Consider the following 57,671-nt stretch of genomic DNA (forward strand, 5'->3'; position numbering starts at 1 on the left):
CCACGAGGAACGCGGCGTTCGCGGCCATGTCGCTCACGGTCGGTCCGGCCGGGAGGGCGCGCAGCTCCACGCGAAAGTGGCCGCCGCCCGCGTCGTCGTAGATGGCGCGGTTCCAGCGCCACACCGTGCCGTGGTGCAAGCGGAGCTCGGCGAGCTTCGGGGTCATGCCGAGCCGCACCACCGCGAGCGGATCTTCGTCCGAGCACACGGGGAGGAGCGGCTCGTGGAGATGGACCGACTCCTCGAAGAGCTCGAGCGCGCTGCGCCTCACCCAGCCGTGACCGAACGACACACGCGAGAGCCTCACGTCGTCGCCCTCGCCGGCTTCGCGATCGTCGACCGACTGACGGAAGAGCGCGATGCGGGTCTCGTCCCATAGGCGCCGGCCCAGGAAGAGCGGCGAGTTGCCCGACACGGCGAGCACGAGCCCCGTGGCGAGCTGGGCCGCGTTGTAGGTGCGCGCGTACTGGCCGGGCGCCACGCGGAGGTGCACCTGGAACGACGTGTTCGCCCCCTCGTAGGTCACGTCGTCGGCGGAGAGCGAGAGCTCGTCGATGCCCCGAATGCATAGGGGAAACGAAGACTTGCGGAGGTGTAGCAGACCCGACGACAAGGCCTTGTAGCGCCGCCCGTCCGTGAGGGCGTCGGGGCCGAGGTCCTCTTCGTGGAGCGTGGGCAAGATGCCGATCGGCACGACGCGCACGCGGTGCTTCGCGGCCGCTTCGCGTGCGCTCGCGAGGGCCTCGGAGAGGTCTTGCGCGGTGCGAGAGAAGGGCGCTCCGGCGAGCGGGAACGGCCTCGCGTTGATCTCGAGGTTGAACTTGTCGACCTCGAGGGTGAGGCGGTCGTCGAGCGTGTCGGCCAAGACCGCGCGGTTCACGTTCGCAGGGCGCAGGTCGTCTCCGACGAGGTTCAGCTCGAGCTCGGCGCCGATCGATGCTTCGCCCTCGCCGAACCCGGGCCGCTCCGAGACCTCGCGCAGCGCCGCGAGGCATGCCCGCAGCTTGGCCGAGAACACCTCACGGTCGCCGTCGTCGAACTGCTCTTTGTGGATCTCGAGCCCCATGCGCGCGCCCCCATCCGTTCGAGAAATTGCGAATCGTTTCGCGACTATCGGGCCCTGCGCGAGAACGCGAGGCGCGCGTCGGTGTCGCGGGAACGGCGGTAGCCCACGAGGTGCATGAGCTCGACGAGGTACGTGCGCGCGACCTTCGGGTCGACGCGGAGCTCGGTGGCCGAACCGTTCACGCGCTCCACGCCGGGGAGCCGTGAGACGAGCGCGTCGGCGCGCAGCCGCTGGAGCGCCTCGGAGACGCCGAGCCAGAACGGAGCCACCTCGCGGGCGATGAAGTAGCCGTCTTCGCCTTGGCCCTGGTAGCGCGGCATCAACATGAGACCGCCGGTGGGGGCGACGATGGGCCCGCCACGATCGTGCGCCACGAGGGTGCCGGCGTCGAGTGGCTGGAAGCTCGCGAAACCGGGGAGCATCGCGAAGCCGTCGCCGGGGCGCACCACGTGGCGATGTCGGATCTCGACCACGCGGGGTCTGCCGTCGGACGAGCGCTCGAGGAGCGCCTGACGCCGCTCGAGCGAGGGGGCGTCGTGCGCGTCGATGGAGCCCATGGCCACGAGCGCGAGCCACACGGCGGCCTCGTGTCGGTCCACGGTCTCGGGGTCGTCGTGCTGCCCCGCCTCGATGGAGATCGCGGTGTGGCCGCGGTCGGCGTAGTAGCCGAGCATCGCGCCGTCGATGACCTCTTCGAGGCCGAGGATCGCGGTCATCGGGAGGGCGAGGGCGAGCTCGCGGTTCTTCAGCGTGTCTCCGAAGCACACGAACGGCGAGCTTTTTCCCGAGGTCGTGTGAAGGTCGAGCAGCGTGAGAGGACCCTGGCGCTCGAGCGCCGTGAGGGCGTCGAAGAGCTCGCGCTGCTCGCGATCCTCGTTCGTGAGCGCCGTGAGCTCGGCCTCGGCGAGGCGCGCGAGGTGGGCGGGGTACCATTGGCGGTTGAGGTCGCGATCGACGAATCGGGCGCCGCGGCGGAGGGCGGTGCGGTTCCCCGAGAGGCCCACCACGCGGCCCTTGAGGCTCGCGACGCGCGCCTCGAGCTCGCGCATCACGTTCTGAATGGCGAGGGCTCCGGCAGGCTCGTTGCCATGGAGGCCCCCGGTGAGGACGAGGGTAGGCCCCGGCTCGTGGCCAGCGACGGTGCCGAGATGACGCGGCAGGTCGATCGCCGAAGGGAGCGCGCCGCGCACGGCTTGCGTGCTCTCTGCAACCATCGCGGTCATGGGCTGCGTCTCGGTCGAAAACGGGCGTGATCCGAGGTCATGCTCGCCGCGAAGCATCACGCGTGCCAGAGACGGGCGTGGAATTCGTCCGCGTCGGTCGGGCGTTCCCTCGGCATTCCATGCGCGCCCGCTCCGCCTTCGTGCTCGCCCTCGTGCTCGTTCTGTCGTCATGTGCGGCGCCCCCGGATCCTTCGGCTCCGGCCTCTCCGCAACCTCTCCCGCCGAGCCTCGTGCCGGCCGCTTCGGTCGTGAGCGACGCAGCCGTGAACGACGTGGCCCCGATCGCGGCCGACGCGGCCTCCGACGCGGCCGACGCCGGAGCCAAGAGGGCCTCGGGAGCGCCCCGGGTCCGCGCGACGAAGTGGGTCTGCGAGGATCAAGAGTGCGAGGCCATGCCCACGATCGCCTACGACTACCTGCCGGCGGTCACCGAGGCTGGGGATCTCGTCGCGTTCGTCGAGGAGCGGGACGGTTGGGGCCACACGGCCAAGATCGGCGTGCACCTCGTGTCCGGCGGTCGCGAGACCGCGTACCTGCCGACCGTCACGCGGGAGCCGACGTCGACGTTTGCAGAGTACAGCAAAAGGGCTTCGGCGCATCAGGCGGTGATCTCCGCGGCGAACGCCGAGCTCGCGAAGCACACGCTCCGCCCGCTCTTTCCGCTCACGGAGGCCGGGGAAGAGGTCTTCGCGAACGGGACGTGGACGAAGCCCGCCGCGGGCGTCACGGGGAGGTCGCGGCGGGTGTACACGTACGCGAACGTGCGGGTCCTCGTGACGGAGCCCACGGACGACGACGGGCTCGCCAAGACGCGCTTCGCTTCGATCGCGGTGCTCGTCGACGGCAAAGAGGTCGTGCGGAAGACCGGCGCCGAGCTCCCCGATAGCGCGGGGTGCAGCGCGCGCCGGATGCAGCTCGACGGCGTCCGCGTCGAGTCCAGGGCGCTCGCCCTCACGTACACGAACGGCACGACGAGCCACGCGTGCGACGGCAAGCCCGAGCCGCAGGTGCACCACGTGATCCGGTGGTAGGGCGTTCGCGTGTGCCCGAACGTCACGCGGAGCCTACGGGGCGCGGAACGAGGTACGCTCGGCGCATGGTGAGGCGCTGCGCGCTCGTGCTCGCGTTCGGATGGGTCGCCCTCGGGGCGTGCCGTGGGGTCGACGCGCCCGCTCCCGCCGCCGAGCCGAGCACGGAGGCCGGAAAACCCGCGGTCGCGGAGCGAGTGGCCTGGAACGGTGAAGGGCCGCTCGAGGTCGTCCTCACGGACTTTCACTTCGAGCTCGGCGGCACGCAGGTCGTCGCGATCGGAGACGATGGTCGTGTGCGCGACTACTTCGTGCGGAGCGAGCTCGTCGAGGTGAGGTCGTTCTGCGCCGACGCCGGCCCGGGGTGGAGCGGCGCGTGTGCCGACCTCGTCAAGCGCGGTGAGACCCGCGTCGGTACGATGACTTGGTTCGTCGCCGAGTACACGCTCGACGCCGCGGCCCTCGGAGAGCTCCGCGCCAAGGTCGTCGCGGCCAAGCTCGAGACGCTCCGGGATCGTTACGCGGAGGCGAACCTCCACGACGGCACGACCCGCACGTACCGCATCACGACCCGCGCGGGGGTGCGGCGCATCTCCACGTACTCGGCGCGAGAGCCCGTCGATCCTGTGGGCCTCCGCGAGATCGCGGCCTTCGTGCGGAGGCAGCAGGACGGTCACGCCGCCGATCGCGCCCGAGCCCGAGCCGCGACCGCCGCCGACCGCGCGGCCTTCGACGCCATCGCCGAGGGTCGCGCCCCGACGGGCGCCGCCCCGTCCCCGACGACCCCGGGCAGCCCGTAACGCATGTAAGAGGTGCGGCCAGTCCGAGTTGCGGCGCTTCGTGCGCCATGGGCGCCGACGTCGGGCGCGGTGCGTGCACGCGGCGCGTTACGAAAAGGCGAACACTCCTGAACATTTAGCCACGTCAGGCTCTCGTGACCTGGCCCTGACAATCGGTGCCTTTTCGGTGTGCTACCGCCAGGAAACCCGTGCGCCGCCGGCGGGAACTCCTCGAGCACCATGAAGCCCAGCCAAAAGCCCGCCTCCGCCGACACCCTCATGACCCCCATCGCCGTCGTCGGCATGGGCGCTCTCTTCCCGGGAGCGAAAGACACGTTCGCGTTCTGGAAAGACATCGTCGAAGGGAAGGACCGCCTCACGGAGGTGCCGCGCTCGCACTGGCTGCGCGACGACTACTACGCGGAGAAGCCCGGCACGCAGGACAAGGTCTACACGACCCGTGGCGGCTTCCTCCCCGAGGTCGACTTCGCTCCGATGGAGTTCGGCATGCCGCCGAACGCGCTGCCCGCGACCGATACGGCGCAGCTCCTCGCGCTCGTGGTCGCGAAGCACGCCCTCGAAGAGGCGACGCGCGGCAAATGGGAGACCGTCGACAAGAGCCGCATGAGCGTGCTCCTCGGCGTGGCGTCGGCCACCGAGCTCGTCGCGCAGATGACGGGGCGCCTCCAGAAGCCCGTGTGGCAGCACGCGATGCGCCAGGCCGGCCTCTCGGACGCCGAGATCGCCCGCCTCACCGAGGAGATCGACAAACAGTACGTGCCTTGGCAGGAGTCGACCTTCCCCGGGCTCCTCGGCAACGTGGTGGCCGGGCGCATCACCAACCGCTTCGACATGGGCGGCTCGAACGCCGTCGTCGACGCGGCCTGCGCCGGCTCGCTCGCGGCGCTCTCGATGGCGGTGAACGACCTCGCGCTCGGGCACTCGGACCTCGTGCTCACGGGCGGTGTCGACGCGCTGAACGACATCTTCATGTACATGTGCTTCGCGCAGACGGGCGCGCTCTCGCTCTCGGGCGACTGCCGTCCCTTCTCCGACAAGAGCGACGGCACCATGCTCGGCGAGGGCATCGGCATGGTGGCGCTCCGCCGCCTGAGCGACGCCGAGCGCGACGGCGACGCGATCTACGCGGTCATCCGCGGGCTCGGCTCGTCGTCCGACGGGCGCGCCAAGAGCATCTACGCGCCCTCGGCCCAAGGCCAGACGCTCGCCCTCGAGCGCGCCTACGAGCGCGCCGGTTACGGCCCCGAGACGGTCGGTCTGGTCGAAGCCCACGGCACGAGCACCCAGGCCGGTGACGCGGCCGAGTTCGAGGCGCTGAAGCAGGTGTTCGCCAAGGCGGGCGCCGAGAAGGGCTCGATCGCGCTCGGCTCGGTGAAGGGCCAGATCGGCCACACCAAGGCCGCCGCTGGCGCCGCCGGGCTCATCAAGGCCGTGCTCGCGCTCCACCACAAGGTGCTCCCGCCGACCATCAAGGTCGACGCCCCGAACCCGAAGATGGGCATCGAGGACAGCGCGTTCTACCTCAACACGCAGCTCCGCCCCTGGGTGCACGGCGCCGACAAGGCTCACCCGCGCCGCGCCTCGGTGAGCGCGCTCGGCTTCGGCGGGACGAACTTCCACGTCGCGCTCGAAGAGTACGTGGGCCCCTCGGATCGCCCGGGCCGCATGCACACGCTCCCGTCGGAGCTCTTCGTGCTCTCGGCCGACACGCCCGCCGCGCTCGTCGCCGACGCGCAGGCGCTCGCGAAGGCCTCGGAGACCGAGGGCGCGTTCTCGCACCTTGCGAAGGCCTCGCAGCTCTCGTTCGACGCGCAGAAGCCCGCGCGCCTCTCGGTGGTCGCGACCGACGCGGCCGACCTCAGCGAGAAGCTCGCGTTCGCCGCGCAGACGATCTCGAAGAACGAAGCCGCGACGTTCTCGTCGCCGAAGGGCATGTGGTACGGGGTGGGTGCGTCGGCAAAATCCTCTGAAGTTGCGGTGCTTTTCCCGGGGCAGGGCAGCCAGTACGTCGGCATGGGCAAAGACCTCGCGGTGCACGTGGACCGCATGCGCGACGTGTGGGACGGCATCGCGAGCGAGGTCCGCGACGGTACGGGCTCGCTCGCGTCGCGTGTGTTCCCGGCGCCCGGGTTCGGCCCGGAGGCCCGCGACGCTGCCGAGCGCGCCCTCACCGCGACCGACTGGGCCCAGCCCGCGATCTGCGCCACGAGCCTCGGCATGCTGCGCCTGTTCGAGCTCACGGGTCTCCGACCGGCGATGGTCGGTGGGCACTCGCTCGGCGAGGTGACGGCGGCCGTCGCGGCGGGCCTCTTCGACGAGAAGACGGGCCTCCTCCTCGCGCGGAAGCGCGGTGAGCTCATGGCCGAGGCGAGCAAGCTCCCGGGCGCGATGACCGCGGTGTCGGCCGAGCGCGACGTGGTGGCGAACGCGGTGCATGGGCTCGACGTGGTGCTCGCGAACCACAACGCGCCGACGCAGATCGTGCTCTCGGGTGCGACCGAGGCGATCGAGCGCGCCGAGAAGGCCCTCGAGCAGAAGGGCCTCACCGCGAAGCGCCTCTCGGTGGCGACGGCGTTCCACTCGCCCATCGTGGCCGGTGCGGTCGCGCCGTTCCGCACGCACCTCGACGGCGTCGACGTGGCTCCGGCCAAGGTGCCGTTCTTCGCGAACGCCACGGCGGCCGTGTACCCGAGCGATCCGTCGGCCGCGCGCGCACAGCTCGCCGAGGCCGTCGCCAAGCCCGTGCGCTTCGTCGAGCAGGTCGAGGCCATGTACGCGGCGGGTGCGCGGGTGTTCGTCGAGGTGGGGCCCGACGCCGTGCTCACGAAGCTCGTCGAGCGTTGCCTCGAGGGGCGCGCGCACACGGCGATCGCCTTCGATCAGAAGGGCAAAAATGGCGTCGTCGCGTTCCAGTCGGCGCTCGGTCGCCTCGCGAGCTTGGGCCTCCCGGTCGCGTTCGAGCGCTTCTGGTCGGGCGAGGTCATGGGCGAGGACCCGACGACCTCGTCCAAGCCGAAGTTCACCGTGAAGCTCTCGGGCTCGAACTACGGCAAGCCCTACCCGCCCAAGAACCCCGTCGCGCGGCCTCCCGTGCGCACGCCGGCCGCGCCGGTCGTCTCGGCGCCCGCGGCTCCGGCTCCGGCCCTGAACGGTCACGCGAACGGACACGCGAACGGTCACGTGAACGGCGCCAAGGTGGCCGTGAGCGCCGCTCCCGTGGCACGCCCCGCCCCCGTCCCAGCGTCCGCGCCTGCGCCCGCGCCCGTCGCGCAGGTGGTCGCTTCGTCTCCCGCGCGCCCGGTCCCCGCGGCGCCTGTTTCCCGTGTCCTTTCCACGCGTTCCGAGGTCTCGATGTCTTCTCACGTTCCGCCCGCGCCCCCCGTCGATCCGTCGAGCTTCGTCGCCTCCCTCGAGCGCCTCCAGGCGCCCGCCATCGCGGCCCAGATGGAGTTCCAGCGCCTGATGGCCGAGAGCCACATGGCGTTCCTTCGCACGGTCGAGACCTCGTACGCCCAGCTCGGCGCCATCACGCAGGGCGCTCCCGCGGCCTTCGCACCGGCGGCGCCCCCCGCGCGCGCCATGGCCCCCGCGCCGCAGTACGTGCAGCCTGCACAGATCGCCGCGCCGGCCCCCGTCGCCCGCGCCGCGGCGCCTGCGCCGGCCTACGTCGCGCCCGCGCCTGCCCCGGCTCCGGTCGTCACGAAGCCCGTCGTCGCCGCGCCCGCGCCCGTCGTCGCGAAGCCCGCGGCTCCGGCGGTCAAGGGCCCGTCCCTCGGTGATCTCACGCCGACGCTGCTCGCGGTGGTGGCCGAGAAGACGGGCTACCCGGCCGAGATGATCGACGTGAACATGGACATGGAGGCCGACCTCGGGATCGACTCGATCAAGCGCGTCGAGATCCTGTCGGCGATGAAGCAGAAGGTCGCCGATCTCCCGCAGGTCCCGAACGCCAAGATGGCGGCGACGCGCACGCTCGCGCAGATCATCGAGCTCTTCGTGGGCGCGGCTCCCGAGGCTCCCGCGGCCCCGGCGAAGGCGAACGGCGCGCCCGCCCCGAGCGCCGCCCCGGCCGCGCCCTCGGGTGGCGTCGACGTCGCCACGCTCACGCCGACGCTGCTCGCGGTGGTGGCCGAGAAGACGGGCTACCCGGCCGAGATGATCGACGTGAACATGGACATGGAGGCCGACCTCGGGATCGACTCGATCAAGCGCGTCGAGATCCTGTCGGCGATGAAGCAGAAGGTCGCCAATCTCCCGCAGGTTCCGAACGCGAAGATGGCGGCGACGCGCACGCTCGCGCAGATCATCGACCTGTTCGCCGGCGCCGCCCCCGAGGCCGCCGCGCCTCCGCCCGCGAAGGCCGCGGCCCCGGCTCCTGCCGCGGCTCCTGCCGCCCCCGCCAAGGCTTCGGGTGGGTTCTCGTCGGCCGCGCTCACGCCGACGCTGCTCGCTGTGGTGGCCGAGAAGACGGGCTACCCGGCCGAGATGATCGACGTGAACATGGACATGGAGGCCGACCTCGGGATCGACTCGATCAAGCGCGTCGAGATCCTTTCGGCGATGAAGCAGAAGATCGCGAACTTGCCGCAGGTTCCGAACGCGAAGATGGCGGCGACGCGCACGCTCGCGCAGATCGTGGCCCTCTTCGAGGCGGCTGCGGGTGCGCCCCACCACGCAACTCCATTATCGCGCGCGGTGACGGCCGCGCCCGTGGTGAACGAGGTGGTGGCGGAGCCGGTGCTCCGCGTGGCCGTGCGGCCCGTCGCGGCTCCTGCAGCGGGGTTCGCGATGCCGGGGCTGCTCGGGCCCGGGACGTTCGTGGTCACGCCCGACGGCACCGCGCTCCAGGCGAAGGTGGTCGACGGTCTGCGCGTGCGCGGCGTCAACGCGGTCGCGCTCGGGGTCGCCGAGATCCCGGCCGACGCGGCGGGGGTCATCTTCTTGGGCGGCTTGCGTGAGGCCCACGGGGACGACGCTCTCGGCGTGAACCGCGAGGCGTTCGGCGCGGCGCGTGCGGTCGCTTCGCACATGCGCGAGCACGGAGGCCTCTTCGTCACCGTGCAAGACACCGGTGGAGACTTCGGCATGTCGGGCGCGGCGGGTGAGCGCGCGTGGCTCGCCGGCGTGGCCGCCCTCACGAAGACCGCGGGCGACGAGTGGCCCAAGGCCTCGACCAAGGCGATCGATCTCGAACGGGCGCATCGTCAGCACGACGAGCTCGCCGAGACGATCGTGGCCGAGCTCTTCGCGGGCGGTCCGGAGCTCGAGGTGGGCCTCCGGGCCGACGGCTCGCGCCTCACGCTCGCGAGCGTGAAGGTGCCGCTCGAGGTCGCTAAGCGCCCGATCCCCGAGGGCGCCGTGTTCGTGGTCACGGGCGGCGCGCGCGGTGTCACCGCCTCGTCGCTCGTGGAGCTCGCGAAATTCGCGAGGCCGCGTGTGCTCATCCTCGGGCGCACTCCGCTCGAAGAGGAGCCCGCGGTCTTCCGTGGCATCACGGACGAGAGCGCGCTCAAGCGGGCCGCCCTGCAAGACGCGAACGGCCGCGGCGAGGTGGTGACGCCCAAGATCATCGGCGCCAAGGTCGACAAGATCCTGGCCAACCGCGAGGTCCTCGGCACGCTCGCCTCGCTCGAGGCCGCCGGGGCGAAGGTGCGCTACGCCGCGGTCGACGTCCGAGATGCGGTCGCCCTCCGCGCCCTGCTCGACGACGTGCGCGCCTCGTGGGGCCCCGTCCACGGCCTCGTCCACGGCGCCGGCGTGCTCGCCGACGCCTTCATCGACAAGAAGACCGACGCCCAGTTCGATCGTGTCTTCGACACCAAGGTCATGGGCCTCCGCGCCCTCCTCGAGGCCACGCAGACCGACCCGCTCGAGTTCATCTGCCTGTTCTCGTCGGTGGCCGCGCGCGCCGGCAACGCGGGCCAGAGCGACTACGCTATGGCCAACGAAATCCTGAACAAAGTCGCGGCTGTAGAGGCGCGTCGCCGCGAAGGTCGGTGCCGTGTTTCGTCGATCGGCTGGGGCCCGTGGGACGGCGGCATGGTCACGCCGGCCCTCCGTGGGCACTTCAAGGAGCGAGGCGTCGCTCTCCTCGGCGTCGCGGCGGGTGCGCTCGCGTTCGTGCGCGAGCTCTCGGCGGCCCCCTCGGACGACGTCGAGGTGGTCATCGGCGGAGGCGACGCGGGCCTCCACGGTGGACAGGTGCGCAACGTGCGCGTCGAGGTCCGAGTGAGCGCGGCCACCCACCCGCAGCTCGCGAGCCACCGCATCCAAGGCAAGCCCGTGCTCCCCATGGTGCTCGCGCTCGAGTGGTTCGCGAGGCTCGGCCGCGCGCTCGTGCCCGGGGCGGCGTCGGTCGAGCTCCGGAACGCGCGTGTCGTCCGCGGCATCGTGCTCGACAAGTTCGACGGCGAGGGCAACCTCTTCTCGATCGCCACGGCCAGCGCCGCGGCCGATCCCGGGCACGTGTCGCTCGAGCTCCGCGACGAGAACGGCAACCTGCGCTACGCCGCCACGCTCGCCCCCGAGGGCGAAGGTCACGCGAAGGCCACGCCCGTCTCGGTGGCGCTCGGCGCGAGCCCCTTCCCAGTGGACGAGATCTACTCGGCCAAGAACCTCTTCCACGGCCGCGATTTCCAGGTGATTCGCGCCATCGAAGGCCTCTCGAACGCCGGCGCGAAGGCCGAGCTCCGCGGCACCACCGAGTGCGGCTGGCCCACCGAGTCGTGGCAGACCGACGTGGCCGCGCTCGACGGAGGGCTCCAGCTCGCCATCCTGTGCGGCCTCGGCTCGATCGGGCAGACGCTGCCCTTGCGGATCGGCCAGGTGAGCTTCACCGACGGCCCCGCGAACGGGCCCGTGCACTGCGCGCTCTCCGTGCGCAGCCAGACCCCCGAGCGCGTCGTATGCGACATCGCGCTCTCGGGAGCCTCGGGACCGATCGCCGATCTCGTCGACGTGGAGATGTACGCCATCCCGAGCGGCTCGGCATAGCGCCCTCGGAGCTATGTGGAGAAGGGCCCGCGGGAAGCTCCCTCGGGCCCTTTTCTATGGGCTCCTATCGGGGGCTGGGACGCCCGTCAGGTGGCGTCGTCCTCGTCGCGGAAGCCGACGAGGCCCTTCTCCGCGAGGCCGTTCACGATCGCCAAGACGGCGTCGACCGAGATCTCGATCGTGCGGGCGATGTCTCCCAAGGTGCGCTGGCCGTCGATGAGGTCGAGCACGGTGCGCTCGTCGCGCGTGACGAGGCGGGCGGCCGAGAGCACCCTCGGCTCGACGAGGCCCGAGAGCACGGCGACGTCGCCCTCTTTGTGCTCGATGCGCGTGGGGCGAAGGGTCTCGATGTCGTCGGGGTTCGGGCCGCCGCGGCGCGAGGACGGAACCGGCATGGACGATGGCGGGGGCGGGGGCACGGAGCTCTCGGGCGTCGTGACGAGCTGCTCCGTGCGAATCGGCTCGCGAGGGTCGGCCGAGCGCTGGCGCAGCGACGAGGCGCGCTGGGCCGGGAGCTCCGGTACCGTCGGGAGCTGGGTCTTGTTAGGCTGTCGACTCAAAGAACTCCCCGGCAAGTTTTTGTTCGTGCCTCTGCACGGAACAAACGACACCTACCACCGACGGTGGCGGCGCGGCAACGTCTCGTCGCTCCCCTGACTTGCGACGACGGCAAGCGTAGCGTCGTTTCGGCTTCGGATCGAGGCCTATCTCGGGTGGTTCGTGCGGTGACCGTGGCGTCGTCGGCGTTATTTTCGAGCCGCGTGCGGATCGTCGAGCCCTGGCCCCGGGTGCCTTGAGGCCCCCCCTGGGGTCCCGATAGCCTGGATCGATCCGTGACGGCAGCTCCTTTCGTCGGCCGCAGCTCGGCCTACATCCCCGTCGACGTCGCAGGCAGCGGCGCCGCGAGCACGGTCTTTCGCGGAGTCGACGCGAGCTCGGGCGCGCACGTCGCCGTGCACGTACCAGGGGCGAGCACGCAGGATCTCCGAGGGATCGTGGCGTGCGTGCTCGAGGGGGGTGCAAGGGTTGTTCGACCCGATCGTGCAAGGTCTGCAGGGTCGATGGAAGCGCCCGTCATCGTTGATAAATTTGGTGGGCTAGCGCCCGCGTAGGCCCTTCGCCAGCTTCGCCGCCAGGGCCGCTTGGAGGTCGGGATCGCCGCGCCCGACCGAGAGGGAGATGCGACCACCGCCGATCGCGGAGCGCACGAGGGGGGCGCTCGCGACCTCGCCGTCGAGCACGATGGCGAGGCGTCGGCGTGTCCAGGCGGCGGTGAGCTCCTCGAAGCGCTTCGCGGCCGCGCTGGACAGCTCGACCGAGACGCTCGTGTCCGCACCGCTCGGGCCTTGGGCGACGGGGACGGCGTCGACCACGTCGCGCTCCGAGATCGCGGACTCTCCGACGAGCACGTAGGTGCGGAGCGAGCTTTCGCGTCGATCCTCGGCGTACCGCTCGTCGTCGATCTCGGGCTCGACGCCGAAGCGGGCGCCCTCCGGGAGAGGGACGCCGGCGAGGAACGCGTCGAGGCGCGCGCGCGCGGCTGCCTTCGACTCGCCCGGAGCGATCACGACGCGGGCGTAGGCGAGCTCGCGCCGCGCGCCGTTCGGGCCTACGGGGATCGACTCTCGGGCGATGGAGATGCCGCTCCCCGCGGGGATCGTGTCGTCGCCGAGGTCGGCGAAGGGGGCGATCGTGTCGTCGATGCGGAGGATCTCGAGCTTCGTGCGGTGCGCAGGGGGGGCTACGTCTGCCGCGGCGGGAAGACGCGCGAGCACGAGCGCGAGGCCCGCGACGGCCGCAGCGACGAGGAGCCTTCGGGTCGGGCCGGGGTCGGGCGTGGCCGCGGGGACGACGGCCTCGGTGGGCGCGACGGGGACCGGGGCGGCGCTCGCCTCGCCGAGGACGTGGCTCGAGAGCACCTCGCGCGCCGAGGCTTCGTCTTCCGAGTCGACGAGCAACGTGACGGGCGCGTAGGGCGCGAACACCTGCCAGAGGCTCGCGAACGCGGTGCCTCGGGCCTCCGTCGCGATGCCACGGGAGGCGAGGAGCGCGCGAAGGATGGGGACCGCCGCGACCCTCCGTTCCTCCCAAACGGGTCGAAGGGGCTTCGTGCCGAAGGCGAGGCGTGTGGCGTGCACGAGGTCCATGGCCACCGCGACCATCGTGACGATCGCGAGGGACCCGAGCGGAGACGCGAGGCCCGCGAGCACGACGACCAGGAAGAACAGCGCCGACGGTACGAGCGACGCGCGCCACGCGAGCTCGGCGCCGCGACTCGCTCGCGCCCCGTCCGTGAGACCAAGGCGTGACGCGAGGCCCGAAAGCTCGCCTCGCCCGTGGAGCACGCGGGAGAGCACCACGAGGACGACGAGCGTCATGGTCAGCAGCGCCGGACCGTACGCCGGCCCTTCGAGCCAGGTGGCGGTTCGGGCGGGCCCTGTGTGGGTCAACGCCGCGGAGAGAGTGGGCAGGGAGAGGGCCGACATGGCGATGACGTACGCCTGCATCGACGACGACGGCACGGGGAGGCGTGGAGCGGCGATGCGCGTCCTCGCGTCGCGGTACGCGGCGGATTGCCGGGAGCTCGTTGTCTCTCCCACGTCGCGGAGCGCCGCGAAGGTCGCGAAGGCCACGGCGAAGGTCGCGAGCGCGGTCGCGAACCACCCTCGCGCGTCGAGCGTGGGGGCGCCCATGAACCTCCCGAACAGGCCGGGGGCCGTCGGGCCGAGGCCCGCGTGCCTCTCGAGATCCGCGACGAAGCCGCGCAGCAGCGACATCGCCATCGTCGCGACGAGGCCATTCACGAGGCCCTGGCGTGTCACGAGCTCGGCTGCGAGCAACGTCACGAACACACCTCCGACGAGCGAGACGACGGAGAGCGGGAGCGACACGGTGGCGACGTCCGCGAACAGTCCATCGCTCGAGAGCGCGTGGGTGAGCTGCATGGAGGTGGCGTAGGCCTGGAGGAGCGCGAGGAGGAGCGTGAGCCCGAGAGCCGCCGTGGTGAGCTTCGCGCGGCCCTCGGGCCTCCCGTCGCGGAGGTGCCGGAGGCGGGGCACGGCGGCCGCGGTGAGCTCGACGAGCCAGAACGCGGAGACGATCGGCGTGACTCCGAGCGCGAAGACGCTGACGTTCGCGCGGGCGGGGCCGTCGACGAGGCCCTCCGGGACGCCGGGGAGGCGAAGGTGCTCGCCCGCGAGGACGACGAGCACCGGCACGGCGAGGGTCACGGCCAAGCGGCGAGGCGCGCTCATGGGCAAGGACCTTAGCAGCACATCGACGTGCCTCCGGCGTCGCATCGGCCGCGCCCGACGACGGGCTGCCAGCGCACCCTGACAGCGTCGGATCTGGGGCGGGTGATTGCGAAATTTGCGAGTGAGAACGAGTGCTTGTGCCCATCCGTGCTCGGAGCGTCGAGCGTCAACGGGCGCGAGGACCTTGGTCGCCGGACGACGCGTCGGGGGTCGCTCGTCGTGCGCGCAGGGCGGGCACGCGACCGAGGTGCCGCCTCGCGAAGGGCAACGCGGCTCTGCGCACGGACGAGGCGCGATCGCGCAGCGCGGCCTCCAGCATGTCGAGGTGTCGCGCCCCGTCGCACCGTCCGATCCCGGCGATGGCGGCGGCGCGTCTCCGTGTCACGGGGTCGTCGTGGAAGCGCAGGAAGAGCGGGACGTCGCTCACGTCGCCGACCTCCGCGAGACCCTCGAGCGCGACTGTCTGGTCGCACCCCCCTCCCTCGGCGACACGCGCGCGGTAGAGCGCCGCGAAGTCGCGTGGGGAGCCGCCTCGCTTCGTCAGCGCGTGACGTGCGAGCTCGCGCACGCAGCGGGCGTCGTCGAAGATGGCCCGCTCGAGCCGATCGGGCGCGGACATCGGATCGTGCTCGATCGCCTTCGCCAGCGCGAGGCACCGCACCCTCCCCAGCCGATGGCGGAGCAGCCGGGCGATCGTCGACGTCTCGTCGTGGCCCTCGGGGCTCCCGAGGATGGCTCGCGCCACGTCGAGCGCGATGGAGGGATCGGGGTCGCGCTCGGCGATCGACAGCAGACCGCGCTGCTCCGGGCGGGGGAGGTGGGACACGAGGCGCAGAGCGGCGCGTCGAATCGGCAATGCGCCCTCCGCGAGAGCAGCACCGAGCTGCGCCCGTGACTCGTCTTGGAGGAGGAGCTCCTCGACGCGGCGCAGGTAGAGCGCCACGCCGTGCTCGCGTCGACGGGTCGCGCGGAGGCGCTCGAGCAGTCCGAGGCACCGGAGCCAGTGCTCGACGTACGCAGGTCTCACACGCCTGGCCACCGCCTCGCTCGCCGCGACCTCCACCGTCGAGACCCAGTCGGTCGTCCGGATCAGGAGGAACGGGAGCTCGCCGCCGTCTTCGCGCTCGGCGAGCAAGCGCACCGCCACCTCGCGCACGAACCCGTTCGTGTGGAACGACGCGAGCGCGACCACGCCCGGGTGCTCCCGGGCCCACGAGGACATCCCGAGACGAACGCTCTCCCACGCGGGCGCGGGAGGCCCTCTCTGGATGAAGCCCCCGCGGTACCACCCGTCGAACCACGCCAGCTCGGTCGGCGCGGTTCTCTCGAGCACCGTCGTCGCCGCCCGCGAGGCCTCCGCGCCGAGGGCATGGCTCTGCGGAGGCAGGAACGGCAGGAGCTCGACCAGCCTCCGCACGCCACCTACCTCGGCGATGGCCGCGATGCACGCGTGCGGGTCGTCGTCGGGCTCGGGCCTCACCACCCGGAGAGGTGTCGTCGGCTTCACTCTTCCACGGTACGCGATCCTTGGCTCCGGTCCTCCGCGCTTCCCCTTCACGAGGCCTCGCGCGCCCCGACCCGTCGCGGGTGAGACCTCGTCACCGAAGGTTCCGGGCTCCACCTGCGCACACGCACGCGCGCGCGCCAGCCTGCTCGACACGGCGAGCCAGGTGCTCGAGCACCGCGCGGGGGGACGCGAGCCCGCTCGTGCGCCGGAGCGCGCAGCTCTCAAGTCCTTGTCTTCGTTCGTGAAAATCGCGGCCATGTGACGCTTCGGTGTGCGCGCCAATCGCTTGGTCGTATGGGCGGGTCGGCGTACTCTTTCGAGGTGGCCCGCTCGCATTGGACTTCGCGCGTTCTCTCTGCCTTCGGGCTCGTGAGCCTCGCGCTCGCCCTCACCGCGGACGTGCCCTCGGCGCACGCTCAGGACTTCAACCCGGGCGGTCGCAAGAAGCCTGGTGCGAAGCCGGGTGGCAAACCGGGAGGCAAACCCGCTCCCGGCCCCGCGAAGCCCGGCCCTGGCCCCGGGAAGCCTGGCCCTGGCCCTGGCCCCGCGCCTGGCCCCGCGAAGCCGCAAGGCGAGGGCGCACCTGCCGCGGTGCTCATCGAGCGCTACACGAAGATCGTTCTCTCGCAGCCGGGCTCGCCGTTCCCGCTCCAGCGCCTCGCGCAGCTCTACCGCGACAAGGACGGCAACATCGCGAACCTCGTGAAGGACTTCGAGGCGCGCGCCGCGCAGGCGGGCCCCGACCAGTACGCGGCCACGGCCACGCTCGCGGGCATCTACAAAATCGACGGACGCGCCGACGACGCGGCGAAGACCTTCGAGAAGGCGATCGCGCTGAAATCGAGCGACCCTTCGGCCATCTTGGCGTTGGCGCGCCTCCTCCAGGACCGCGGGGACACGGCGCTCGCGCGCACACGCTACGAACAAGCCCTGGCGTTGCAGACGGTCGCCACCGATCGCGAGCAGACCTTGCGCACGTTGCTCACGCTCGCCCTCGACGCGAAGGATTTCGCGGGCGCGAAGGGCTACCACGCGCAGCTCGTGAAGATGCAGCCGACGAGCCTCTTCGTGCGCGGGGAGCTCGGGCGTGAGCTCTACGCGCGCGGCGAGTACGAGAAGGCCGAGGTCGAGCTGAAGGACCTCGTGAACGCCGCGGCCGGCGACAACCGAACGCTCGCCCCGGCCTTGAAGGACCTCGGGCGCGCGCAGGCCAAGGCGCACAAAAACAAAGAGGCGCTCGCGACGCTCAAGAAGGCCCTCCAGTCGGCGGGCGCCGAGGCCGCGGTGCGCGGCGAGATCTACGAGACGATCGCCGAGCTCTATCGCGCCGATCAGCAGCTCCCCGTGCTCGTGAAGCAGCTCGAGGACGAGCACCCCGGAGATTTCCAGCGGCTCTCGCTGCTCGCCGCGCTCTACGAAGAGACGGGCGACTCGGCCAAGGCGCTCGACACGTACCGCAAGGCCCTCGCGGTGAACCCGCGGCACATCGATCTTCGCCTCAAGGTGATTCGCCTGCTCCAGTCGCAAGGCGAGCTCGACAAAGCCATCGCCGAGTACGAAGGGCTCATTCGTGCGGCCCCGAACAACCCGACGTTCGTGTTCGAGCAGTGCGAGGCGCTCATGCAGCGCGGCGACCGCGTGCGGGCCTTGAAGCTGCTCACCGAGCTCGAGGCGCGCGGCGGCTCCGACGAAGAGGTCATGAGCCGGCTCGCCGACTTTTACGGCCGAATCGGCGAGAACGAAAAGTCGATGCGGGTCTTGCAGCGCCTCGCGCAGATCTCGACGGGAGATCCGGGGCACCTCGTCGACCTCGGCGATCGGTACTACCAAGATGGGAATACGGCGCTCGCGATCCAGACCTGGCGGCGCATCCTGGCGGTGATTCAACCGAGGGCGAAGGCGCTCTCGGCCCTCGGCGACGTGTACCTCGAGCACGACATGACGGCCGACGCGCTCGCGGCGTTCAAGGAGGCCGTGCAGCTCGAGCCGCAGACGGCCGCATACAAAAAGCAGCTCGCGTCGGCGTACGAGCGCCAAAAGAGCTTCCGCGAGGCCCGCGCTCTGTGGACCGAGCTCGCCGCGAAGGCCAAGGCCACGAACGACCGCTTGCTCGCCCGTGAGGCGCGCTCGAGGCTCGTGACGCTGTGGGGGTTCGAGCGTGTGCTCGAGCAGCAAATTCCTCAGTTGAAATCGGCCTTTGCGGGCAACCCTCCGGACGTCGAGGCGGGTCGCACGTTGGCCGAGGTCGAGCTTCATCTGCGCAAGCTCGCCGACGCCGAGGCCACGCTCCGCAAGGTGCTCCAGGTGGCGCCGGGTGACGCCGACACCTACCTCGCGCTCGAGCGTGTGCTCGTCCAAGAGAACAAGATCGCCGAGGCGATCGCCGTGCTCGAGAAGCTCGTCGCGGTGGAGCCCAAGCGGGCTCGCGAGCTCTACCAGCGCATGGCCCAGTACGCGCTCCAGATCTACAAGGACGACGACGCGATAAAGTACGCGGCGCGCGCGGTGGAGCTGAACCCCGACGACGCCGAGGGCCACAGGCGGCTCGCCGACATGTACCGCTCGCGGCAAGACATCGACCGCGCGATCCTCGAGTACCGGGCGGCGATCCTCAAGAACGACCGCCTCTACATCGTGTACTTCTCGCTCGCGGACCTGCTCCTCTCGAAGGGGCAGAGCGAAGAGGCCGACAGGCTCTTTCGGAGGGTGATTCGCGGCGCTCCCGACGAGGAGCTCGTCTCGCGCGCGGCGCGGCTTTCGATGCAGATCAACCTGGGGAAGGGAACGCTCGAGTCGCTCGAGCAGGATCTCTTGCCCATCGCGATCGGCAACCCGCAGCGCCCCATCTACCGAAAGCTGCTCGTCGAGATCTACGGGAGCCTCACGTTCGGGCTCGTGCAGCGCGTGAAACACGGAGGCAGCAAGGACGCCGACGAGGCCCGCGCGGCGCTCGCGCGGATCGGGGCCCGCGCGGTGAAGCCGCTGCTCGACGCGCTCGTGGACCAAGACGCAGGCCAGCAGCGCATCGCCATCGACGTGCTCGCGTACGTGCAGAACAAAAACGCGGGCCTCCCACTGCTCTCGTTCGCGCAGAGCAACGCGGAGCTGTCGCTCCGTCAGCGCGCGATGGTGGCGTCGGGCGCGCTTCGTGATCCGGCGCTCTTGCCCAAGTACGAGGCGCTCGTGTTCCCCAAGATCGACGGCGAGGCCCAGGTCGCGTCGGACGCGATCGCCGTGGCGGCCGCGTGGAGTATCGCGAAATCACAAGACAAAAAGGCGGTGCCGGCGCTCAAGAAGATCCTGAAATCGGGCACTCCGGACATGCGCGCGTTCGCGGCGTTCGGGCTCGCGGCGATGAAGGATCGGTCGAGCGTGCCGCTCTTGGCCGAGTCGGCGCGCGCGCTCGACGGCGGCGTGGTGGCGCGTGCTGCGGCCGCGTATGCGCTCGGTGAGCTCGGCGCGCAAGAGGAGACAGGGCCCCTGCTCGCCATGACCGAAGGCTCCGACGTCCTCGCGCGCGAGGCGGCGCTCGTATCTCTCGCGAGGCTCATGGCTGGCAAAGGCGACACGCGCTCGGCGGCCCCGAGCGCCATGGCCGACGCGGTGCTCTCGTCGTCGCGCGAGAAGGCCACGGGGCGTGGCGCTCAGCTCGCCAAGGCCGGCACGTTCGCGCTCGTGGTGCTCGCCACGAAGGGGGCGGCCGATCCGAAGCGCGATCTCTTGCCCGTGCCCGAAGAGGGGCTCGACGCGGAGAAGGCGCTCGAGCAGCTCGTGACCCTCGAGACGACCGAGAAAGATCGCGCCGACGCGTTCGTCGCGTTCCGTGACGTGTTTCGGCGCTCGGCGCTCGGCGCGCTGCAGACGTCGGACGATCGGGCCCGCACGGTGCTCGACGCGCTCGGCCGAGGGGATGGAACGTTCGAGCCTTTCGTGGGCCCGCGCGAGTCGGCCGAGACGAAGGCCGCGCGCGAGAAGGGGCGCGAGATGCTCGCTTCGCTCGAGCCGAGCATCGTGGCGCTCGCGCGTCACCCGGACGTGACCCTGCGCGTGAAGGCCATTTACCTGCTAGCGCGCTCGTCGTCCGAGGCGGCGCGCGCGGCGATGGTCTCGGCGCTCGGCGATCCCGACGCCACCGTGCAGCGTGTCGCGATCGACGCGGTCGGCGCCGTGGCGGATCCCAAGGCGACGCAGGAGGTGGTGCGCATCCTGAAGGAGCACCCGCAGTGGTCGATGCGTACGCTCGCGGCTGGCGCGCTCGGGAGGCTCGGCAAGGCCGGGAGCGTCAAGGAGGCCACGCAGGCGCTCTCGGACGCGGCGCGGACCGAGCCGTTCGCGCTCGTTCGCGAGGCCGCGCTCGTGGCCCTCGTGGACGTGGACCCCGAGGGCGCACGCGCGCTCGCCCGCGATTTGTCGACGAAGGACGCCGAGCCCAAGGTGCGCGAGGTGGCGGCGCGCATCGCGAAGACGGGGCGCTGAGCGGCCCGGGTTGCGGAACAGTTTCTCTCGGCGCGAGCGTCTCGGGGGATTTTCCGCTGGGAATGGCCAATCGACGATGACCGAGCCGAGCCCCGCGCACGTGCGTATCGCGACCCTCTTCAGCGTGCTCCACGACGGCGTCATTGCCCGGGTGGAGCGTGTGGGTACGTCGCTCACCCTGACGGTGCACATCGGGTATCTGGCCGAGCGCATCGTGCCGGGGGCGCGGGATCTTCGTGTCACGCTGCGCGGGGTCCGCGACCTTCGGTATTTGCCTTGGGCGGATCCTGGCGAGGGGCAGCGGGCTGCGGTGGATGCGGACGAGGTGCTCTCGGGCGAGGTCGACGTGCTCGAGGGGGAGGTCGACGTGTACGGTGAGGTGATCGTGCGGATCCTGCGGAGCGGGCCGTGTGCCGCGGACGTGGGCGGGGAGCTACGGTTCTCGGCGGACGAGGTCATGATCCACGACGAGCGCGGCGTCGCGCACACGGTCGAGGAGCTCGCGGCCGTGGCGCGTGGGTATTGGGAGGCGTGGGCGGCGAGGGGCTCTACGGAGGCGTGACGATTCCCCCGTGAGTGGCCCCAAAAGAGGTGGTCGCGGCGATCGGGAAATCAGGGGGTCGGCTCGATATCCCCTTGTCGTGCGCGTACCGTGACGAGGCCGAGCTCCTCGGCGAAGAAGGAGACGGGGACGAGCTCCTCGCCTTCGGAGGGCGCGAGCCCGTAGTAGATGCGCATGGGGTGAAGGACCCGCCCGATGCGCTCTCGTGTGTCTGGAGCGAAGAGCCGTGTGCCCTCGCGTAGAGTGCCAACTCGGGAGTCACTCATCGCGCCGCCCGAGGCTCGGGAGCGGTGACTGCCGTGCAGTCGGCCGTGGCCCGAAGGGAGTGGCTTGTAGTCGGACGACGCCACGAGACCTCGTACCTCGACCTCCCGTGTGCGAAACCGGATAGCCTGATAGCCCGGGGGGCCGAGGCCTTCGTGCTCGACGCGAAACCGGTATTCGGGTGTCTTCGACCCGAGGTCGCCGAATGTCGCGATGACGTCGCCGCCGGGAGAGGCGACGACCCTCGCGCGCTCCCGGACGAGGCCATTTCCGGCGACGGAAGGCAGCTCGCCTTGGTCATGGGCGACGCAGAGGGACGCGGCGGGGAGCCACCCGTCGAACGTGAGGTCCGAGGTGCTGCCCTCGACGTGGACGGAGCCGTCCGTACGCTCCTTCTCGACCAGCAGGAGGCTCGGCGCGACCTTGACCCCGGTCGCAGGGCTCGGCGGGCGATCGTGGCCGAGGGAGAGCACCGTGGCCGTGCACGCGACCGGGGCGAGCGCGCTGCGATCGGCGTACACGAGCAGCCGCACGTCGCGCATCTCGAGGAGCAAACGAACGCTGTCGCCCTCGGTCACGACGACGGCCGATACCGCGCGAATCGACTCGGAGGCTCCGGAGTGGAGGAGGTCGCCGCCCTTGGAGAACCGAAGAGGGCCGCGCCGGGCGAGCCATGCTCGGCGGGTGGTCGTCGCGGAGTAGCCATCTGCCAGAAAGTCGACTTGGGGTGCTGGTGGTGGTGGCGGGTCGACGGAGAGCGCGGGGCGCGGCGTGGCCGATGGCACTGTGACCACGGCCGGAGGGGCGGGCGGACGAGCGCTGGGAGCTGCGCAGCTCGCCAGGGACGAGAGGAGCGCATATCGAACGAAGAGAGACTGGGCGTACCGGCGCAATAGGGTCACGATGGAGTCATGGGGCTGGGGGATCGAAGTCGCGCCCCGACGAATCGACGTTGGAGTTGGCGCGGACGCCGTGCCTGAGCCTGGGGGACTCCGCCGAAGAGCCCCCAGGGGGAAAAGCGCGGCCCCATCGGATTCTCCGTCGGATTCGGCGGCGACGGAACCCGCGCGACGGTGCCGACGTCAGGCACCGCACGTGGTCGAACCGCAGAAGACCGTGACCAGGGTGCCGCCGTCGGTGGGAGGTGACACGCTGCACGCGCCCGGGACCCCCGGGCAGAGCGTGGTGCAGTCGTACCGCACCTCGGGTGCCTTCGCGTCGTCGTCGCTCGCGTCGAGGCCGCCGTCGCTGGCGACCGGGAACGGCCCGGTCCCCGCGGGAAGGCCGCACGCGTACGCGAACGTGACGTTGCACACGCTTGGGGGCTGCGAGACGGGGCAGTTGTAGAAGGTCGACACCTTCTGGGCGGTGCACACCGCTGGGTCGACGGTAGCGTTCGGTCGGCCGTTCGGGCAGCTGAACTGGGTGGGTGGCGCGGTGCCGGCCTCGCCTCCGTCGGGGGAGTCGGTCGGGGAGGTGGAGGTGCTCCCGCAGCCGATGGCCGCGGCGAGGAGGAAGAGGGAGAGCCAAGGGCGAGTTTTGGTCATAGGTGCACGAGGTGAGCACGGGCCGTGCCGCTCGGGGATTTCCATGTGGACCGGGCCCACGCCCGTCATTCGGGGCGCACCCGAGTGTGCCATGGCACGCGTACGGGGCGCGGGCCTTCGTGAGACCGGGGATGGGGGAGGTTTGGGCGTTTCGGAGAGAGAGACGAGTCTTTCCGGGCGGTTGCGGCCAACGTCGGTGGTGCGAGACGTCGTGTCGCGACCTCTCACAGTCCCTTGGGAATCGCGAGGGTCCCGTGAGGAGCCTATTTCGCCGTTCAAGCCCTCGCCGAGCCCGCGGATGTCCACTCGCGCTGCTCGGGTCGAGCGCCGTGCGCCTCTGCGTCGCCGTGGAGAGGTGCGATGCTGGAAAAAATAGCGTCGGCGCACGGAACGACGATCCCTCGGATCGAGGCAAGTCCGACCTCCGCGCACCGCTGCGCTGGCAAGAGCCCATGGGCCCGGGCCTCGTCGGACGTTGACGTGGTGTCTCGAGCCGAGGCCATCAGCGACGATGTTCGCTCGGCGAGGGCGCTCTCGAGGTCCTGTTTGGCCCACTCGCGGAACGCGCGGTCACCACGGTCGAGGAGCCAGGCCATGGTGCGCCAGGCGAGGGCGGCGTGGCGTGTTTCGTCGGCGGCGATGCGCTCGAGCACCGCGCGGATGGCCGGATCTTCGGCTTGGTGGAGGGCCTCCGTGGCCTCGATCGCGGCCAGAGTCTCCCCGAGACACCCTTCACGAAGGAGTGTCGCGAGAACGGCGCGTGAGCTCACGGCCCCTACGCCGAGCGCCCCTTCGATGGAGAGGGCCGCGGGCCCAATCTCGTATCCAGCGTAGGCGCTGGCCACCAGGAAAGCCGCGTGCGCGTGCGCGGTCTCGTCGGCCATCGCCGCGCTCGTCTCGGCGAGCGCCCAGCCCGGCGCCCCGAGCGCGAGCAGCTCGAGCGCGAACCGAGCGAACGCCGCGACGGAGGCGTGCTCCATCTGCCCGACGCGGGTCCAGTGACGAGCGAGCTCACCCCGTGACGCTTCGGAGAGCTTCTGCACGTCGGGGAGGTGCGCCCCTCCGCACCAATCTCGGCGGGCCATCACGGGGGCGAGCCGCGCGCTATCTGCGACGATGAACGGTCGGCCTGGGCAGGGCAGGGGCGACTGTCCGCACGCCCGAGCCCCCGAGGCCTCGCTGTAACCACACATGGGTAGGTCACCCGCGCCGGCCTCTCGTGGGCAATCGTTTCCGAGGCACGCGTCCTTGGTGGTCTGACAAAGATAGCGGTTCGGTGCGCGGTTGCAGCCCCCGAAGGCGCTCGGAGCGCTCGCGCAGAAACTCGAGGGTCCGCAGTCCGAGTCCTGCTTGCAGCTCGCGCTCACGCAGCGGCCCACGCTAGTTCCGCATTCGCAGATTTGGCCCGATCCGCAGTCGCTGTCGCGCACGCACCCGTAGACGCATCCGCAAGGGGGGACGGCGCCGGAGCTCTCTCCGGTCACGCAGATGCCGTTGGGCTTCTGCGTGCAGTCCGTGTCCTTGCTGCACGTGCCGGATGGGTTCGTGGTGTCGCCACACGTGCCCGAGGGGCGCACCGGACAATCCTTGATGGCGGCCCTGTGGACGAAGCCTTCGGAGCAGGAGATGAAGCCGGTATCGGGGAGATTAGGGCCTAGCAACGGCTGTGGCGATCCGCACGTGCCCGCGGTGAGCCTGCTGCTGCCCCCGTCGGTTCCGCCGGGGTCGGTGGACGTGGTTCCACACGCGGCAAAGGTGACACCGAGCGCGCTGCTCAGGGCCGCAGCGACGACGCGAAGCGCAGATATTTCCCTCATGCTGGAAGCGTATCCGCGCCGCCGCCAACAGCATTCGACTTTTTCGTCATCCCTGCGAGCGCGACGACGCCTCCCGCGGGCTGTCGGGAGAGTGGCGTTACGCGAGGCCGAGGGAGGCCTCGGCTCAGGGGGCTGGGCTGCTCGCCGTGTAGGGGCGCTGTCCGAACGTGTTGCCGCCTGCGCCGAGCTCGCAGGCGAGAGTGAACCCGGGGGCGTTGAAGGTCTTCTGCGGCGTGCAGAGCGCCACGGCGCAGCCGATCTTGGTGGAGGTCGACCACACCAGTTGTGTGTAGTGTCCACACACTTGACCGGGCTTGCACGTGTTCGCCGCGAGGTCGTAGTGCGCCTTCTCGGCCCACCACATGCCGAGACCCTGGTCGAACATGGCAGAGACTTTGGTCGTGTTGGTCGCGTCGCCGAGGGTGAGCCCCGTGACGGTCGCCGCGGCGACGTTTTCGCCGACGTACGTGCCCACCCAGCCGGGGATGTTCTTGCGAGCTTCGGCGGGGGAGTGCTCCACCGAGCAGCTTTTCGCGACGCCGGCGGCGTAGGTGGCGAGGTTCTCGTCCCAGGCGAGCTGTGGCATCGCCGCGGCGCCGACGCTCGCGCGCAGCGCGTTGACGCTGGCCACGAAGGCGTTCTTCTGCGCGGCGCTCAGGGGCGCGAGCGCGACCGTTTGTGGCGCGGAATGGGCCTGCGAAGCCGACGGGAGCGTGACGGCGCGGGGCGGGAGCGTGGGTGTACGTTGCGTCCGGTTCGGCGCCGAGGGAGCCGCCTCGACCGACGTGGCTCCGACGAGCGCGACGAGCACCCCCGCCATCGCAACCCCAAGACCCGCAGACCTGCGCGATGCGCTCATGGACCGCCCCGACGTGGTGGAGAGAAGGGCAGCCGCTCCACCCGTTGGAGGTGGCTCGTGCCCGAGACCGAACAACGCGCCGACGTGACGCGCGTGCGAACGAGGCTAGCGCCTTGGCGCGGATGCGCAAAACGTGGGCGGAGGCCACGGGGCGGGTGATGCGCGCAACTTGCCGACATGAATGGGAAATGTCGCGGTGTGAGGGACCCCTGAGAGTCGTCTTCGCCGGGCCCGTACGCCACCTCGGAGCCATCGTGGAGCGCACCCGGTGTTACGCTCCAAGCGTGCCTAGCGCGCTCGCCACCGCGCTCGCGGCCCAGCGCGAGCCTTCGGCCAAACGTTCCCACCTCGACCGGCGATGCGCGGCGCGAGGGATCGAGGCGCTCGCCGACGAGATCGAAGAGCTGCTCGAGGCCACCCGCACGGGGTACGTCGAGGCGCGCGCCGCGGCCCTCGCGCTCTCGTCGTGGCTCGTGCACCACCACGCCGTCGCGCTCCCCGAGACCTCGCTCGTGCCTTCGCGTGCGCCGCTCACGACGTCGCCGACCATTCTCGCGCTGCGTGCCTCGTCGGGGGCTGCCCAAAGGCCCCTTCTTTCGTCACTGCTCCGCGAGGGGAGGGCCGCAGCGACGCTCGCCAAAGGGGGCCGTTTGGGTGAGATCTGCTTGCCCGCGAGCGCGATCGACTCGGCGCCTCCCAGCCACACGTTCGTCTCGGAGTCGTCGATGTCGGCGGCCGAGAGCGAGGTGCTCGGTGACGTCGGTGCTCGGGAGAGGCCGCCTTGGGAGCCGTTCGACGACATCCCCTTGCTCTCGGTCGAGCCCATGCGAGGGCCGTACGTCGGGAGGCCGCCGCTCGCGATCGACTCGGCGCGCTTCTTCTATGGTCGGGGTACGACCGGAGCCCTCGAGCCGCTCCGGATGCACCATCGCCCGCGCGTGATCGAGAAGCTGCTCGACCAGCGGTGGCTCCGTCTCCGCGACGTCGTCCTCATCGCGGCACGTCGGCCCACGGTGCCCGCGCTCGCGTGGGCCGTCGCGTCGAGGGATCGCTGGTTTTTTCAGGCTCCCGTACGCGAGGCCCTGGCGCAGAACCCGTTCTCGCCCACGAGCCTCGTGCTCGCGCTCTTGCCCGCGGTCACGGCGTCGACGGCCTCGAGGCTCGCGCGCTCCACGTCGCCCGAGGTGAGCGACGCGGCGAGCCGCTTCGGCGTACAGCGATGACCGTCGAGCTCGGGTTCGTCGACGCGAGCCTCAAGGACCGAACATGAGGCCGACGTAGAGGCCCAAGTACACCTGGGGGCCCGTGGCGAGCTGGTACGACGGCGTCGTGAGGCCGACACCGGGCGCGAGCTGACGGCTGCCGTCAGGGTCGGTGCGCGGGATCTGGTCGCCGAAGATCTTCGCGTTGGGGCTCTCGGCGAGCATCATGAGGCCGATGGGCATCGAGAGCTTCTCGCTGAAGCGCGGTGCCACCGAGCCGTCGAGCGAGAGCACCGGGGAGAGCGAGCCCACCGCGTTCGAGGCGAAGGCGTCCCGTAGGCCTTGCGGGCCCTCCGTGTCGCGCACGAGGAACGACACGCGGTACGACGCGCCCACGCCCACGGCGAAGCTGCCGCGGAGCCCGTTCGTCTGGAACGAGAGGCGCGTTCGGCGGAGCAAGAACCGGCCGCCGCGACCGATGAGGAAATCTTCTTTGCGCTTCGGGTCGGGGCCGAGGCCGCCGCCCACGCCGAGGTTCGAACCGGAGTAGTCGAGCGTGGTCGACTGTTGATCGAAGGAGCCGCCGAAGAGGAGCTCGAGGCCCACGGGATCCCAGTGGTGGCCCGCGAAGAAGAAGAGGCCACCGCCGAGGGCCGCGCCTCCGCCCGAGCACGCCTCGACGCCCTGAGATTTGTTGGCGCATGCGGTCTGCACGTCGCTCCCGTTGCCCGCCGGGAGCATGAGCCCCATGAGCCCGAAGCCGCCATAGAACCCCTCGAGCTTGCGCGGGCCCTTGTCGTCGCCGCCGGTCTTCACCTCCTCGGAGAGGTTCAAGACCACGGTGCGCGACACGTTCTCGCGCTCGGCGAGGACGATCTCGTCCTCGAAGCGCTGGTAGCCCTCGCGCGTCACGACGAGCTTGTGGGTGCCCGCCGGTATCTCCGCGGAAAAACTGCCATTTCCGACGGGTTTGCCGTCGAGCTGGATGAGGGCGGTGGGGCTCCCGTCGACCGAGACCTTGAGCTTGGCGAGGGTGCCCGAGGCGCGGAGCTCGATGTCGCGGAGGCCGTTCTTGTCGACCGTGACCTTTTCGGGCGCAGACACGAGGTTCGGCCCCCGCACGACGACCTCGTGCGTCCCGGGATCGACGTCACCTTCCCAGGGGGCGGGGCCCATGTCGATGCCGTCGACGAAGACGCGGACGGCCTTGCCCTCGGCCTCGTGCACCTTGAGCTTGCCCTTGTTCACCTCGGCGGACAGCTTCGCCGCGACGGTGGCGGCGGTGTTGCCGGCGATGGTGACCTGCGCCTCGAAGGGGGCGAAACCAGGCTTTTTTGCCGAGACTTTGTGCTCGCCGACCGAGAGCCTCACGGGCTTCTCGAGCGGTGCCTTGCCCACCGCCACACCGTCGATCGAAATGTCGGCGCCGGCCTCGGTGGAGGTGACGGTGAGGGGCCCGGACTTTTGGCCGAGCTCCTTCAGCCGCTTCTCGGCGGTGGCGCGTTGGTCCTTCGTGAGCTTGCCCACGTGCGAGCGGATGAGGTCCTCGTAGGCCTCGTAGGCCTTGCCCGCGTCGCCCTTTTCGTAGAGCGCGTTGGCGAGGCCCATCATGGCCTCGAGGCTCGGGTTCTGGGCCTTGGCGGCGCCGTAGGCGGCGATCGCGGCGTCCCACGACTTGGACTTGGCGGCCTTGTCGCCCGCGGCGAGCTGGGCTTTGGCGTCGGCCGGGGCCTGCGCGAGCGCCACGGAAGGCGTGAGCATCGCCAGCGCTGCGGCGACGAAGCCTGCGCGGAGGAACGTGGACGAGCGCGCGACGCGGACGCGAGGGAACACCATGGCACTCCTACCGTACCGAGGCCTTCCTCCCGAGGGAAGGACGGAACGCCAGCGCGAGCGAGAGGGGGGCCCGCCGCCGCTTCGGGGAGGGGCCTGCGATTCGGCCCTCCGTGGGTCCGCTCCTCGATTTTCGTGCCTCCGCCGTTCGGCTCGACCTGCCAGAACCTGCCATTCGCGGCGACCTGTCGGTGGTGCGGTTCGACGCGATGATCCCCCTGCAGCTCACGTCCTCTGCGCGGTCAGTGCATTGGCGGACGACGATAGCCGTCCTCTTTCGTCTCCAACGCGCTTGGGGAAGCCGCTCACGCTCAGTGCGACTGGGAGACCACGTACACCTGCGGCCGCGACGCTCCCTCGACCTCGTCGATCCAGACGAAGAGGTAGCCCGCGTCCCCGACCGGGAGGATCTTACCTCCGATCTGACCGACGAACCGAAGCGGTGGTCCCTCGTGCCGTTTCGTCGGATCGTCTTGAACGAACCTGGGATAGCCCCCGAGCTTCGAGCCCCGCGCCCACCGATACGATGGCCCCGGAGGCGTGTCGACCTCCGCGACGTGCGCGACGTCGACCTCCACGTAACGCTCGAGCGACAGCGCGCGTGCTCTACCCTCAGAGACGACGACCAGCGCAGTGCTCTCCCCGTCGAGCTCTCCTTCTGCGATGAGTCGACCGTACACGCCTCCGCCGCCGAGCTCCCAGGGCTTGTCTCCGCTGCCGTTCCACCATTCCGTCTCGCTGATCGCGATGGCGACGAAACCCTTTGGGAGGGGCAGGACCTCGGGATGCGCGGGCAGGATTGCGCGCAGCTCGCCCTTCACGTCGATCGCGGGCGTTGCCATCTCCTTTCCCAGCGAGACGTGCAACGCCGGTCGCGTCCATGCTGGCGGCGGCGTCGAGAGACGCCGTGCAGGCATCGACTTTTCCGATCGCGGCAGACCTCGCGCTTCCACGTCGACCGAGCCGAGCGCCAGCGCAAGTACGTCGGTGTCGTCGATGACGAGGACGCGGTCATTTGCCGGATCCACGGCGATCAGCGCGCCTCCACTCCGGGCCGAAGCGAAGCGCTTGTTCCCCGGCAGGTTCGCGACTCGATGGGGGAGCCCTGCGGCGTCGATTACCCAGAGCGCGTCCTTCTTCGTGTCGTGGTCCCATCCGACCGTCATCAGGCGATCCCGAGCCGGATCCCAAAGGAGGATGTGCCCCGGGACTGCAGACGCGACGCACGCCCACTGCAGGTCGACGAGGCGATGCAGCTCGCTATCGACGAGCAGGTACACGCCCGCATCCGTGGACACCATCGACCCGACACCGTGGGGCGGCGGCGTCTTCGGGCGGAGCTCCAGGAAGCCTCCGGTGGACGTGCCAGCGACCCATGTCGTGTTGCACTCGGTGTCGCCGAACACGACCACGCGCGATGAAGGCGCATCCCATGCAAAGCCGACGCGGCCCGAGTAGCGTGGGCCGGGCCCGCCGTTGGCAGGCGCGATCTCGAGGAACGTTCCCCCGTCGGCCGCCGAGAGGAGCGCGCCTTTGCCATCGAGCACGAACAAGGCAGTATCGCTGGCCGCGAAGTTCAGGTAGCGAGCGTCCGTGACGTTGCCGGCCTCGACCTTGGCGATAGGCCTCCACGCTGAGGTACCTTCGGGGGTCCACCAGGTGCGGCTCGAGTGGTCCGCGACGACGAGCCGCGTGCGCGTCGTGATGCCTGTAACGTACTCACCGAAGCGCGGACCTGCCAGATCATCGCGCTCCATCGTCGTGCCTCCGGGCGCCGAGACGAGCGCAGAGCTCGTGGGTGAGCCCTGCTTCTCGAAGTCCTGTCCGCCGTAATAGACGATGCGCAGGTCACGTGTCACCGCGAGTCGCCCACCCGAACGGTACGTGGTCGTGGCGATCTCGGGCTCCACGTCGACGAAGCCCTCGTCCTGCCACGCTGCGAGCACCAAGCGATCTTCTCCTGCGGGCCGCAGCGATACGATCGTCGAGAGCGGTGGATACCACGCGAGGCCATGCAGCTTGCCGTCTTCGGCCACTTCGTAGAACGCCTCACCGTCGAACGCCCACAGCGTGCCGTCGATGTCGTAGCCGACGGCGACGCCGGCGTCCTCGACCGGTGCGAAGGCGTGCAAGTATGGCGCGACGCCGGCATCGGTGATCACGCCGTCGCGCACGACGTACGCGTTCGCTTCGTTGCTCGAGCACACGAGGACGACCGCCGCGTCGATTTTCGCGATCCATGCGGCGTGTGCTTCGGGCACCCACGCGACGGCGTCACCGAAGTCGAACGGAAGGAACGTGACGTGGTGGGGCGCGCTCGGCCGGAATGTGCGGAGACCGTCCCTCGCGATCCGGGCGATGGTCACCTCGCCGCTCGGAGCGAGCCACGCCACGGGCGGCCCTTCGATGCGTGCCTCCTCCTCCGAGGGGTGCGGTACGGCCCCGGCGACGATGCGCGTGAACCCGCCCTCGTCGCGTAGCTCCCAGACTTCCGTCGCCTCGCGGCGAGCGTCGTCGCAGGCGAGGAGGAGTCGGTCGTATTTGGGTTCGAAGGCGAGCGCGACGCGGACGTTCGGTGGCGGCCGCTCGGGCACCGTGCGCTCGAAGTGAGACTTCATGGGGTGCGACCGTAACACGTTCTCGAGAGCGGTGTAGTAGGCCGCAATGCCGATTGCCCATGATCTGGAATCGCTACGTTGGCCCCTTGGTCCAGTTGAACGGGACGTCGATGGGGGTTGAGGGGCCTGCGATGGTGACTCGGTGGGCCGCCTTTTTGGTGCCCGGCCTCGTGACCGAAAAGGTGCCATCCGAGGCTGCCCGGGGCCATGCCCGTGCGCCGCGTGCGGCTCGGAAAAGACCTATCCCGAGACGTCGCGGCGCACGGTCGACTCGGACTTACTTCCGTGGCGGTGCGCCGGGCGTGCCGGCAGGGCCGCAGCACTCGACACGACCGAAGAGCACGCCACCGGGGCACGGCGCCGCGAGGTGCACGCTCGACGCGGCTTGCCCCGTCGCGCCGCATGCGGCTTGCGCGAGAGGGCCCACGTCCGCGTAGGGGATGCAGGCCATTCCGTCCCCGAAGCTCGCGTACGTGCAGGCCGGCGGATAACCCGTCGGGACGGGGGGGACGCCCGGATCGGGAGGCGTGGAAGGGTCGGGCCACGGCACGGGCGGCGTGGAAGGGTCGGGCCACGGGGTGCTCGGATCGGGGCCGGGAACGGGAGGTTTTCCGGGATCGCCGGGCACGTCGCTCGCGAAACAGCAGGTCGCCGAGCAGCGGCCGGACGAGTCCCCCGAGAAGCCTACGAGCGTCGCTCCGGCACCTTCGCAGATCTGGGTGCCCTGGATCTTCGCCTTCTCGGGGGCGTCGCGACAGGCGAGCCCGAGGTCCACCTCGAAACACCGTCCGCCGGGCCCTCCAGGAGCACCGGGAGAGGGAGTCGTCGTCGGAACGCCGGGGGGCGACGACGTCGGTGCGCTCGGATCTTGGCCACCCGAAGCGGTCGAGCCCGGGCTCGACGGATCGGTGCTCGGGTCGGGCACACCGGCGATCTTGCCCGAACAGGCCACGAGCGTGAACGCCCCGACGATGGTGCAGAATGCAACGATGACACGCGAGCGCATGGAGGTGCCTTTCGATTCCCGGGGCTCGTCCCTCGCGCGCGGCACGTGTCCGCGCACCTCGTCGTGACGCCCGCGCATCGGGAGCCCGCGACGCTTCGAGCCTCGGCGAACGGTAAGGGGCGCGGTCCCTCGATTTCGGGTGGAGAAAAAAACGCGGCGCCTTCAGAGCGCGATCGCCGCGCACGGGGAGGCCCCCGCCGCGACGACGCTCGTGAGCCCGTGGGGCACCCGATCGGTCGACGATAGCTTTGGGTCGGTCCAAAGGACGGCGCTCTCGGTGACGACGGCGGGCCCCGCCGGGAGGGCTCCCATGCCGAGCACGGCCTCGTCGATGGGCTGCGTGACCGCGAGGGACGTCCCTCCGCCCGAGGTCGCGTCGCCGAGGTGGAGCTCGTAGAGCACGGGCTTCGTTCGCCCCGTGACGGCGAAGAGGCGGCCGTCGATCGTCCCGACGAGCCCACCCAGGGGCTCCGGTACGGCAGCCTTCCCGATCGGCGTTCGCGCCATCGAGACAGGATCGATCACCACGAGCACGCCGCTCACGATGGCGTAGACGAGCTCGACGCCCGAGCGTGGGTCGAGCACGAACGCCATGGCCGTCGCGTCGAGCGCGAGGGGGAGCGCCTTGCACGCGCCCGACGGGTCGACGTCGTAGACTTTGCCTCCGTAGGTCGCCCACATCGTGCCGCTCGCGTTCGGTGCGATGGGACCTCCGCCCGGGAAGGTGCACTCGGGGGAGAGCGAGAGCGGGCGCGCCGGTGTGCCGCGGTCGGAGACGAGCCCGATGCGGCCGTCGAGGGTGCGAAGCGCGAGCCACGGCTTCGACGTTTGGCATGCGAGGAGCCCTGGGCCGGGCACGGTGGGGCTAGGGCCCGGTGAAGGTGTCGCCGTCGGCGGCGAAGGATCCGAGGGAGGCTCGCCCGTACCGTTCGCGTACGCGACGACGTCGGCGAGTGGGGAGCACGCGACGAGCGCGAGCGTCGCGGCGGCGACTCCCACGTCGCGTCTCATGGCGTCGCGCTCGCCTTCGGGCGTAGCGACGGGGCGAGCGCCGAGTCGGGGTAGGTCGCGAGAAAGGCAGAGACGGCGGCCCGTGCATCGTCGTGGCGGCCGAGCGCACGGAGCGCACGAATCCTCCCGAACGAGGCCTCTTCGGCGAGCGGACCGCCACGCACGAGGTACCGATCGAACGCGGCGAGCGCTTGGCCCGCATGGCCGAGCGCGCCGAGCTCGAGCTCTCCGTAGGGGACCTCGGCCGCGTGAGCTTCGGGGCTCCCGGGGAACCGCCTCGCGAGCTCTTGGTACGTGGCTGCCGCGCCCGCCGCGTCTCCGTGCGCGCGACGTTCGCGTGCTCGAGCGAGGAGCTCGGGAGCGGCGGGGCCTTCGGGCGAAGTTGGCTCCGGTGCGCTCGCCGACGTGGCGCTGGGCGCGGGTGCGGGGACGATGCTCGCGACCTTCGCGGAGGTAGGTTCGGGTACGACCTCTGGCGCAGCCCGAACCGCGGCGAGAGGGGCGATCGTCCGGAGCGGAGCGGTCGCACGAGCCTCGGGATCCACGTGGACACGAGCCTCCCGCGGCGGACCGGACGAAGCGCTCTTCACGGCGACGGTGTGGTCACCCGGAGGGAGGAGCAGCGCGACCGGCGTCGGTCCGACGGGGCGCCCGTCCACGGTGGCCGTCGCTCCGGGCTCTTCGGCGACGAGCACGACGGGCTCGGCGTGCCCGTTCTCGTGGAGGGAAGGGAAGGGAGCGGCGAGGGAGAGATCGCGCGCTTCGTCGTCGCGCGGGGTGGGGCGCGGCGCTTCGGCGCCCATGGTCGTTGCTTCGTGCGCGCCGACACGCTGGGTGCTCCCCGTGCCCGAAGTGACGAGCACGACGCCGTGGAGCACGCGGGTCGCGACGGGGGCATCGCCTCCCGGGACCTCGACGGCGAACGCGGTGCCGACCGCGACGGACGTCCCCTCGCGGGTCGTGATCCCGAAGCTCGTCCCGCTCGGTTGAGGATCGAGCTCGGCGACGATGCGGCCGCGGAGGAGCTCGAGGCGCCTGTGCGGACCCAGGTCGGAGACACGGAGCATCGTGCCCTTTTCGACGCAGGTGCGCACCGCGGGCTCTACGACGAGGCACGCGCCGCCGCCCCGCGCGAAGAGCACGGAGCCTCTCGTGAGCTTCGTGCCCGGGCGCCCCTCGCGGCCGTCGATCTCGACCACGCCGCCGTTCGTCAGGGCGAGAGACACGTCGTGCTCGCGGGCTTCCGTGGCCGTGGGGAGGGGGCTCGAAGCCGTGCTCGAAGTCGTGCTCGCCCGTGGCTGCGGCTCGCCTCCGTGACCTCGGAGCGAAAGGACGATGGCTGCGGCGACCGAGAGCGCGAGGCCCATCCCGAGCGCGGCGCGCAGGCCGACTCGACGAGCGCGTCGTGCCGTTTCGTGGGCGGGGCTCGGAGGGGGAGGGGGAGCGGGCTCGAGCCTCGGGAGTGGCGCGGGCGGCGGGAGCGAGAGCGGTGGCTCCGGCGCGCCGTCCACCATCGTCTCGAGGGCGGACCACACCTCGGCCTCGGCGCAGCACGCGGGGCACTCGGCGGCGTGTGCGCGAACGAAGACACGGTCCGCTCGCGTGAGCGTCTCCCCGAGCGCCTCTTCGTCGACGAGCCGCGCCCAGCGGGTGCAGGGGTCGCTCATGGCGCCCTCCGCCCGGTCGCGACGTCTCTCCGTACCATGCGGCGCACTTGGTCGCGTGCCTCGAGGAGGCGGCTCTTTACCGTGTTGACCGAGACCTCCGTGAGCGCGGCGATCTCGTCCATCGAGTAGCCCATGGCGTGGCGCAGCACGAGCGCGGTGCGCCGCGCCTCGGGCAGCTCGTGGAGGTACGCCTCGATCGTGCGCGGCAGGCCCTCGGCGAGGTCGGCGCGAGGGGGGGCGCTCGGGAGCTCGTCCGGCTCGACTCCTCCGTCGGTGCGTACGGACGACAGCCTCCGCGCCCGCGCGATGCGGATCGACGTGCGCACCACCACGCGGTCGCAGAAGGCTTCGATCGTGCCTTCGCCGCGGTACGTGGGCAGCGCGCGCACGAGCTCGAGGAGCGCGACCTGAGAAGCATCGTCGGCGTCGTGGTCGTTTCGAAGGAGCGAGCCGGCGATGCGGCGCACCCGTGGCGCGAGGCTCTCCACGATCTCCGCGTCCGAACGCGCGCGCGACGAAGCGGGTACGCCCGAGCGCCGCCCGGTCGTCACGTCGTCGCTGTCGTCCGGCATCGCTTCGTCCACGTCGCTAGATTCCCGTACCCTCAGGGGAAGGACCAGGCGCCTTCGGGTGACAAAAAAAGGACGCAGCTCGCAAGTGGCCGAAAAGGCGCGGTTTTTGGCCGAACGCAGACGTCAGAAGCCGTCGAACGTGCCGCCCACGTCGATCCGGAGGCGGGCGCTGTTCGCCCCGAGGATCTCCACCGGTGCCGTGTCGGCGACGACGAGCGAGCGCCCCCCGGGTGCGGCCTCGAAGGTCGGCCCCACGTCGAGCGCGAGCCCATTCCCTGCCGATCGCAGCCGCCCGTGCGCACGGAGCGCGAGGACCGGAGACGCGAACGTCGAGCTGGCCGTGGCCGTGAGCCCCTCCCGCGTCGACGTCGTCTTGCGGACGGCGACGTCGAGCCCGACGCCTACGTCGACGCCGAGCGCCAGCGACGCGCCCGTGCTCTCGAGGCCGACGAAGGCGTACGGCGCATGCCGCGTGACCCCGACGTCGACCCCCGCGCCAGAGAGGGTGACCCCCGGGGAGAGCGCGTATCCGGCCCCGACGTAGACGACGCGCGTCGCCCGGACCGAGCCCTCGAGGCGCACGCCGCTCTGCCACGGCAGCTCCGGAGCGTACGTCGTTCCCGTGTAGTATGCACCCACACGGAACGTGCCGGGAGCGAGGTGCGGAGCGGCCGGTCGCGGGGCCTCGTCCCTCGGCGTGGGGGCCTCCGACGTGCGTGCGCTCGGCGCAAGAGCGGGCTCTACCGGGGAAGGGGCTTCCGCGCGCTCGCTCGTGGCGGCGACCACGTGGGCGCGAACGACGGCCCCTGTGCTGCTCGCGACGACCTCGTCGTCCCCCGAGAGGGAGCGCGGCTTGCCCACGACCGTGCCGCGCGCATCGGCGAAGGAGAGGGTTATGCCCTGCCCGCTCTTCTCCACGAGCACCACGATGGTGGGGCCCTCGGTGGTCGACACGACGGTGGCGACGTCGCGGACCTCGGCCTCGATGGCGCCGCGGAGGCGAGCGGACTCGGCCTCGCCGAACGCCGCATCGAGCCGCACGGCGACGCGTGGGGGTGGCGCGGCATGAGCGAGCGCGGGGGCGAGCGCGAGGGCCACGCCAAGCAGCGCGGAGGGGGCAACGGCAGGCCTCATGCGGAGGACCGTAGCAGGCCGTGCACTCCGCGGCATCGTGCGCGCGTGGCTACTTCGCCCGTTCTCCGATGACGCAGAACCCATTGCCGAACGGATCGCAGCAGAACGCCGCGGGCTTGGGGCCGTGGTCCCGAAACTCCATTTCGACGTGACCGCCCTCGGCGCGCACCTTGGCCACGACCGCGTCGAAGTCGTTCGTGTGGATATCGATGTGGACGGGAGTCCAATGCCGCTCGTACCGCCGCACGTCGGCTGCGCCTTTGGCGGGCACGGACCCCGCGGGCTTCTCGTGCATGCATACGGTGACGTTGTTCGCGTCGAGGATGGCCATCGTCGGGAACGGTTGCGCGGTCTCGAGGAACCCTAGCAGCCCGTTGATTTTCTCCCATCGGCCGCTCGCCGCCGCATCCCGACCACCTTCGTTGCGATCCTGCGGTGCGTCCTCACCTACGAAAGTAGGCTCCGGGCGCTCCTCGGATCGCGCCTCGGCGGGTCGGGCGCGGACGTCGAACGGCCTCGGTCCGAAAATCAACAGGCTGCTAGGACGGTCGTGTAGAAGCGGAGCCCCGCGTCGAGGTTCGGTACGTCGATGCTCAGGTGGACCGTAGGGCGCGCTGTGTCGGGCGGCATGGCCGAGGGCTACTGGCAGGCTGCGGGGAAAGCAAGGGCGCCCTCTCCCGTGGCGCGGGTGGTGCACTGAGCGCTCTCTGCGGCCGCCGCGCACGCCGGGATGTTGGCCGGAGGCTGGGAGCTGCACGAGCTGCCGTAGAGAATCTTGCAGTCGGCCGCGCTCTTCATGCTGAGGGAGCCGCCGCCACCCCCCGCGTCTCCCCCCGCGTCTCCGCTCGACGGGGAGATGAACGTGACCTTTCCGGTGGGCGTGCAGCTCGCCGCCTTGTCGCACAGCTTGTTGAAGGCGGCCTCGCAGTCGCTCGGCGTGGCGCTCGAGCTTTCACTGCTGCAGGCGAACGTCGACGAAACGAGGCCGACGAGGATCACGAGGCTACCGACGACCAGCGCTCTTTTCATGCGATTCCTTTCCAAGCTCACCCGCGGCGGATGCCGCGCGAGTCGAGAGGAGACGAGGCATCGGCACGCCTATTCAGTCTGCGGTGGATGGGCGCCGCGAAGCCTCGTCAAATCTCGATGTCGTCCACGTCCGTCGCCGTCGCCCGCGGTGGGGCCGCGAGCGCCGTGCAGAGCGGGCACGTGCGTGGCTCGTGGGCGACGTCGCGCCGGTGAAGGTCGAGGACGGCGCGCGAGAGCGTCGCGAGCTCACGCCGCACCTCGCGGCGCTTCCCTTTGACCCTCGCGATGCTCATGTGATCGTACGCGGTCGTCTGGTGCCGCATCCACGCGATGACCGCCGCCTCCGCGCGCTCGGCGACCGAGATGCGCTTCGTCCGCGCGACCGTCCCGCTGCCCACGGGGGTGGCGTGCTCCGCGACGCGTCGTGCGAGCACACGGGCGTGCTCTTCGAAGCGCGGGGCGAAGCGGAGGAAGCCATAGACCTCGTGCTCGAAGGTGAGCACGTACGCCGCCTGGGTGCGTTCGCGTCGCTCGATGTCGCCCGCCCTCTTCTTCGCGTACGCCTCGGTCGAGCGCTCCGACTCGAGGGCGGCGCGTGCGGAGGCGATGTTCGCCTCGGGCGCCCAGAGCCCCTTGGAGAACGTCTTTCGCCCCTTCTTCTCGACGACCGCCCACGACGGCCCGGCGAGCTTCACGCGGCGCGTGAGCCCGGCGTCACCGGGAGGGAGGCACACCCAGCCAGGTGGCGGCGAGAGGCGTTTGCCGTCCGGCGCGAGGAACACACGAGGGTCGGCGGTCGGCGCGAGGATGCGGGTCTCTTCGGTCACGGGGGGCAACCTGCCCGACGTGAGGGGGCTTGAGAAGGGCCAAGTGCGGAAGGAGGACCCTCGTGCCGCGGCGCACCCGGTCATGAGCGATTTCGAAGCAGATTCGCGTGGTTGGCGCGAACGTCGGTCGCGCTCGCCTCAGCCCGGCTCGTCTTGGCTCGCGCTCTTCGGCGGCGGAGTGAGGCGCTCGGAGTGAGGCGTGCGCCCGTGGGTCTTCAGCGCTCCCTGGGCCTCTTTCGGCACGAGCTGCCGGAGCTGCCAGGCCTGCAGGGCGTTCTGGAGCTCGACCTTGTCGAGTGTGCTGCGGCTCTCGGCCACGTAGTAGGCGATGAAGAGCAGAGTGGCCACGTGGGTGGCCGTGAGGATGATGGTGCCGGCGATCGCCGGGAAGCTCACCGCCCGGGCGAGGATCACCATCCGATCGCCTTCGAAGACGAACGAGGGGGGGAGCACGTGGAGGAGCTCGAGCACCAGCGGCAAGACCACCGAGACGACGGCGAGCCCGACCGAGAGCGCACGAACCGGCTTTCGCCCCGCGAGGACGAACGCCACCGTGACGCCCGCCGCGAACGCCGGGACGGCGATGAACGGCCCGTACACGAGCGCCGAGGACGCCACCGCCGCGTACGCGACCACGGCTCCGAGCCACTGCGGGAGCCTTCGCCCCGCGTACAGAATGAGCGGCGCCATGCCCCAGAGCACGGTGTTCGCGGCGACGAGCGCGGGGCTCCGGACGCCCATCACGAAGGGGGTGGGCAACACGGCGATCGCCGCGCCCAGGGCGAGGAGCGCGGCACCTCTCCGCGCACCTCGTTCCCCTCGGCGGCGTTCGAACGTGCGCATCTCGTCCTCGACGTCGGCGGGCATCTCGTTGGGCGGCGCCGTGACGAGGCGGACGAGCAGGGCGAGCGTCTCCGGATCGTCGGGATCCAAAGCGAGAGAGCGACCGACCTCGCGCAGCGCGGCTTGGCGATCGTCGATCGTGCCCGTCGGCAAGAACGCGCGGCCCGCCGCTTCACGTGCCGACAGCGCGTGTTTTCGTGCGAGCACTTGGCGCCGCTCGACCTCGAGGTCGCCGCTCAGGTAGGCCTCGATCTCCTCGGAGATTTGCCGGGCCGTCGTGTAGCGCTTCTCGGGGAAGGGGCTCGTCGCGCGCTGGCAGACGGCGTCGAGCACCTCGGGGACGAGCTTGTCCGGGAACCGCGCCGCCGCGCTCCGGCCCTCGCCCTTCAGCGTCCGGGAGAGCACGTCCTGAGGCTCGCCGTAGGCGAACATCGGCTCGTGCGTGAGCACCTCGAAGAGCATGGCGCCGAGGGCGAACACGTCGGTCTGGGGGTTCACCTCGCCCGACTGCCCGAGGATCTGCTCCGGCGCCATGTAGCCCGGCGTCCCGATGATGGCGCCCGACGCCGTCTTCGCGGCGGCGACCTCGGTGAAATCGAGGTGGGAGATCTCGAGGTTCGGCCCCTGGCTGAGCGGCGCGGCGTCCTTCGAGAGAACCTTCGCCACACCCCAGTCGAGCACGTACACCTCGCCGAAGTCCCCGAACATGATGTTCGCGGGCTTGAGATCACGGTGCACGACGCCCTTCGTGTGCGCGAAATGCACGGCGAGGCACACGCGTGAGAAGGCGGAGAGCAGCTTCCGCTGAGGGAAGTCTTGGCGTGCCTTCGCGTCGCCCGAGCGGAGGCGCTCGATGAGCCCCTCGAGCGTCTCGCCGCGCACGCGCCGCATCGTGAAATAGAGGGCGCCCTCGTCGTGGAAGCCGAGGTCGTACACCGGCACCACGGCAGGGTGCTCGAGCTGGCCCTGGATGCGCGCCTCTCGCAAGAAACGCGTGCGGAGGTCGGCCCGCGCGAACTGCGCCGGGCGCATGGCCTTCATCGCCACCTCGCGCCCGATGTGCATGTCGGTGCAGGCCCGCACCTCGCCCATGCCTCCCTCGCCAAGGAGGTCGTGCATCGCGTAGCGCTCTTCGGTGCGGGTCACCCTAGGCAGATCGCTCGCCTCGGTGTCGCCCGAAGGTACACCCGCGACCGAGGGCGTCAGCGTGACCGCGCGCTCGAGCTCCGACTCCTGCACGAGCGACTGCGGCGAGTACATGTTCGCGTTGCGGGTGGCGTCGCTTCGGTACGCGGGCATGACGGGGGTGTGCTTTCCCTCTTCGGCCTCGCTTTCACCGCGCCTTCCCATGGCCTTCCCACATTAGGAGATTCGAGACGCAAAGGTTCGATTTCGCTTCGTTACCTGAACATCCGTTAACGCTTGGGTGCAGGCTTGGGGCCGCGCCGCGCCCGCTCGGGTGGTCCGGGCTTCTCGCTCGGCTGAACGGATGGTAGGAGGGAAGGTGGCGAATGGTCGTTTTTCGCGAAGAGGGTGCGCCCTTCGAGGGCCGGGGTGTGCGGGGGCCTTCGGGAGGGGCCCTTCGCCTCGGGCTCCCTCGTGAGCGCCCCTCTGCGGAGGTCTCGATCGACGACGCGGTCGCCGAGGCGCGGGTTTGGCTCGGCGCCCTCGCGCTCGCGCACGAAGCGGGGGTCTCGCTCGACCCGGTCGGGCGGGGGGCAGCGTGGCGCGCACACCTCGAGCTCGCCGAAGTGGCCGTGGGCGACGAGCCCATCGCGCGTGATCTCGCGGCCGTGGCGTCGGTCGTCGTCGAGCGCCTCATCGGGCGCCCGTTGCGGGTGGTCGAGCTCGATCGCGTGCCCGGTGTGCTCGCGGAGGCGCGCCCCGATTGCCCGAAGGTCGCGGGAGCACTGCTCGCCGACGCGCTCTCTCCGTCGCCGTCCGTGCGCTGGCCCTCCGCCGACGCCTTCTCCGCGGCGCTCTCGTCGCTCGCGAACGAAGAGCCAGGCCCACGCGCGGCCCCTTCGTCCTTGCCTCCGATGAGCTCCGAGCTCCTGCGCCGCATCACGCGCGGATCGGCCATTCGGCGCAAACCCACGAGGTCCGAAGCCCCGCCCGCGAGCCCCACGTCGTATGCCGTCACCACCTCGAAATCCGCCTGAGCCCGGGTCCACGGGCGACGCGAACGCGGCTCTCCGCGACGCGGCGCTCCCTCGTGGGGCCGTGGTGTGCGCCGGCTACCGCGTCGAGAAGCTCCGAGGCGCCGATCGGTCGGGCCACACCTACGAGGTCGTCGAGCCTCGCACCGGAGCGCGCGGACTCGGGTACGTCCTCTGGCTGCGGCTCCGTGAACGCGCCCTCGAGCGGTGGACGTACGAGACCACGCAGGTAAACCGCGTCGACGTCGCAGGCATTCCTCGCACCCTCGCCGCAGGTGCGGGCGACGGAGGGCGCGCCGTGGTGGTCACCGAGCACGCCTCGGGGGACACGCTCGACGAGCTCCGCCGCGCGTGGGGTGGCCGCCTCCCAGGGCCCACGGCCATCGACTTCGCCGCCGAGATGCTCGACACTCTCGAGGCCGCGCATGGCCAGGGTGTGGTGCACGGCGCGCTCCGGGCCGAGGGGATCCTCGTCGATCCTGAGTCGGCGAAGCAGCGCATCTTCTTCGCCGACATCGCCTTCGGACGGCTCCTTATCGAGAGCTACCGACGCATGCCCGCGGCGGCGTCCTCGCCTCTCCTCGGTACGCTCGCGCCCGAGCAGCTCTCCTCCGAGGTGATCGCCGACGCGCGCACGGACGTGTACGGCATAGGCGCTCTGACGCTCGCGCTCCTCGGGGGCGATCTCGGCGAGCTCTCGGCGATCGATCCGGGCGACGAAGCTTCGCGCCGCGCGTGGGTCGCCGAGCGCGCGCGCGATGGCCTGCCGAGCTCGATCGTCGACGTGCTCCTCCGTGGCATCGCGCCGTCGCGCAGCGACCGGTTCCCGGCGGCGTGGGTCTTCGCCGACGAGCTCCGGCAGGCGCTCGGTGGCGGCGTCGAGCGGCGCTCCCCGGCCGATGAAGAGTCGCGCTCGATCGTCACCGTCGACAAGCTCGTGGAGGCCATGATCCACGAGGCGCGCGTGAGCATGGGCGAGCCGACGGGGGCTCCGATCGGCCCCGCCCCGCACGCCGAGAGGCCCGTCGGCATCATGGACGTCGCCGGTGTCACCGAAGAAGACACGGGCGTCGTCCTGCCTCCGTCGGGATTCTCTTTCGGTGGGCCCCCGTCGGCGCGCACCGCCCCCGCCGCGCCCGCGCCGCCTCCTGCCCCCGCGTCGTCGCGTGTGCTCCCCGCGCCGCCCTCGGCCTCGGCCTTCGAGCGCCCCATCGGCATCACCGAGCTCGACGGCGTGATCGAGAACGAGACGGGCGTCGTGCTGCCCCCGTCGGGCGTGTCGCTCTCGCGCATTCAGGCTTCTCTCGGAGCCGCGCGCCCCAAGCTCGACCCCGACGCTACGGCGGAAGCTCCGAAGCTCGACGCGAACGCCACGGCCAAGGTCGCGCCCATCCTCGACCCCGACGAGACCCTCGGCGCGCCCGCCGTCTCGTCCGAGGACGCGGGCAGCTTCGGCCGCTACACCATCGATCGACCGATCGCCTCGGGCGGAATGGCCACCGTGTACCTCGGCACCATGGCCGGCGCGGCCGGGTTCACGCGCACCGTGGCCATCAAGAAGCTCCACGCGAGCCTCGCCGCCGACCCGAAGTTTTCCCGCATGATGCTCGACGAGGCCAAGATGGCCGCGCGCATCTCGCACCCCAACGTGGTGCCGATCCTCGACGTGGTCACCGCGCAAGGCACGGTGATGCTCGTGTTCGAGTACGTGCTCGGGGTAACGCTCGGTCAGCTCGTGCGGTCCGAGAAGGGGCGCCTCGCCGTGCCGCTCCCGGTCGCCGCGGCCATCGTCGTGGGGGCGCTCCGCGGTCTCGAGGCGGCCCACACGGCCACGAACGAGCTCGGCGAGCCGCTCCACCTCGTGCACCGCGACATCTCCCCGCAGAACATCATGATCGCGGCGGACGGCACGGTGCGCGTCATCGACTTCGGCATCGCGCGCGCGCTCGGTCGCGCCGAGGTCACGACCGGCAACGAGCTGCGAGGCAAGGCGTCGTACATGGCGCCCGAGCGCTTCCGCGGCCAAAAATCCGACCACCGCATCGACCTCTGGTCCGTAGGTGTGGTGCTGTGGGAGCTCGTGTGCGGACGCAAGCTGTTCGACTCGGACGACCCGATCGAAGCGGCGCTCATGGTGTGCACGGGGGCCGTCCCTCAGACGGGCATCGACGCGGTCGACCGCATCCTCGAGCGTGCCCTCGCGCGGGACGTTTCGGCGCGGTTCGCGACGGCCGACGAGATGGCCCGCGCCGTCCAGAGCGGGCTCCTCGTGGCCGATCAGGGCGCGGTCGCGGCGCTCGTGCGCGAGCGATGCGGGGCTCACATCGACACGCACCGCGAGGCCCTCCGCGCGCTCCTCGGCACGAACGCTCCTTCTCGCGCCGACGCGTCCGGGCTCGAGCTCGCGGTGGCCACCACCCGCGCCGCGGACGCCGTCGCCCCACTTGTCCCGAGCTCGGTCTCGGCGAAGGCCGAGGCCCCCGCGCCCTCTCTCCCTCAGGTGGCCGAGGCGCTCGCGGCCGAGCGTGCCCGTCGTGCTGCGCCCGGCCCTGCGCAAGCGCCCGCCGCCGTGCAAATGGCTGCGCCCGCGCCTTCGCCACTCGACGTGTCGACCTCGTCCCGGCAAGACGTGGCCATGCGCGTGATCATGGGCGTGCTCGTGGTGCTTCTGCTCGCCGTGCTCGCCGGGTGGGCGTGGTTCTTCGCGACGAGCGGCTGAGCCACGAAGAAATCGCAGGCCTCGTGATCGCTTTCGCGCGCGCCGTGCACGTCACGAGGGCGGTGCGGAGTCGCGCCGAGAAAGGCCTTAGGACTTCATGAAGCAGAGACCCGTGGCTCCCTCCCTCCTTACCCGTCGCGAGGCGACGCGTGGTCTCCTCGCCGTCCTCGGTGGCGCGGCGCTCCTCGCGTGTGGCGGCTCTTCGGTCCTCGCGGACACCGACGACGCTGGGACCTCCGGAGGCGACGGGGGCGGAACGGGCACCGGCGACTCGGGCACGACGACCGACTCGGGCACCTCGGCGGGGAGCTGGGCGAGCGGCGGCACCAAGTCGATGAAGGGTGGCTACGCCGATCCGTTCCCGGCCACCGTCAGCGCCTGCGCCCTCGCCGTCGCCGTGACCGAGGGCCCATGCACCGAGGCGGCCGACCAGGTGCGCACCGACATCAGTGAAGGATACACGGGTCTCCCGATGCGGCTCGCCCTGCGCGTGCTCGACGCCTCGTGCAAGCCCATCGCGGGCGCCAAAGTGAAGGTGTGGCACACGCAGATCAACGGGAGCTACTCGGGCAACACGCCCAACAACGGCATGTGCTTGAAGGACCAGGCCGACGCGTCGAAGCACTACTTCCGCGGCGCGCAGACGACCGACGCCGCCGGCCGCGTCGACTTCGACTCGTGTTTCCCCGGCTGGTACCGCGGGCGAACCGTGCACATCCACGTCTCGGTGACCGTGGGCTCCAAGACCACGACCTCGCAGGTCGTCTTCGATCAGGCGCTCGTGCAGGAGATCTTCGCGAGCCACCCGGAGTACACGTCGTACGGCCAACCCGACACCACGAACGCCTCCGACAACGTCGTCGGTCGCGGCGACCTCGCGGGCTTCACGCTCACCACCTCGCGCCTCGCCGACGGGGCCATGATGGCCTTCAAGGACCTCGTCGTGTCGACCTGACGGGTCGAGCTCAGGCATCGCCGATGCTCTAGGCACCCCACCGCGCGGCCTCCGTTCAGGTGCCCGGTGGGGGTGCGACAATGTGCGTCACGGGCGAGATCGGTTCTTGCTTGGGAGCCGAGAAGACGCACGACACCGTGCATTCCTGCACGATCGTGTGACCCGTTTGTGCCGCTCCGTGCCACCTACGTCGTGTCGTTTCCGGGATGGATCCGGACAGGTGAAGCCAAGCAGCTCGTGGAAGCATCGGAAGGGAATCCGCCATGTCGAAGTCGAAGGCCCGCATGAAGAAGTCGCGTCCCGTCGCCACCGAGCGCGATCCGTTCGCCCAGGGCTCGTCGCCTTCGTCCGAGAACGTCGCCACGGTGGCCGCTTTGGCGCCTTCGTCGGCGCCCTCGTCGCCTTCTTCCCTCGAGGCGATGAGCATTCCCCCCGTCACCGAAGACATCGGCGACGAGCCCTTCTTCGCGCGTGACTCGGTGCCCGTGCCCGCCGATGTGCTCGAGGACGACGACGAAGCCAAGGAGCGCGCCCTCCGCGAGACCCCCGAGGTCCGCGCTCGTGTCGCCCGGGCAAGGAGGATCGTTTCGGGCCTCGTGGCCGCCGCGGCGGTCCTCCTCGTGGGCGGCGTGGGGGCCAAGCTGCTCGAGGGCAAGGGCAACGCGGCCGTCCCTTCCACGCACGCCGCCGCGGCGCCCGTCGCCGTCACCGAGGCCAAGCCCGCCGAGCCCGCCCAGGTCGAGGCCCCCAAGCCCGTCGAGGCAGCCAAGCCGGTCGAGGCCCCCAAGCCCGTGGCCGAGGCACCGAAGCCCGCCGAGGCGCCCGCCGCCGAGCCCGTCAAGGCCGAGCCTGCGAAGGCCGAGCCCACCGCCGCCGCCGCGCCCGCCGCGTCGAGCGACGCCCCCACGAAGACCGCCCTCGAAGAGAAGAAGGAGGCCCAGCGCCTCCTCGATCGCGGCAAATCGAAGGACGCGATCGCCGCCGGAGAGCGCTCGGTCGCCCTCGACCCGGCCGACGGCGAGGCGTGGCTCCTGCTCGGCGCGGCCTACCAAGAGCAAGGCAAAATGGCCGACGCGCGCCGCTGCTACCAAGCCTGCATCAAAGAAGGAAAGCGCGGCCCCAAGGGCGAGTGCGCGGCCATGCTGAGGTGACCGTGCACACCGCGGGGCGACATTCGCCCGCGATTTGCTAAGGTCCGCCGCGGTGGCAGACGTGGTCCCCGCAGAGTCGCTCGTGCGTCGTGAGCCTCCCGAGGCGAAGGCAGGCCCGCGCGCGCGCGTACGCCGAGACTGGGCCTGGCAGGTGCGGAACGCCGTCACGTCGGTGAGCGAGCTCTCGCGTCGCCTCCCGCTCACCGAGGACGAGCGCCTCGGGGCCGAGCGCGCGGCGAGCCAGGGCCTCCCGATGTCGATCACGCCGTATTACCTGTCGCTCGTCGACAAGCGCGATCCTCGGTGCCCGATCCGCCTCCAGGCCGTGCCCCACGCCGACGAGGCCAAGGTGGTGCGAGGCGATCTGGACGACCCGCTCGGCGAGGTCGAGCACGAGGTCGCCCCCCATCTCGTCTCACGCTACCCCGACCGCGCGCTCTTGCTCGCGACCGATCGCTGCGCCGTGTACTGCCGCTTCTGCACGCGCTCGCGCATGGTAGGCGACGGGGGCGGGGCCGTGTCGCTCGAGGCCCTCGCCCCGGCGTTTGCGTACCTGCGCCAGAACCCACAAATTCGGGACGTCATCGTAAGCGGTGGTGATCCGCTGGCCATGGCCACCCCGCGCATCGTGCGGCTCGTCGAGGCCCTCCGCGCCATCCCGAGCCTCGACACGATCCGCCTCGCCACGCGCGTGCCCGTCACGCTCCCCATGCGCGTCACGGGCGAGCTCGTGAAGGCGCTCCGGCCCTTTCACCCGCTCTGGGTCATGACCCACTTCAACCACCCGAAGGAGCTCACCAAGGCCTCGATCGCGGCGTGCGAGCGCCTCGCCGACGCAGGCTTCCCGGTGATGAACCAGACGGTGCTCCTCCGCGGCGTGAACGACGACGCAAAGACCCTCGAGGCGCTCTTTCGTGGCCTCGTGCGCGCGCGTGTTCGCCCGTACTACCTCTTGCAGATGGACCCGGTGAAGGGCACCTCGCACCTCCGCACGCCGCTCGCGAAGGGCATCGAGCTCATCGGCGCGCTCCAAGGGCGCCTCACGGGCATCGCGCTCCCCAAGCTCATTTGCGACACGCCCAACGGCCGCGGCAAGGTCCCGCTGTTTCCGGAGAGCATCGTCGCGCGGGGCGATGGCGTGACCACCCTCCGCACGTTCCGAGGCGAGCTCGTCGACTACGTCGACCCCGAGTGAGGTGAGGGCCGGTTTCCACCGACACGCGGATCGCCACTTCATGAACCCTCACCGTACACAGCGGTCTGGCGGTGCAGTTCGTTCCTCCTAGGGTGACCGCATGATTCGTACCGCGAGGTCCTCCGATGCTGCCCGATTTCACTGCACCAGCGTTCGGCTTCCTGGCGATATGCAGCGTTCGGTTTCGCGAACGCAAAGACGGTTCACCCCGAACCGTTCTGTCTGACTATCGTTGCCAAGTCCGTCCCATGGACGAACCCGAGGATGTGGAGGCCCGTGTCTACCTGGTGGGTCAAGGGCACGCCGCGTCGGGCGAGGACGTGCCGGTCATTCTCGCGTTCCTCGACTGGGAGGCGCAACGCGACCGATGCCGCGTCGGGGGCCGATTCGAGCTGCGCGAGGGCTACACCGTGACGGGGGTGCGTGGACTCCATGCCTTCAGCATGGGTGCCTTATCTTCGAGTGCGAGTGCGCGAAAGGGACGAAGGGGCCCGTACCGGGCGGCGACGTGCGAGGGAATTGTTACTCCGGTGAAATGGCGTGCAAATCGATCGGCGAGTTCTTCGACTCGACCTTGGCGAGCGGGACGACGTACCGCAAACCTGCAAGAAACCCTATTCCGTCGAGGGCCCTGATGATGAGTCGAAATTACGCAGCCTATATCCGCGACCTCTTCTACCTGTTTCGCGAGGCCGCGGCGGAAGCGCAGCGAGACAAGGAGCGCCGGCCCGAAGAGGCCGCGTATCACGAGGGCAGAGAGATGGCGTACGTCGAGGCGCTGTTGCGGATGCAGAGCCAAGCGGACGCCTTCATGATCCCTCGGGAAGACCTCGGGCTCTCGGGCTTCGACCCGTTGAGGGATCCTCTCGAACCACCGATGCCCGGACGCAGTCTTTGAGCGCACCATGAACCACAGGCCACGTAAGCTTCTGACGAGGGTTGCCCATGCTCGAGGACGATGACCTGATTGGTCTACTGCGATCTCGGACAGAGGGAAAATGCCGGCCTCCTGTGTCGCTCGCGGCGTTGAAGCAAGCGGAAGAGGGCTTGGGAATGCCGCTCGATCCCTTCCTTGGGCGGGTCTACCTCGAGATTAGCGACGGGGGCTTTGGGCCTGGCTATGGCGCCCGGCCGCTCGTTGGAGTGGAGTCCGTCGTGTCCACGTACGCCGACTTTCGTGTGGGAGGATGGCCTACACGGTTGCTGCCCGTGTGGGATTGGGGCGACGCGATCTGGTCGTGCGTTGACCCCCATGGGCACGTCGTCACGATGGACGATGTGGGGCCGCCAACCCAGACGGACTTCACGACTCGAACGTGGCTGCGTGCCTGGTTGGATGGCGTAAACCTCTGGGAGGAGATCTACGACGACAAGGAGGCGACGATCCTCAATCCGTTTACACGAAAACCAATCGTAACGAAGGTGCGCGGCACTGCGAGGGGGCGTCCGTGGCCGTCGTCCTAGATTCGCGCGAGGCCCCGGTCCAAAGGCTCGAAGGCCGGCCCTTCACTCGTCGCTGGCGCGCAGCGGTTCCTCGAGCGTGGCGGGCAAACCGCAGGAGCACCCTTTGGATGAAGGCCGTGCTATGGTGAGCGTCATGAACCCCATCGAGCTCGGGAGCTCGAGCGGCACCCTGGCGCTCGTTCTCGACGAGAAGGGCGTCGGCGATTGGTGCCAGGTGCAGCTGCTCGCGTCGGGCACGAGTAGCCCCCTCGGCGCGGAGACGTTGAAATATGTCGCTGCGCACCTCGTGTCATTCCTGGCAGACACCTCGCCGGGGGTACGTTGGGTGCTCAGCCTCTCGGAGCTACACACGTCTGCGTACGGAGAGCATGTCGGAGGAGGAGCCATCATCCACCTTCAGGACGCCAACGCGAACATGTTCGCGAAGCTCGTGCTCTCCCCGGGAGAGAAGACCCAGTGGCTCGAGCAATTGTCGAGACACGCCGCGCCATGAGCCCGCGCTCACGAGCACGACGACGTGCCGCGCGGACGAATCTCTACGGCCGCATCAAGGACATCCGGCACACGCAGTGCCTTGCTCGGCACGAGCTCATCCTGACCACGGGCATCCACGTACGCCCCTTCGACGAGGACCTCGTACGTACCGTGCGCGAGCGCACGTCCTTGCGAGGCCGAAGTTACCAGGGAGGATGAAATGGAGTCGGTCATCATCGTTGCCCCGAAATTCGTTACCCTCGAATCGCTGATTGCGTGTGTACCCGCGGGATTCCGTGTTGAAAACGTGGATGATCGTCGGTATCTGGTGACTTCAGGTGCGTCGCGCATGTATGTGGATGTCGATCCCTATGTCGAGGGTGAGATGGAGCCAAGTGAACGGGCCTGGATTCTCTCTCGGATCCCGGACCCGATCTATTTCGCGATCGGCTATAGTGACATACAGCTTTGCAAGAGGCTACTGGTTGCCTTGGTCAATAGGTCCGATGTGCTGGTGGACAACGGCCATGGCGTTGTCTGTACGGGGTCGGAGCTCGTGAATTTGCTTGAGGTACGCCCGGGTTGGGACTGGAGGATCGAGTCGAAGTCGTGAATGACGCCCCGGAATCGCGGCGACGTCTTTTGTGCTTGTTGGTGTTCCACCGTGATGTGAGGCGCCATGGGAAGATCCGCTACGGTGGCGTGTCCCGTCATGTGGGATCTCGCCGCGGTAGGTAGGGTCGTCGTGGCGGCCGTGTGCGACGGCTCTCGACGTTCGACGACCAGATCCGGGTGGTCGCACAAGGCGAGCGATGTGGCCGCGGGCACCGAACGGGCAGCAAATGGCGGCGCGAGGCAGCAAAGACGCGCTGGGCGCAGCTCCGCCACCTGCTACGATTCCGCCCCATGGAACCCGCATTTTGGCAGGAGCGCTGGGCGAACGGGCAGATCGGCTTTCACGAGGGGCGACCCAACACGCTGCTCGTCGAGCACGCAGGGGTGCTCGATGGCTTCTCGCGGCTCTACGTTCCGCTCTGCGGGAAGGCCGTCGATCTAGTGTACTTGCGCGAGCGCGGGCACCACGTTACGGGCACAGAGCTCGTGGGGGAGGCCATCACCCAGCTCTTCTCCGAGCTCGGCGAGGCGCCCATGACGGCGTCGGTCGCGCCCTACACGAAGCACGAGGGGCGAGACCTCGTGGTGCTCGAGGGCGACGCTTTCGCCCTCACACCCGACCACACGGGAGGCCACTTCGACGGGGCCTACGATCGTGCCGCGTTCGTGGCGATCGACCCGAAGATGCGCCGTGCCTACGCGGACACGATGGCGCGCGTCGTGCGCCGAGGCGGCGTCGTCCTCATGGTGACGTTCGACTACCCGCAAGAGAAGGTCTCGGGGCCGCCCTGGTCCGTCCCGAAGGGAGAGGTCGAGGCCACCTTTGGTCCCGATTTCGCGGTGACCCTGGTCGCCGAGCGTGCGCAGCCCGGGACCCCGAAGCAGGTCGCGGCGGGCGTGCACGAGGTCCACGAGCGCGCCCACCTGCTCCGGAGGCGATGAAGGGGCCACCCGACTCTGCGCGTGTCCCATCTCCTCTGATCCGTAAACGTGCCCGTGCCCGTGCCCGTGCCCGACAAAGGCAACGTGACGTTCGCTCCCCGTGATTCCGCAGAGAGCCGGGCAAGGGCAGGGGGCACGCAAAGACGGAGTCGCGAACGCTCGATGCGCGGGCCGAAGCCTGCGGGCACGGGCACGTTCGAGAGCCGCGCCGGGCACGGGCACGTTCGAGAGCAGACGTTTCAGGGCTCGTGGTCGCCCCAGCCGTGGGGGCCGTGGGGGCCCGGCTTTCCCATGGGTCCGCGGGGTCCCCCGAAGTGCGGGCCTCGCGCGTGGGTCATGCTCGCGGCGAGCTTCTCGCGCTGCTCGGGCTTCAAGATGGGCAAGAGCTGCGCGAACACCTTGGCCTGCTCCTGGAACGGGACGCGGAGCTTCTTCGGATCGCGGTAGGGGAGCGTCTTCGCCGAAAACCCGTCCTTGGCGAAGGCCGCGAGGAGCGCCGTCGTGTTCTTCTTGTCTTCTTCGCGGTCGGCCTCCATGCGCTGGCGCTCGTTGCTCGGGAGCACCGCCTCGACCTTCTTTTGCTGGGCCTCGTCGAGCCCGAGGTTCTTCGCCATGCGCTCGGCGACCTGCTTCTTCTCGTCGGCCGGGGAGCCCGCGTCGGGGCGCGCCTTGGCGAGGTGGGCGTCGCGGTTCGTGAGCTTCTGCTGGAGCTGGTTCGCGATGGTCGTCCTCTCGATGGGGCCGAGCGCCGCGTAAATTCCGTCGAGCGCGACGACCTCCTTGTCGTGCGCCTCCTTCGCGGCCTTCTCGAGCTCGGCGTAGAGGGGCTCGAGCTTCGCAGTCTCGATCTTCCCGGCTTTGACCTGCGTCGAGAGCTCGTCGTGGATCTTGCGGCCCTCGTCACGCGTGCCGTCCGTCTCGGTGAACGACTTGGCGATCGCGTCGAGCTTCTGGTTTTTCTCGGGATCGCGGAGGTCGAGCGAGTTGATGGCGCTCAGGATCATCGTCACGTGGCCCGCGTTCCGGGGGATGGCGCGCTTCGGGGCTTGGGCCTCTGCGCCGCCACCGTCGGTCGGGGCTGCGGCGCTCGCGTCATCGTTCGCGGGGGTGCTCGGGGCGGCCGAGGCCGTGCTCGCCGCGCTCGGTGCGGGTGGCGTCCCCTGGGACTCTTGGCTCTTGCACGCGGCGACCGAGAGCAGGGCGACGAGGGCGACGAAGCGAGGCGAGGTCGATGTCATGGGCGCACGATAGCGCGCTTTTTTCCGCGCGCGACGCGGACGACCTCGCACGGCCAGAAATGCGCACGCGTGGCCCGTCGATGGGCCCGGGAGCGCTACGCGCGCGCGGGGACGGGCGCGATCTCGGAGGTGTCACGCGTGGCCATGACGTTCGCGCCGAGCAAGACGAGCATGACCCACACGGCGTCGGCCATCACCAGGTGCACGAGCTGCAGCGGGATCGGCGCGAGCAGCCCGACGTTGGCGAGGCCGATGCCAAGCTGCACGAAATAGAGCGCCGCGAGCAGCTTCGAGGCGCGTGACACCTCGGCGTCACCGGGCCGCGCCGCCCGCGCGAGCGTCGCCGTTCCTACGACGAGGGCGCCCACCGTCACGGCGAAGAGCGGGTGGAGCGCGCGCAGGCGGAGGAACACGTGCGAGCCCGCGGCCAGATCTTGCGCGAGCCCGTCGCCGAGGGAACGCGCGGGGAAGAGCGTGTCGCCCAGGGCGGCGATGGCGCCCGAGGTGCCCACGAGGAGCATCGCGAGGGCCGAGATCGCGAGCGGCCACGCGATGACGCCCTGGTTTTTCAGGCGAATGGGGCGACCACCGCCACCGAGGTGCGCGGTGAGCACGAGGCTCGCGAGCAAGAAGAACGTGTTCACGAGGTGCAGCGACATGCTGAGGCCGCGCTTCGCCGACGGGTTGTGCGCGACGTGCTCGAAGAGGACGAGCGCCGCGCCCACGAGGGCCTCGGCGAGCATGAAGCCGAGCTGCGCCCCGCCCGCGCGCCGCGCTTGATGCCCCTTCGGGAAGGCGCGGAAGGCCCACACGGCCAGCACGACCGACCCGATGAGCGCGAGCCCGCTCGTGAGCCGGTGCGACATCTCGATGACCGTCTCGATCGAGCGCGGCCGGTGGATGACCTCCCCGTTGCAGGTGGGCCAGTGGCTCCCGCACCCCGCGCCCGACCCGCTCGCGCGCACGTACGCGCCCCACACGATGACGAGGGCGTTGTAGGCCAGGAAGGCCCAGGCAAAACGTGCGAACCGTACGGCGGGCATCTCGGGCCGGTGCTTAGGATCGCGAGGGCCTCGACGCAAGCCGCGCACCTCCTCCTACCCATGCTTTTCGCGCACGCGAGGACCTGCTAAGTCTCGAGGCACGTGGCAGACCTCGCCGACTCCGACTACAGGCGCACACTCGGGCGCTATGCGCTCTACGGCGAGTTCGCCGCGGGTGGCATGGCGACCGTCCACTACGGGCGCGTCCTCGGGGACCAGGGGGTCGCGCGGGTCGTCGCCATCAAGTGCCTCCTCCCCGAGCTCGCGAAGGACCCGGCGTTCGTCCGCATGTTCCTCGCCGAGGGGCGGCTCGCGTCCCGTGTCCGGCACCCGAACGTGGTGGCCACCCATGACGTCGTCGCGCTCGACGGCGAGCTCTTCCACGTCATGGAGTACGTCCCCGGGGACTCGCTCTCTCGGCTCTTGCGCAAGTGCCGAGAAGCGGGCGAGCCCGTGCCTCCGCGGATCGCCGTGAGCATCGCGTGCGGGCTGCTCGAGGGCCTCCACGCCGCGCACGAGGCCAAGAGCGAGCGAGGTCGCCCCCTCGGCCTCGTGCACCGGGACGTGTCCCCCCAGAATTGCCTCGTCGGGATCGACGGCACGGCCCGCGTGCTCGATTTCGGCGTCGCGACGGCCACGAACATGGTCGACGAGGCCCCCGACCACATCAAGGGCAAGGTCTCGTACATGGCGCCCGAGCAGCTCGCCCACGAGACGGTCGACCGCCGCACCGACGTGTACGCCGCGTCCGTCGTGCTGTGGGAGACGCTCACCGGCCAGCGCCTCTTCAAGGCCGACGACATCTCCACGCTCATCGTGAGCATCATGGCCGAGCCCATTCGCCTCCCGAGCGAGCTCGCCAAGGACATCCCGACCGAGCTCGACATGGTGATCTTGAAGGGCCTCGAGCGCGAGATGCGCGATCGATGGGCGAGCGCCCGCGAGATGGCCGTGCTCCTCGAGAAGGCGTGCCCACCGGCGCCCGCGCGCGAGGTCGGCGAGTGGGTCGAGCGCGTGGGTGGCGAGCGCATCCGCTACCGCGCCGACGTGGTGGCCGAGATCGAGACGCAGCCCATCGAGGCGATCCCCGTGCCCGAGGTCGCCAAGCAGCCCAAGCCCACGCTGCCCAACGCCACCGCCGAGCTCCAAGCCCTGAACGAGAACGCCCTCCCCGCGGCACTCGAAAAGGCCCTCCAGAGCGATCCGAAGATCCGCGCGCTCCTGTCGCGGCGCTCGCAGCCCGTCATCGTGGTCGAGAAGCCCGTCGACGAGCCCGCCGTCGAGGTGAAGCCCGCCGTCGCCGCCGCGGCCGACCCGAAGCCGAGCGCACCCGAGCCCGCCGCCGCGGCCCCACAAGCTCCCGCGGCCGCGCAGGCCCCCATGGTCGCGCCGAACCCCGGGCTCACCGCGCCCCCGCCGAAGAGCAGCACGGCGCGCACGCTCGTCGTGTCGGTGCTCGTGCTCGGGCTCATCGCCGGCGCGGCCTACGTCGGCATGGTGCTCGGCGATCCCGGCGAGAGCGGCGCCCCGAAGGGAAAGCCCTCGGCCACCGCCTCGAGCGACGACGAGGCCATCGTGATCGGCAAACCTCAGGGCGGCGGCAAGCCCACGACGGGCGCTGACGCCGGCGACTGCCAAAACCCGTTTACGGTCGACGCGCAAGGCAACAAAAAGCCAAAACCTCAGTGTTTTGGCCCCACTCCGTAGCCTCTTTCGGAGAGACCCGGTCTGGCCGTACGCTTCCACGATGGCCTCGTGGTCGTTCTTGGCTCGGCACGCGCTCGTCGGTGGTGGTCTCGCGCTCGTCGGGTGCGGCTCCGTCGGCACTCCGCCGTCACCCGATGGGTCGGCGCCGATCGAGCCCACGGCGACCTCGCCCGTCGTGCCCCTGCCTACCGATCCACCCCCCCCTCCGCCCCCTCCTCCGGTGAAGCCGGGCGCGGGGCTCGTGTGGGGCATCCTCGGCACGGGGCAGTCGCTCAGCGTCGGTGGGCGGGGTGGCGGAGCGCCGTACGAGCCCGCCGTGCGTACGGCCGGAGAGGGCCACTTCGTGCTCCGCAACATGACGGGGGGCAAGCTCGACGCCCTGCCGTTTCCGCAGGCGAAGCCCGCTTCGGAGTGGAAGCTCGAGACGCTCGCCGAGCCCATGCGCGAGGCCGGCAGCGGGTCGGGGCCGTGGCCCATCAACGTGTCGTACCAGTCGCCCCACGCGCCCTTCGCCGAGGAGATCGCGAGGCTCTCGGGCGGCAGCGTGCGCACCGCGCACATCGTCGTGGGGCAGAACGGCCAGGGCATCGACGGCATCAAGAAGGGGGGCACGGTGCACAGCTACGCGGCGTCGCTCGCCGAGGCTACGCGCATGCGTGAGCTGCTCGCCGGCCTCGGGTACGAGCTACGGTTCGCGGCGGTGCTGCTCACGCACGGCGAGACCGATCACGGCAGAGCCACCTACGCGGCCGACGTCGAGAAGCTCCAAGCCGACTACGACGCCGATCTCCGAGCGATCACCGGGCAGACGCGGCGCGTGCCCATGTTCCTCACGCACCCGTCGGCCGCGTACGTGAACCCCCCGATGGGCATCTACAACACGACGACCGACGCGATGACCGCCGCGTGGCGCAAGAGCCCTGGCACGATCCGGCTCGTCGGAGGGAAAACGAACCTCGAGTACGCGACCGAGAATTTTCACCTCTCGGAGCGCGGCACCGCGGAGCTCGGGCGCATGTACGCGCGCCACGTCTACCCGTGGATCGCGAGCGAGACGTTCCGCGACCCGGTGGCCCCGGTCGACGTCGTGCGCGACGGCGCCAAGGTCACCATCACGACGAACCGCCCGCTGGTCGACGATCCGCGGCACTTCGGGACGATGCACGCCACGGGCCCCTGGGCCGCGGCGAAGGGCTTCGAGGCCCACGCCATCGACGGGACGCCGATCGCCATCACGTCGGCCGAGATCACCGGCACGACCGTGGTGCTCACGTGCGCGTCGACCCCGTACGAGGTGTCGCACGCGACCTACGCCGACGGCCCGACCCCGGTCGTTCGGCGGGTGAGGCTGCGCGACGCCGACGGCGAGTGGCTCATCCAGTTCCGCAAGGTGCTCTGACGCTCACAGGATCTTGCGCGGCGGCACCACGGCGTTCGCGCCGATGACCCCGATGACGAGCCCACCCGCGACGAGCAGCACCTCGACCGCGCGGGCCGCTCCTTCGATCTCGCCGCGCGCGAGGGCGCTCACCGCGAGGAACCCGAACGTGCCGGGGACGAGCAGCATCATTCCTGGAATCTGGAAGAGTTGCGCGGGTTTGTCCGTGAGCTTGGCCATTCCGTTGGCGAACGCGCACACCCCGAACGACGCGAGGAACGCCGCCGCGTGCACGGGCACGGCCCGCAACGCCGTGGCCGACACCCCGTACCCCACCGCGCCGGACACGAACGCCGTCCAGAGCCACGCGCGCGGCACCGAGAAGAGCACGCCGAAGCCGAACGACGCCACGAGCAGCGCCGCGAGCTGGTACCCGATGCCGAGGCCCGCGTGCGCTTGCACCTCGAACGTGACCGCGAACGCTCCGCGCCCGAGCGCCACGGCGAAGGCCACCCCGAGCACGAGGGACAAGAGCGTCACGAGCGCCTCCATGAGCCGCGCGCCGCCCGACACGAGGTTCTTCTGCGCGAGCTCGGCGAGGCCCGTGGTGAGCGTCATTCCGGGCACACGCGACACGATCGTCGCGAGCACGATGGCGTCGCGCGAGGCCCCCGACACCAGCCGCGAGGCGCCGTAGGCCAGCACCGCGGCCAAGAACGCGTGCACGAAGTCTTGGAGGAAGCGCGCCGCGGGGTTCTTTTTGACGGCGAAAATCGCGCCGTGGAGCGCGAGCGCGAGCACCGCCGAGACGCCCGCGTCGACGAGCGAGCCCCGGAAGAAAACGGCCGCCGCGCCCCCCACGGCCCCGATCGCGAGCCATCGGAGCGCGCGTGGCCACGGCCGAGGGCTCGCGCGGTGGGCCTCGAGGTCGTCTTCGGCGGCGGCGAGATCACGCTCCCCGCGGGCGACGGCGTTGAACACGTCGTCGACGCGCACCAGGCGATCGAGGTCGAGGCCCCACTCGGTGATGCGCGCCATGCGGTGCACGGGCGTCGCGCTCGGGCCCTCGCCGCGCACGTTCACGAAGAGCCCCGTGGGGAGCGCGAAGGCCTCGGCGCGGTAGCCCTCGAGCGCCGCGATCGTGCGCACGGCGCTCTCGACCCGGTAGGCCGGGCACCCGCACTCGAGCAGCGAGGTGCCGACGGCTACGAGGTACTCGGCCACCTCCTCGGCGCTCCGCTTGCGATCGCCCCGCCGCTCGATGACCTTCGGGCGATCCATGACGACCTCAGCCGCCGAGGCCGCGCTCGGCGATGATGGCCGCGTTCCTCGCGTCGGCGCGGGTGAGGGCCTCGCGCTTCTCGAGGCGCTTGGCGTAGGCCGTGAAGGCCTCGCGCGGCTCGATCATCTTGAAGCGGAGCATGTACCGGAGGGTCGCCCCGAAGATGACGTCCGCCATGGTGAAATCCGGTCCGAGCAGGTATTCGCCCTGC

The 57,671-nt window shown here is 70.5% G+C and carries 42 protein-coding genes (2 of these 42 cut by a window edge); 18 read left to right on the plus strand and 24 right to left on the minus strand.

The window, feature by feature from the left end:
- Both IPK71_06900 and IPK71_06905 read right to left on the minus strand, forming a co-directional pair.
- A protein-coding gene (locus IPK71_06900; GenBank protein MBK8213468.1) for a glutamate--cysteine ligase crosses the window boundary here: on the minus strand, positions 1–1,066 show its 5' portion. The gene continues 419 nt to the left of window position 1, outside the view; only the first 1,066 of its 1,485 coding nucleotides appear in the window; the start codon lies at positions 1,064–1,066; its stop codon lies beyond the left edge, outside the window.
- 44 nt (positions 1,067–1,110) lie between these two features.
- A complete protein-coding gene (locus IPK71_06905; GenBank protein MBK8213469.1) occupies positions 1,111–2,289 on the minus strand; it encodes a succinylglutamate desuccinylase/aspartoacylase family protein in 1,179 nt (392 codons plus the stop codon).
- A gap of 119 nt (positions 2,290–2,408) precedes the next feature.
- Here IPK71_06905 and IPK71_06910 point away from each other — a divergent pair, with 119 nt between their 5' ends.
- The 3 genes from IPK71_06910 to IPK71_06920 all read left to right on the plus strand — a co-directional run bounded on the left by IPK71_06910 (position 2,409) and on the right by IPK71_06920 (position 11,110).
- Positions 2,409–3,320 (plus strand): hypothetical protein, encoded by a 912-nt coding sequence (locus IPK71_06910; GenBank protein MBK8213470.1) that lies wholly within the window; start codon positions 2,409–2,411, stop codon positions 3,318–3,320.
- Positions 3,321–3,385: 65 nt separating this feature from the next.
- Positions 3,386–4,117, plus strand: a complete 732-nt coding sequence (locus tag IPK71_06915) for a hypothetical protein (protein ID MBK8213471.1) — start codon at positions 3,386–3,388, stop codon at positions 4,115–4,117.
- A gap of 219 nt (positions 4,118–4,336) precedes the next feature.
- A complete protein-coding gene (locus IPK71_06920; GenBank protein ID MBK8213472.1) occupies positions 4,337–11,110 on the plus strand; it encodes an SDR family oxidoreductase in 6,774 nt (2,257 codons plus the stop codon).
- 86 nt (positions 11,111–11,196) lie between these two features.
- Here the strand turns inward: IPK71_06920 and IPK71_06925 are convergent, their stop codons facing one another.
- The 3 genes from IPK71_06925 to IPK71_06935 form a co-directional block, all read right to left on the minus strand.
- On the minus strand, positions 11,197–11,670 hold the full coding sequence (locus IPK71_06925) for a hypothetical protein (protein ID MBK8213473.1): 474 nt from the start codon (positions 11,668–11,670) through the stop codon (positions 11,197–11,199).
- A gap of 537 nt (positions 11,671–12,207) precedes the next feature.
- Entirely contained in the window at positions 12,208–14,364 is a 2,157-nt protein-coding gene (locus IPK71_06930; protein ID MBK8213474.1) for a hypothetical protein, read from the minus strand.
- A 166-nt stretch (positions 14,365–14,530) separates the two neighbouring features.
- Complete coding sequence (locus IPK71_06935) at positions 14,531–15,871, minus strand: hypothetical protein (protein ID MBK8213475.1); 1,341 nt, start codon at positions 15,869–15,871, stop codon at positions 14,531–14,533.
- Positions 15,872–16,192: 321 nt separating this feature from the next.
- On the opposite strand from IPK71_06935, the gene IPK71_06940 reads away from it, so the two are divergent.
- Together IPK71_06940 and IPK71_06945 are read left to right on the plus strand one after the other, a co-directional pair.
- Positions 16,193–20,347 (plus strand): tetratricopeptide repeat protein, encoded by a 4,155-nt coding sequence (locus IPK71_06940; GenBank protein ID MBK8213476.1) that lies wholly within the window; start codon positions 16,193–16,195, stop codon positions 20,345–20,347.
- A 76-nt stretch (positions 20,348–20,423) separates the two neighbouring features.
- Positions 20,424–20,909 carry a hypothetical protein gene (locus IPK71_06945; GenBank protein MBK8213477.1) on the plus strand — a complete coding sequence of 162 codons (486 nt, stop codon included), beginning with the start codon at positions 20,424–20,426 and terminating at the stop codon, positions 20,907–20,909.
- A gap of 50 nt (positions 20,910–20,959) precedes the next feature.
- Here IPK71_06945 and IPK71_06950 read toward each other — a convergent pair whose 3' ends face one another.
- The 4 genes from IPK71_06950 to IPK71_06965 form a co-directional block, all read right to left on the minus strand.
- Entirely contained in the window at positions 20,960–22,075 is a 1,116-nt protein-coding gene (locus IPK71_06950) for a hypothetical protein (GenBank protein MBK8213478.1), read from the minus strand.
- Positions 22,076–22,255: 180 nt separating this feature from the next.
- Positions 22,256–22,720: a hypothetical protein gene (locus IPK71_06955; GenBank protein ID MBK8213479.1), complete on the minus strand. Its 465-nt coding sequence runs from the start codon at positions 22,718–22,720 to the stop codon at positions 22,256–22,258.
- A gap of 275 nt (positions 22,721–22,995) precedes the next feature.
- Complete coding sequence (locus IPK71_06960; GenBank protein ID MBK8213480.1) at positions 22,996–24,537, minus strand: ferritin-like domain-containing protein; 1,542 nt, start codon at positions 24,535–24,537, stop codon at positions 22,996–22,998.
- Positions 24,538–24,661: 124 nt separating this feature from the next.
- Positions 24,662–25,357 carry a hypothetical protein gene (locus IPK71_06965; GenBank protein ID MBK8213481.1) on the minus strand — a complete coding sequence of 232 codons (696 nt, stop codon included), beginning with the start codon at positions 25,355–25,357 and terminating at the stop codon, positions 24,662–24,664.
- A gap of 323 nt (positions 25,358–25,680) precedes the next feature.
- On the opposite strand from IPK71_06965, the gene IPK71_06970 reads away from it, so the two are divergent.
- Positions 25,681–26,619: a hypothetical protein gene (locus IPK71_06970; protein MBK8213482.1), complete on the plus strand. Its 939-nt coding sequence runs from the start codon at positions 25,681–25,683 to the stop codon at positions 26,617–26,619.
- 30 nt (positions 26,620–26,649) lie between these two features.
- Here the strand turns inward: IPK71_06970 and IPK71_06975 are convergent, their stop codons facing one another.
- The 11 genes from IPK71_06975 to IPK71_07025 form a co-directional block, all read right to left on the minus strand.
- A complete protein-coding gene (locus tag IPK71_06975; GenBank protein MBK8213483.1) occupies positions 26,650–28,434 on the minus strand; it encodes a PEGA domain-containing protein in 1,785 nt (594 codons plus the stop codon).
- A 308-nt stretch (positions 28,435–28,742) separates the two neighbouring features.
- A complete protein-coding gene (locus IPK71_06980) occupies positions 28,743–31,049 on the minus strand; it encodes a hypothetical protein (GenBank protein MBK8213484.1) in 2,307 nt (768 codons plus the stop codon).
- Between the two features lie 277 nt (positions 31,050–31,326).
- Entirely contained in the window at positions 31,327–32,055 is a 729-nt protein-coding gene (locus tag IPK71_06985) for a hypothetical protein (protein MBK8213485.1), read from the minus strand.
- Positions 32,056–32,217: 162 nt separating this feature from the next.
- Positions 32,218–33,066 carry a hypothetical protein gene (locus IPK71_06990; GenBank protein ID MBK8213486.1) on the minus strand — a complete coding sequence of 283 codons (849 nt, stop codon included), beginning with the start codon at positions 33,064–33,066 and terminating at the stop codon, positions 32,218–32,220.
- Positions 33,063–34,733 (minus strand): tetratricopeptide repeat protein, encoded by a 1,671-nt coding sequence (locus tag IPK71_06995; protein MBK8213487.1) that lies wholly within the window; start codon positions 34,731–34,733, stop codon positions 33,063–33,065. The genes IPK71_06990 and IPK71_06995 overlap by 4 nt, the downstream gene beginning before the upstream one ends.
- Positions 34,730–35,317, minus strand: a complete 588-nt coding sequence (locus IPK71_07000; GenBank protein MBK8213488.1) for a sigma-70 family RNA polymerase sigma factor — start codon at positions 35,315–35,317, stop codon at positions 34,730–34,732. The genes IPK71_06995 and IPK71_07000 overlap by 4 nt, the downstream gene beginning before the upstream one ends.
- Positions 35,318–35,428: 111 nt before the next feature.
- Positions 35,429–36,439: a hypothetical protein gene (locus tag IPK71_07005; GenBank protein ID MBK8213489.1), complete on the minus strand. Its 1,011-nt coding sequence runs from the start codon at positions 36,437–36,439 to the stop codon at positions 35,429–35,431.
- Between the two features lie 49 nt (positions 36,440–36,488).
- Positions 36,489–36,770, minus strand: a complete 282-nt coding sequence (locus tag IPK71_07010; GenBank protein ID MBK8213490.1) for a glyoxalase — start codon at positions 36,768–36,770, stop codon at positions 36,489–36,491.
- Between the two features lie 308 nt (positions 36,771–37,078).
- Complete coding sequence (locus tag IPK71_07015) at positions 37,079–37,468, minus strand: hypothetical protein (protein ID MBK8213491.1); 390 nt, start codon at positions 37,466–37,468, stop codon at positions 37,079–37,081.
- Positions 37,469–37,575: 107 nt separating this feature from the next.
- Positions 37,576–38,379 carry a DUF2293 domain-containing protein gene (locus IPK71_07020; GenBank protein ID MBK8213492.1) on the minus strand — a complete coding sequence of 268 codons (804 nt, stop codon included), beginning with the start codon at positions 38,377–38,379 and terminating at the stop codon, positions 37,576–37,578.
- A gap of 54 nt (positions 38,380–38,433) precedes the next feature.
- Complete coding sequence (locus IPK71_07025) at positions 38,434–40,488, minus strand: serine/threonine protein kinase (protein MBK8213493.1); 2,055 nt, start codon at positions 40,486–40,488, stop codon at positions 38,434–38,436.
- Between the two features lie 161 nt (positions 40,489–40,649).
- Here IPK71_07025 and IPK71_07030 point away from each other — a divergent pair, with 161 nt between their 5' ends.
- The 10 genes from IPK71_07030 to IPK71_07075 all read left to right on the plus strand — a co-directional run bounded on the left by IPK71_07030 (position 40,650) and on the right by IPK71_07075 (position 50,812).
- Positions 40,650–41,300: a hypothetical protein gene (locus tag IPK71_07030; protein ID MBK8213494.1), complete on the plus strand. Its 651-nt coding sequence runs from the start codon at positions 40,650–40,652 to the stop codon at positions 41,298–41,300.
- A complete protein-coding gene (locus tag IPK71_07035) occupies positions 41,272–44,016 on the plus strand; it encodes a protein kinase (protein MBK8213495.1) in 2,745 nt (914 codons plus the stop codon). Before IPK71_07030 ends, IPK71_07035 begins: the two co-directional genes overlap by 29 nt.
- Positions 44,017–44,113: 97 nt before the next feature.
- On the plus strand, positions 44,114–44,971 hold the full coding sequence (locus IPK71_07040) for a hypothetical protein (GenBank protein ID MBK8213496.1): 858 nt from the start codon (positions 44,114–44,116) through the stop codon (positions 44,969–44,971).
- A gap of 263 nt (positions 44,972–45,234) precedes the next feature.
- Positions 45,235–46,122, plus strand: coding sequence for a tetratricopeptide repeat protein (locus IPK71_07045; protein ID MBK8213497.1), 888 nt, complete (start codon positions 45,235–45,237; stop codon positions 46,120–46,122).
- Positions 46,123–46,156: 34 nt separating this feature from the next.
- Positions 46,157–47,317, plus strand: a complete 1,161-nt coding sequence (locus IPK71_07050; GenBank protein ID MBK8213498.1) for a KamA family radical SAM protein — start codon at positions 46,157–46,159, stop codon at positions 47,315–47,317.
- A 535-nt stretch (positions 47,318–47,852) separates the two neighbouring features.
- Positions 47,853–48,215, plus strand: coding sequence for a hypothetical protein (locus tag IPK71_07055; GenBank protein MBK8213499.1), 363 nt, complete (start codon positions 47,853–47,855; stop codon positions 48,213–48,215).
- Positions 48,216–48,914: 699 nt separating this feature from the next.
- The gene (locus IPK71_07060) at positions 48,915–49,274 is read left to right on the plus strand and encodes a hypothetical protein (protein ID MBK8213500.1); all 360 of its coding nucleotides are present in this window, start codon (positions 48,915–48,917) and stop codon (positions 49,272–49,274) included.
- The gene (locus tag IPK71_07065) at positions 49,271–49,474 is read left to right on the plus strand and encodes a hypothetical protein (protein ID MBK8213501.1); all 204 of its coding nucleotides are present in this window, start codon (positions 49,271–49,273) and stop codon (positions 49,472–49,474) included. Before IPK71_07060 ends, IPK71_07065 begins: the two co-directional genes overlap by 4 nt.
- A gap of 1 nt (position 49,475) precedes the next feature.
- Positions 49,476–49,868 (plus strand): hypothetical protein, encoded by a 393-nt coding sequence (locus IPK71_07070; GenBank protein MBK8213502.1) that lies wholly within the window; start codon positions 49,476–49,478, stop codon positions 49,866–49,868.
- A gap of 293 nt (positions 49,869–50,161) precedes the next feature.
- Positions 50,162–50,812, plus strand: coding sequence for a thiopurine S-methyltransferase (locus IPK71_07075; protein ID MBK8213503.1), 651 nt, complete (start codon positions 50,162–50,164; stop codon positions 50,810–50,812).
- Between the two features lie 239 nt (positions 50,813–51,051).
- Here IPK71_07075 and IPK71_07080 read toward each other — a convergent pair whose 3' ends face one another.
- Together IPK71_07080 and IPK71_07085 are read right to left on the minus strand one after the other, a co-directional pair.
- Positions 51,052–52,050: a hypothetical protein gene (locus IPK71_07080; protein ID MBK8213504.1), complete on the minus strand. Its 999-nt coding sequence runs from the start codon at positions 52,048–52,050 to the stop codon at positions 51,052–51,054.
- 95 nt (positions 52,051–52,145) lie between these two features.
- On the minus strand, positions 52,146–53,093 hold the full coding sequence (locus IPK71_07085; GenBank protein MBK8213505.1) for a COX15/CtaA family protein: 948 nt from the start codon (positions 53,091–53,093) through the stop codon (positions 52,146–52,148).
- 102 nt (positions 53,094–53,195) lie between these two features.
- On the opposite strand from IPK71_07085, the gene IPK71_07090 reads away from it, so the two are divergent.
- On the plus strand, positions 53,196–54,800 hold the full coding sequence (locus IPK71_07090) for a serine/threonine protein kinase (GenBank protein ID MBK8213506.1): 1,605 nt from the start codon (positions 53,196–53,198) through the stop codon (positions 54,798–54,800).
- A 40-nt stretch (positions 54,801–54,840) separates the two neighbouring features.
- Positions 54,841–56,199, plus strand: coding sequence for a hypothetical protein (locus tag IPK71_07095; protein MBK8213507.1), 1,359 nt, complete (start codon positions 54,841–54,843; stop codon positions 56,197–56,199).
- Between the two features lie 3 nt (positions 56,200–56,202).
- On the opposite strand, the gene IPK71_07100 is transcribed toward IPK71_07095, so the two are convergent.
- Positions 56,203–57,459: a threonine/serine exporter family protein gene (locus IPK71_07100; protein ID MBK8213508.1), complete on the minus strand. Its 1,257-nt coding sequence runs from the start codon at positions 57,457–57,459 to the stop codon at positions 56,203–56,205.
- Between the two features lie 7 nt (positions 57,460–57,466).
- Positions 57,467–57,671 carry the 3' portion of a glutathione S-transferase family protein gene (locus IPK71_07105; GenBank protein ID MBK8213509.1) on the minus strand. Its footprint extends 419 nt past the window's final position, so the window shows 205 of its 624 coding nt (coding positions 420–624); the start codon falls outside the window, past its right edge — the gene reads right to left on this strand; the stop codon is at positions 57,467–57,469.

This window comes from Myxococcales bacterium (assembly GCA_016712525.1).
In the GTDB taxonomy this organism is placed as follows: Bacteria; Myxococcota_A; Polyangia; order Polyangiales; family Polyangiaceae; genus JAAFHV01.

What these genes read in the sequence shown, in the direction of transcription:
- IPK71_06905 (MBK8213469.1), bottom strand. Translation starts at nt 2,289, where the DNA reads ATGACCGCGATGGTTGCAGAGAGCACGCAAGCCGTGCGCGGCGCGCTC.
- IPK71_06910 (MBK8213470.1), top strand. Translation starts at nt 2,409, where the DNA reads ATGCGCGCCCGCTCCGCCTTCGTGCTCGCCCTCGTGCTCGTTCTGTCG.
- IPK71_06915 (MBK8213471.1), top strand. Translation starts at nt 3,386, where the DNA reads ATGGTGAGGCGCTGCGCGCTCGTGCTCGCGTTCGGATGGGTCGCCCTC.
- IPK71_06920 (MBK8213472.1), top strand. Translation starts at nt 4,337, where the DNA reads ATGAAGCCCAGCCAAAAGCCCGCCTCCGCCGACACCCTCATGACCCCC.
- IPK71_06930 (MBK8213474.1), bottom strand. Translation starts at nt 14,364, where the DNA reads ATGAGCGCGCCTCGCCGCTTGGCCGTGACCCTCGCCGTGCCGGTGCTC.
- IPK71_06945 (MBK8213477.1), top strand. Translation starts at nt 20,424, where the DNA reads ATGACCGAGCCGAGCCCCGCGCACGTGCGTATCGCGACCCTCTTCAGC.
- IPK71_06955 (MBK8213479.1), bottom strand. Translation starts at nt 22,720, where the DNA reads ATGACCAAAACTCGCCCTTGGCTCTCCCTCTTCCTCCTCGCCGCGGCC.
- IPK71_06960 (MBK8213480.1), bottom strand. Translation starts at nt 24,537, where the DNA reads ATGAGGGAAATATCTGCGCTTCGCGTCGTCGCTGCGGCCCTGAGCAGC.
- IPK71_06965 (MBK8213481.1), bottom strand. Translation starts at nt 25,357, where the DNA reads ATGGCGGGGGTGCTCGTCGCGCTCGTCGGAGCCACGTCGGTCGAGGCG.
- IPK71_06975 (MBK8213483.1), bottom strand. Translation starts at nt 28,434, where the DNA reads ATGGTGTTCCCTCGCGTCCGCGTCGCGCGCTCGTCCACGTTCCTCCGC.
- IPK71_06980 (MBK8213484.1), bottom strand. Translation starts at nt 31,049, where the DNA reads ATGAAGTCTCACTTCGAGCGCACGGTGCCCGAGCGGCCGCCACCGAAC.
- IPK71_06985 (MBK8213485.1), bottom strand. Translation starts at nt 32,055, where the DNA reads ATGCGCTCGCGTGTCATCGTTGCATTCTGCACCATCGTCGGGGCGTTC.
- IPK71_06990 (MBK8213486.1), bottom strand. Translation starts at nt 33,066, where the DNA reads ATGAGACGCGACGTGGGAGTCGCCGCCGCGACGCTCGCGCTCGTCGCG.
- IPK71_06995 (MBK8213487.1), bottom strand. Translation starts at nt 34,733, where the DNA reads ATGAGCGACCCCTGCACCCGCTGGGCGCGGCTCGTCGACGAAGAGGCG.
- IPK71_07005 (MBK8213489.1), bottom strand. Translation starts at nt 36,439, where the DNA reads ATGAGGCCTGCCGTTGCCCCCTCCGCGCTGCTTGGCGTGGCCCTCGCG.
- IPK71_07010 (MBK8213490.1), bottom strand. Translation starts at nt 36,770, where the DNA reads ATGGCCATCCTCGACGCGAACAACGTCACCGTATGCATGCACGAGAAG.
- IPK71_07015 (MBK8213491.1), bottom strand. Translation starts at nt 37,468, where the DNA reads ATGAAAAGAGCGCTGGTCGTCGGTAGCCTCGTGATCCTCGTCGGCCTC.
- IPK71_07020 (MBK8213492.1), bottom strand. Translation starts at nt 38,379, where the DNA reads ATGACCGGGTGCGCCGCGGCACGAGGGTCCTCCTTCCGCACTTGGCCC.
- IPK71_07025 (MBK8213493.1), bottom strand. Translation starts at nt 40,488, where the DNA reads ATGGGAAGGCGCGGTGAAAGCGAGGCCGAAGAGGGAAAGCACACCCCC.
- IPK71_07030 (MBK8213494.1), top strand. Translation starts at nt 40,650, where the DNA reads ATGGTCGTTTTTCGCGAAGAGGGTGCGCCCTTCGAGGGCCGGGGTGTG.
- IPK71_07035 (MBK8213495.1), top strand. Translation starts at nt 41,272, where the DNA reads ATGCCGTCACCACCTCGAAATCCGCCTGAGCCCGGGTCCACGGGCGAC.
- IPK71_07040 (MBK8213496.1), top strand. Translation starts at nt 44,114, where the DNA reads ATGAAGCAGAGACCCGTGGCTCCCTCCCTCCTTACCCGTCGCGAGGCG.
- IPK71_07045 (MBK8213497.1), top strand. Translation starts at nt 45,235, where the DNA reads ATGTCGAAGTCGAAGGCCCGCATGAAGAAGTCGCGTCCCGTCGCCACC.
- IPK71_07055 (MBK8213499.1), top strand. Translation starts at nt 47,853, where the DNA reads ATGGCGTGCAAATCGATCGGCGAGTTCTTCGACTCGACCTTGGCGAGC.
- IPK71_07060 (MBK8213500.1), top strand. Translation starts at nt 48,915, where the DNA reads ATGAACCCCATCGAGCTCGGGAGCTCGAGCGGCACCCTGGCGCTCGTT.
- IPK71_07065 (MBK8213501.1), top strand. Translation starts at nt 49,271, where the DNA reads ATGAGCCCGCGCTCACGAGCACGACGACGTGCCGCGCGGACGAATCTC.
- IPK71_07070 (MBK8213502.1), top strand. Translation starts at nt 49,476, where the DNA reads ATGGAGTCGGTCATCATCGTTGCCCCGAAATTCGTTACCCTCGAATCG.
- IPK71_07075 (MBK8213503.1), top strand. Translation starts at nt 50,162, where the DNA reads ATGGAACCCGCATTTTGGCAGGAGCGCTGGGCGAACGGGCAGATCGGC.
- IPK71_07080 (MBK8213504.1), bottom strand. Translation starts at nt 52,050, where the DNA reads ATGACATCGACCTCGCCTCGCTTCGTCGCCCTCGTCGCCCTGCTCTCG.
- IPK71_07085 (MBK8213505.1), bottom strand. Translation starts at nt 53,093, where the DNA reads ATGCCCGCCGTACGGTTCGCACGTTTTGCCTGGGCCTTCCTGGCCTAC.
- IPK71_07095 (MBK8213507.1), top strand. Translation starts at nt 54,841, where the DNA reads ATGGCCTCGTGGTCGTTCTTGGCTCGGCACGCGCTCGTCGGTGGTGGT.
- IPK71_07100 (MBK8213508.1), bottom strand. Translation starts at nt 57,459, where the DNA reads ATGGATCGCCCGAAGGTCATCGAGCGGCGGGGCGATCGCAAGCGGAGC.